This is a genomic window from Nostoc sp. CALU 546 (assembly GCF_048836525.1).
The window spans coordinates 115343-161920 of the sequence record NZ_JAWJTF010000007.1 but is presented as its reverse complement, the minus strand read 5'-3'; the positions used below and the strand labels follow the sequence as shown (position 1 = coordinate 161920).

Genomic DNA, 46578 nt, shown 5'->3' with positions numbered 1-46578 from the left:
ACAATCCCTGGCGGACGTGCGGTTTCGCGTTAAGTTGACACCAGTGGCTTTTCGTCCCACCCCACAAGAAAATTATAAACAGTGAATAACTCTTGGCTAATATCGAATTCGCGGATCTACATAAGCATTTAAAATATCAATTAAAATGCTGGCACTGACAACGATCGCACCAAAAAATACTAGTACTCCCTGAACTATGGGATAATCACGATCTGCGATCGCTTGATACAATCGATTTGCTAACCCAGGCCAAGAAAATGTTACCTCTGTCAAAATCGCCCCACCCAACAGAGATGCAAAGGTTAATCCCAAGACTGTAATCACTGGAATGAGCGCATTTTTTAAAGCGTGGGAGGCTAAAATCTTATTTTCACCAATCCCTCTGGCTCTAGCCGCTTCTACATAATCGGCTTGCAAAGTTTGCTTTAAATTCACTCGCACAATTCGCTCAAAAATCCCACTGAGCAAAATTCCTAGCGTGAGACTCGGTAGAGCCAGATGGTGCAAGGATGTGAAAAACTGGGTAAAGTTTCCACCGAGTAAGCTATCAATTGTATACAACCCAGTTACAGGAGTCGGCGCTGGAAGATTGGGCGGAAAGCGATTGGAATTAGGAAACCAACCCAGTTGGACTGAGAAAATCAACTGCAAAAGCATTCCCGCCCAAAACATCGGGAGTGCGTAGGTGATGATCCCAAATAAGCGCCCACCGACATCAAAATATGTCCCAGGACGAGAAGCCGAAAGAGTCCCAACTGCAATTCCGACGATGAGTGCAACCGCCATACTAGATACTGCTAACTCCACCGTCGCCGGGAAATATTGCCCAATTATGTCCCAAACATTCTGTCCGCGACTCATTAAAGAAGTTCCCAAATCAAAACGCAGTATGCTTCCCAAATAATTGAGGTACTGTAGCCACAAAGGAAGGTTTAAACCGAGTTGTTTTCGCAATTCTTCTTTAGCTGCTTCTGGCGCACGTCCACCAAGAATTGCATCTGCTGGATCTCCTGGTGTTGCTCTTAGTAAGAGAAATACAATGGTAATGATAGTTAATAGCTGAAGTGGCGCAAGAAGCAACCGAGAAACAATGTAATACTGTAAAGCTTTAGAGCGAGACATAAGCAATTAAAAGTTTAAAATAAAAAATGCGATTTTTGAAACTATCTTAGAGGATGTTTGCAAATTTCTCTTGGCGGTATCAAAAGTTTTAGATCCCCCTAAATCCCCCTTAAAAAGGGGGACTTTGATTCCAGTTCCCCCCTTTCCAAGGGGGGTAATTAAGTTTCATCACTTCCCCAAACCCAGATGATTTTGTAACGCTTGGCGCATCACTTCCACAGGCACAGTTTCCTGCTGCAACCAGATTTTTAATGCTGCTACCCCTTGTTGGACTAGCATTTCTAAACCATTGATCGCAATTGCGCCTTGTTTTTGAGCCTGTTCTAGAAATTGCGTCGGATTAGGAATATATATCAAATCGTAAGCGATCGCACCCGTTGGTAAATTCGCCATTTCTTCTACACTCAAAGGCGACTGATCAACTTTGGGATACATACCTATAGGAGTTGTATTGACCAGCAGATTTGCTTGGGGAATTAGCTTTGGCAATTCCTCCCATTGATGAACCTGGAATTTCTCAGCTAGGGGTGAATTACTCCAACTATTGCGAAATTCCTGTAATCTTTGCATATTGCGCCCAACAACATGAATTTGGGCAAAACCTAGCTGGGTACAACCTGCTACAACTGCTCTTGCTGCACCACCATTGCCCAAAATTACCGCTACTTTCTGACTCCAATCCTGTTTATATGTTGTCTGCAAAGGGGCGATAAATCCTTCTATATCCGTATTTGTACCCACCCATTTGTTATTTTGGCGGCTAACAGTATTTACTGCTCCGATAGTTTGAGCCAGGGGGGTAATTTCTGAGAGTAGCGGTATGATCGCTTGTTTGTGAGGTATTGTCACACTAAAGCCGATAACCCCAACAGCAGCAAAACCTGCGATCGCAACTTCTAAATTTTGTGGTTCGATCGGAAAAGGCAGATAAATGTAATCTAATCCTAATTGTGCGATTGCAGCATTATGCATCAATGGTGACAACGAATGTTCCACCGGATATCCAATCACTCCTAATATTTTAGTTTTACCTGTAATTTCTTTAGTCATTTGTTATTTGTCATTGGTCATTGGTCATTTGTCATTTGTCATTTGTCATAATTCATACTCCTTGTCCCCAATCCCCAATCCCCAGTCCCCAATCCCCAATCCCCAATCCCCATTTCCCTCACCTAGCCTACAATTATTAAAAGCTACTTAACATTTCTTTGAATCATGCAGGCAACTACAGCCCCCTCTACAATTCCAATTCCTGGTAAATATTGGCAGTGGCGCGGGCACAACGTTTACTACGTGCGTGCGGGAGAGAAACAACTGCAACGTCCGCCCTTGCTTTTGGTACATGGATTTGGTGCTTCCACAGACCACTGGCGCAAGAATATCACAGGATTGTGCCAAGATTTTGAAGTATTTGCGATCGATCTTTTGGGATTCGGGCGATCGGCAAAACCAAAATTGCAGTACAGTGGCGATTTGTGGCGCGATCAACTTCATGATTTTATCAGTGAAGTGATTGGTCAAAAAGCAGTATTAGCCGGTAATTCCCTTGGTGGTTATGCTTGCTTGTGTGTTGCAGCACAACGTCCTGACAGTGCGGCTGGTTTAGTTTTGCTCAATAGTGCCGGGCCTTTTAGCGAAAGCCAGCCCACATCTGAACCTGAAGCTTTACAAACCCAAATTCAGCCTCCCAAACAACCTTCTTCTTTACAAAAATTACTGGGTGACTCGGTTAAATGGATGTTTCAACAACCTTTAGCTCAGTTTGTGTTATTTCAATACGTGCGACAACGTTGGGTAATTCGCCAAACTTTAGAAAAGGTATATCTTGATAAAAGTGCAGTTACAGACCAATTGATAGAAGAAATTGCTCGCCCTGCTTTTGATTCGGGTGCGTTGGATGTGTTTGTTTCAGTTTTTAGTAGTCCTCAAGGGGAAAAAGTTGATGTGCTGTTAAAGCAATTAACTTGTTCTTTATTGATGTTATGGGGAGAAGCTGATCCTTGGATGAATGCTAGAGAACGTTCTCAAAAGTTTCGCCAATATTGTCCTGAACTCACAGAACATTTCTTAACAGCAGGTCATTGTCCTCATGATGAAATACCCGATAGCGTAAACCCACTTTTTCGTGATTGGGTATTGTCTATTACCCAGTGATATTGCATTTCATTAGAAAAGGTTGAGTAGAGATGTAATAAATCGCGTCTCTACTCGCAGTATTTTCTATAAACCAATACAGTTCAGCTAATATCAAAACACTTGTAGAGACTGCGATTTATCGCGTCTCGAAAACCCACGATTTTGTACAATTAGCACTTAACCCAAGCGGATTTTTCTATCAACAAGATAGTTAGAGAAAAGAGAAAATTACTATTAAAGCTAAAATTCCTATTACAATAATTTTTTGTATAAATCAAAATCTAAAACCAGAATCGGTATAAAAAATTAGTTAGCTAAAAAAACCGCCACTAAATTATGATAGGGCGGTCTGGTTAAGCAATCGGAGGGTAATTACAGATTACTCTGCTAATAAATGAAATTGCTGTAACGAAGTTTGCATTAGATTGAGGATTGGGTATGGATTATTCCCTTTGTCTCCTTATCTTCCTACTCTCTTCCGTAAACACTCATTGGTTCCTTGATAAATCGGGTGTAAAGATGCTTAAACGTAGACTTAATGACGCGGGGCATACCAAAATCAATGGGCATCAACTTGTCTGGTAGCTGCCAATCTTCTATTTTTAATAAGTCAGGATTTAAATGCGGAAACTCTATGGCAGCTAGTTCTGGACAAACTCCTAGCCTTTGGGAAGCTGCAACTGTGGGTACTTGTTCGGGAGGAACATTGAGGATTTCTACCATTGCCCGATCTAAGGCAAATATATCTGATGCAGCTGCTAAAATACCCAGTTGGCGAGGTTTACCGTTGCTAGGGCCATTACCTTCATGACCGATAATGCCATCTAATATGGTTAAGTTAGGATTAATAGCCCTAGCAGTTTCTACTAACATTTCACCAAATCTATTGGCGTCTTTTCCAGCTTCCATGTGCCACCAAGCTTTCATTTTACCGGGGACGCAACCAAACAGATTTTTTACGCCCAGTGTTAATGTCAACTGGGCATGAGATTTTACTTTAGGTAGGTTAATCACTACGTCTGCTTCCATTGCTTCTTTTGACAGTCGCAGATGGTTAAAATTATCACTGACAGTTTGGTAACGCTGACCATGAAAATCGATGATGGGAAGATTGAGTTCTTCTAAAATAGGCAGATAGCCATTTGCCACTGCTACGCCCTTCGCACTGCCAAAAGCAGGACTATCGCCCAAAAATGGCTTACCACCAACCTCAATTACCATCTGGGCAACTTCATAAACTAGTTCGGCACGGGTGATACACTCTTTACCAGGACGCGAGCCTGTAAGTAGATTAGGTTTTAGTAAAACGCGATCGCCTTTTTTCACAAACGCCGCTATTCCCCCAAAAGGTTCCAGCAGTGTAACTAAGGATTCTCGTAAAGCCTCTCGTTCGTAAGATGTAGCCCGAATGAGACTGACAGATGATTTTTGAGTCTGCATGGATAACAAATTACCAGTAATAAAGATATTCTTCTATCTTCCTATTTATACCAATTCTCTAAAATCTCGCGTACTAGCTTAACCTCTGCCGCAACCACAAGGCCAATAAAGGTAATGCTAGTTGATAACCCTGTTCAGCACTATAAATTAAACCTTTGTTCTGTAATCCAGTCAGCGATCCCTGAAGGCTACCACCTCTTGAAAGACCATGTTTTTGAATATATTCTTTACTTTGTGGTTTATCTGTAGGATCTAAAGCCAAAGATTCTAAAAGATGCACCTGATTGGCTGGCAATAACATTAGTAAAGATTCAAAAACTAAAGACAAGTCTTTGAGTAATCCTTCTATTGCCTGCTGCACTGCTGCTTCACTAATTAACCCATCAGGATAAGAAAAAGTTTGTAGGCGGCGAATTATTGCCATTGCGTCGCCAATGTGTCCTTGGACAGCATCTAAAAATAATTGTAGTGCTTGAGAGCGAGAATCAAATTTCATTCCTTGTATATGCAATATCTCCCTCGCCCACAATGCCAAAACGTCATTAGCTAAGGGGGCTAACTGTATAGTTTCTAGCGGATAGTTTGTCTCATCTGGATGATGGCTGATCTCAGCTATGGTTGCTATTAAGACGTAGCTGACATGAGTTTGTACATTGATTTCTCGTCTGAATGTGGCTTCCCACAAACCATTACGATCCCAAGAGCGAATGTGCGGAAAACCTTGCAAAATCAGCACTACCCGCTTATTTAAACCAATAGCCATAATTTGGAGCAAATTGAGCAAAATTTCAAATGCTTGCCATAACTGCTTTTGGTTCAGGGAACGCAACGACTTAAGTTTACCTTCTGGATGAAAGACAAAAAACTCTTTGCCAAAGTTGCTTACCCAGTCTTGAATTTGTGCTGCTTCCCAGTTTTGGCTAATTGTCTCTGTTAGCAGGAGGATAAATCGCTCTCCATCTGTCGCGCGGATGCAGTCTATCTCCAAGACGATCGCACCAACTTCTTGAGCAGCCCCTCGCACTAAAGTTCGTCGCCCACTACCAGGTACGCCAGTAATCAGCAAGTCTCCATCTTGGGCTAGTACTTCGACAATTCGCTGAAATTCTAGCGATCGCCCAACCAATTGTAAAGGAGTAGACAAATCCAAATTCACTTAGTTTTTGCCCTTGGTTTTAATCCCCACTTAAGGGCAAGCATACTCACTTCCATGACTACTGAGCAAGCATTGAAAGTAATGATGATAATAGTCAATTTTTATTAGTGCTTGTTTGCATTTAGCACTTATCTTTAGTGCTAAATTTTATTCAACACTAGATTTAAGAAATAAATATGGTACAGGCAGCATCCACCATCGCACCCCAAGAAAAGCAATCCACCGTTTGGCATACTTTGGAAATTTCTGAAACGATCGCTCGCTTGCATAGTGATACTGAGAATGGTTTGAGTAGTGTAGTAGCCAAACATTTATTGTCTGAAGTGGGAGCAAACGAACTCACAGGCAAGAAAAGCAAAGCTTGGTGGTTAAAATTTTTACTGCAATTTAACCAACCACTGCTGATTATTTTGTTGTGTGCGGGTTTAGTAAAGGCGCTAACTGGCAGCTTGGTGAATGCTGGTGTTATTTGGGGAGTGACTACCACCAACGCCATCATTGGATTTATTCAAGAATCGAAAGCCGAAAGTGCGATCGCAGCCCTCGCCAAAGCAATTACCACCGAAGCAACCATCATCCGGGATGGTCAAAAATTACGCATTGCTTCTGGTGAGTTAGTACCTGGAGATATTGTCTTGCTAACTTCTGGTGATAAAGTCCCAGCAGATTTACGGTTAATTAAGGTTAAAAATTTACAAATAGATGAATCTGCTCTGACTGGTGAATCTCTAGCAGTAGAAAAGAATACTCAAATTTTAAAGCCAGATATTGCTCTAGCCGAGCGCAAAAATATGGCTTATGCGGGTGGCTTCGTTACCTTTGGGCAAGGTACTGGTGTTGTAGTTGCCACAGGGAACGCCACAGAAACAGGGCGAATTTCTCAGTTAATGGAGCAGCACACAGATATTTCTACTCCCTTAACTAGAAAATTCAATAAATTCAGCCAGAATTGGCTGTATATGGTGTTAGGGTTAGCAGCCCTCTGCTTTGTGGTGGGATTAAGCTTTCGAGGTTTTGAAGAAGCTTTAGAAGCAGCAGTCGCTTTAACAGTCAGTGCGATTCCTGAAGGATTACCAGCAGTCGTGACAGTCACCCTAGCCATAGGTGTTTCTCGGATGGCACGACGCAACGCCATTATCCGCAAATTACCAGCCGTTGAAACCTTGGGAAGTGCAACTGTTATTTGCTCTGATAAAACTGGGACTTTGACAGAAAACCAGATGACAGTACAGGCAATTTATGCGGGGGGATATCAATATACTCTCACTGGTATCGGTTACACACCGGAAGGCGAAATCCTCATAGATGACAAACCCGTGAACCTCAACAGGCATAAAGGTTTGCAACAATGTTTAATCGCAGGCTTATTGTGTAACGATTCCCATTTAGAAAAGAAAAATGGTAGGTGGGTAGTAATGGGAGATCCTACAGAAGGGGCATTAATTGCATCAGCAAATAAAGCAGGTTTTAGTCAGCCTACCTTACTTAAGGAAATGCTAAAGGTGGATGCAATTCCCTTTGAATCAGACTTTCAATACATGGCGACTTTGCACGCCACATCCCAAGGTAAGACTATTTATGTCAAGGGTTCAGTTGAGGCAATTATTCAGCGTTGCACTCTGATGTTGAACACTGATGGACAACCCCGCCCATTAGATTGTGTAGAAACATTACGGCAAAGCAGCATCGAGCGAGAAGTCAATATTATGGCACGGCAAGGCTTGCGGGTATTAGCTTTAGCGAAAAAACTAGTACCCGATGGGCAAAATACCCTAGATCATCCAGATATTGATACCGGGTTAATTTTCATCGGCTTGCAGGGAATGATTGATCCGCCGCGTGAGAGTGCCATTAAAGCAGTCCAAGCCTGTCAGGAAGCGGGAATTGAGGTCAAAATGATCACTGGCGATCATGCTATCACAGCGCAGGCGATCGCTTATCGTATGGGTATTAACAAAAATGGCTCAGTTCTGGCTTTCACAGGTGCAGAACTAGCAAAAATGGATAAAACAGAACTTGCCGAAGTTGCCCAAGAAGGTGTAGTCTTTGCCCGTGTCGCCCCAGAACAAAAGCTACGTTTAGTCGAAGCTTTGCAATCAAAAGGTGAAATCGTTGCCATGACAGGAGATGGTGTCAACGATGCACCAGCCTTAAAACAAGCAGATATTGGGATTGCGATGGGTGGTGCTGGTACTGAAGTTGCCAAAGAAGCCGCAGATATGCTGCTTACCGATGATAATTTTGCCTCCATTGAAGCTGCTATAGAAGAAGGACGGGCGGTTTATAAAAACCTGCTCAAGGCAATTTGCTTTATTTTGCCTGTCAATGGTGGTGAATCAATGACAATTTTAATTAGCACATTATTAGCCAGAGATTTACCAATTTTATCTTTACAAGTTCTGTGGCTAAATATGCTCAATTCCATTACTATGACAGTGCCTTTAGCCTTTGAGCCAAAGGCGCAAAACATCATGCAACAAGCGCCCCGTCATCCTAATGAACCATTAATTTCAGGGAGTCGTTTACAACGAATTTTAGCAATTTCTCTATTTAATTGGATTGTGATATTTGGAGTATTTGAATATATCCGCCAAACTACGGGTAATATCGATTTAGCGAGAACAATGGCGATTAACGCTCTCATTGCGGGACGGATATTCTATTTATTGAGTATTAGTCAATTAATCCCGAATTTGATTGCCAAGATGGACGGCACAATTAAAGAAAACGTTGATATTCCTGCTATTGGCTTTGGGATTTTAGGGGCAATTATTTTGCAAATTATTTTTGCTCATGTGCCATTAATTAATGAAGTTTTTGAAACAGCACCATTAAACTTGCAGCAGTGGTTATTTTGTTTAGCAGTTGGTTCACCAATGATTTTGTGGGCTACAGTAGTAAATCGTTTTGATCCGCCAAATTAAATCACTCAGCTATTTTTCAAGACAAACACCATCCTAAATTTTCGGTGCGTTATACCAATTCTTTATGAAGACGCATAGAAAGAACCCCACCGCCTGCGGCACCTCCCCTTACAAAGGCTACGGTGTACACACAAGTTATCGAATCACTACCAGTCCTTAAATTACCCCACCCTAACCCTCCCCGATGTATTGGGGAGGGAACTAGATATCTTTTTCCACCCTTTCCAAGGGGGGATTAAGGGGGGTAATTCAACTTGTGTGTACATCGTAGCTATTCCACCTTGAGAGGTAAAATACCACTCATCTGTTCTAGATTTAGCACTGTGGCTAATTCTGCCTCATTCATCAATCCGCGTTCTAAAACAATCTGCCGTAAAGATTTACCAGTTTCTAAAGATTCTTTGGCGACAGCTGCGGCATTTAAATAACCGATGTGGGTATTTAGTGCGGTTACTAAGGCTAAACTACCTTCTGCATAAGCTAAACAACGTTCCTGGTTGGCAGTAATTCCCTCAATGCAACGTTCTGTAAGGACAGCGATGGTATTGCCGAGAATTTCGATACTGTGAATTAGGTTATAAGCAATTAGCGGCATCATCACATTTAATTCTAATTGTCCGGCTTGTGCGGCTAATGCGATCGCACTGTCGTAACCCATCACCTGAAAACACACCATTGATGTCATCTCTGCCATCACTGGATTATATTTCCCTGGCATAATCGAGGAACCAGGTTGCACTGGGGGGAGTTGAATTTCTTTCAAACCAGTTTTTGGTCCCGAATCCATCAGCCGTAAATCATGAGATATTTTGGCTAAATCCTGGGCTAAGTTGCGTAAAGCACCGGAAACATTTACAAATGGAGCCATACTCTGCATAGCTGCCATGAGATGGGGCGCAGGTTCTAAAGGAGTATCAATCAATTCTGAAAGAACTTCCACCACACGGGCGCGATATAAGGGATGAGTATTTAAACCGGTTCCGGCTGCACTACCTCCCAAACCCAATACCATCAAATCTCCAGAGGCGGTGTAAATCCGGTTTTGGTGTTCTGTAAGAATGTGTGCCCAAGCCCGAAAATTTTCACCCAAACGCACGGGTACAGCATCTTGTAAGTGGGTTCTGCCAGATTTGACGATATCTTGAAATTCTACAGCTTTGTTTTCTAAGGATGCGATCGCACGATCTATTGCTGGGTGTAATGTCTTGGATAATGCCAATAAACCACCAATCCGAATTGCCGTAGGGATCACATCATTGGTAGACTGTCCATAATTAACGTGATCATTAGGACTAACACGTTTGTAATTGCCTTTTTCTTCACCAAGAATTTCCAAGGCGCGATTTGCCAAAACTTCGTTGATATTCATGTGGTGGGATGTTCCAGCACCCGCCTGATAAACATCCACAACAAATTGATCGCGGAATTTTCCAGCTAAGATTTCATCAGTTGCTTGGACAATTGCCTGACTAATATCTTGGGGAATGCAATTTAGTTCGCCATTCACAATTGCTGTAGCTTTTTTAATTATCAATCCAGCATCTACGTAAGTAGGCAAAGGCTTGATACCGCTAATGGGGAAGTTTTCGATAGCTCGTAAAGTTTGAATGCCGTAATAAACGCTACTAGCAATTTGGCGATCGCCCATCGAATCGTGTTCGATGCGGAATTCTGTGTGTTCAGTCATAGTATTCTTTTAAAAGAGCTTCAGAAAACAGATTTTCCCACGCTTAGGGGGAAAGTGGGGAGACAAAGAGAAGTTGTAGTAAGTTTCTCCCCTCTGCCTCTTCCTGATAGCAGGGCAACTAAATTTATTTATGGAGATTATTAATTTTTAATTTTTAATTCGGAGCGAAGCGACGTGACTTTACCCAACTGGATTACTTTCTCTCGCCTTCTGGGTGTACCATTTCTGCTTTATGGCTTGTACAACCCCACAGCACAAGCTAGATGGATATGTTTGGCGATTTTTATCGTCGCTGCGTTAACTGATTGGTTAGATGGCTATTTGGCGCGGAAACTCAACCAAGTTAGTGAATTGGGTAAATTTCTTGACCCCTTAGTAGATAAATTTTTGGTACTTGCGCCGTTAATGGTGTTAATTGAACTAGGAAAAGTGCCAGCTTGGGGAGTGTTTTTGATTTTAGCGCGGGAATTAGCGATCGCTGGTTGGCGAGTGAATCAAACGACAATTACCGGGGCGAACATTTGGGGTAAACTCAAAACTGTTAGTCAAATAGTTGCGATCGCACTTCTGATTGCACCCCTACCTGAAGTATGGCAAACTCCCTCTCTAATTGCCTTTTGGGTTTCTGTAGCCTTTACTTTAATCTCTGGGGGTATTTATCTTTTGCCGCAAAAAGCTAGCACTAATGAAACCACAATATAGTATTCTAATTCAGTGGTCTAATGAAGATAAAAAGTACGTTGTCAACCTACCTGAGTTTGGCCCCTATGCACACACTCATGGAGATACCTACGCAGATGCTCTCAATAATGGTGAGGAAGTGCTGGAACTTTTGATTGAAGATTACCAAGCACAAGGAAAACCACTACCAAAGCCTTTGACTGCAAATGTTTCCTTTCAGTTTGTGTAATCTTCAAAAATCATAGCTAGGTAATCCAGTAACATCAGTTTGGAGAGCAAACAAATCACCTGAGTAGAAACTTTTATCAATCTCCCCTTGGCTGAGTCCAACTGAGCCAGTGGTGATGTAGAGTGTTTGCAAATCTTCGCCGCCAAAGGTGCAACTCGTTACGAGTGGAACAGGTAGTTTTATCCGCAATATCTCTTCACCCTTAGAGTTGAAATGAATCACACACCAGCCATCCCACATAGCTGACCAAATATTTCCTTGACTATCTATCGTTAACCCATCTGGGTAGAAAGATTCATGAGTTAAATCAATAAAAATTCGGCGATTAGTAATGCTACCTGTTACTGAATCAAAGTCGTAAGCATATATTTTTTGTTGAGGAGAATCACTCAAGTAAAACGTTTTTTGATCGGGACTCCACCCCAGACCATTAGAGATAGTCAATCCTGTTTCCATCACATGCAATGAACCGTCACGATCGTAGCGATAGAGGCTAGCCTGTGGTTTTTCTAAAGAACACATTGAACCAATCCAAAAGCGACCTTGAGGATCACATTTGCCATCATTGAGACGGTTATTGGGCAGATTTTTTTCAATCTCCAAAATAGGAGTAACTTCACCTGTTTTGGTATTGAGGAATGCCAGATGACGACGCATCGCCATAATTAATCTATCTTTACCTGCTGTTGCGATCGCACCTACGACATCTCCCACATTAAAAAACAAGTCTTTCCCCGTAGCCGGATTGAACTGATGTACACGATGGTTGTAAATATCGATCCAGTACAGTAGGTTTTGGGTAGAATCCCAGATGGGCCCTTCACCCAAGCGGGCACGAGACTCTAGTACATTGTGGAGTGGATATTGCAAAACCTGGCTCATTTTATCAACCAACAATAGTATTTACAGAAACTAGTTTCAGTGGACTTCAGGCAATTTTAAAAAATATTTGCCTGACTAATAAAGAAAATTTTCATTCCTGTTTCAGTAAAGACTAAAGACGCAATTTATCGCGTCTTCCCCAGGTAGAAGAAAATATTTTTGATTTTGACTCAACCTTTACTGCGATCCGTTAACTTAAAATTAGTCGGTCAACATTCCCTTTATGTACCAAACAGACCCGCCTCTCTCTCCCAAAGAAGTCCTACCAACCATGTATGATCTTCCCAGTGAATACCCGGAGGACTCTGGTTTGCCTGACGAATTTCACCTTTTTCAGCCCCAACTTCTGCGCGAAACCTTCTGTCCACCTAACTATCCAGCAGAGGAAGTATTTGTTGCCAGTGACTTAAACCTTTACTATGACCTGCGGCATACACTGTGGTACAAACGCCCAGACTGGTTTGCTGCTGTGGGAGTTTCGCGTCTCTACGAACAGCAAAACTTGCGTCTGAGTTATGTTATCTGGCAAGAAGGGGTTGCTCCTTTTGTAGTGATAGAATTGCTTTCTCCTGGCACTGAAAAAGAAGACTTAGGACAAACTCTCCGCGAGATTAACCAACCGCCGACCAAATGGGAAGTTTATGAGCGGATTTTGCGAGTTCCTTACTACATTGTGTTTGACCGCTACACTAACAAACTCCAAGCATTCCAATTAGTTGCAGATAGTTACAGCGAATTGGACGTGAGTACCCCACGACTGTGGATGCCGGGTTTGGAACTGGGCTTAGGACTTTGGCAAGGTTCTTACCAAGGAATTGAGAGATTGTGGCTACGTTGGTATGATGCATCCGGGAACTGGCTTCCCACGCCGCTAGAACGAGAAAGTCAACGTGCTAACAGATTAGCAGCACAACTGCGCGAGTTAGGCGTTAACCCTGATGAGTTATGAAAATGCGATCGCATCAGTCAACTTAACGCAAAACGGGCGGTTAGAAACCGCGTCTACATAAACAAAACCCACGGAAGTGGGTTTCCAAACCCTTAATTTGACCTTAGTCCGCGGAGGCGGACTTTGCCTGTGTAGCCGCGAATTCTATTCGCCAGGCTCTAAGTTGACTCAGACAGCTTGTAAAATCTCCCCATCTACAGAGAAATCTACTTCAGCTTTGTCTTTTGCATTAGCCAAATAGTCATTTTCCAAAGAGTCTTGTAAACCAGAAATTAAATCATATTCAGGATGCCAGTTTAATTCTGTTTGCGCTTTATTCACCGAAGCGAAGAAATGCTGCACGCGCATCGGAAAAGCTTTGCGTTTGCCGAAATCAAACTTTTTCGGGTCGTAATGGACGATTTTTACAGCATCGGGCGATTTGCCAGCCGCTACAGCACTAGCACGGGCTAAACCATCAAAAGTGACAAAGCGATCGCCTGAGATATTATAAATCTGCCCTACGGCTTGTTTATTGCCCAAAACCTGAGTCATTGCTTGTGCCAAGTCTTTTACATGACCTAGCTGCGTGATATGCAAGCCATTTCCGGGGATAGGAATGGGGCGATCGCGCACAATTCTGTCAAAAAACCAGCCTTCCAACTCATTATAATTACGGGGCCCGTAAATATAAGTAGGACGAATAGAAGTAAAGGGCAATCCCAATTGAGTCAAATAAGCTTCAGTTTCATGTTTACCCTTATGGCGACTTTTGGGATCTACAGCATCACCTTCTATGTGGGGCAGTTGGTCAGATTTGAGATAAACCCCCGCAGAACTCATATACACAAAATGTTGCACTCGGTCTTTAAAAATTTCTGCTAGTGGTTGAGTATCAGTAAGTTCCCGCCCGTTATTGTCAAAAATGACATCAAAGTTTTCTTGTGATAACTTTGCTTTTAATTGAGTAGCATCTGTGCGATCGCCTATAATTTGTCCTACTCCCTCTAAAGAAGGTGCTGGCCGATTCCCACGATTGAACAGCACCACCTCATGTCCTTGTTCCACCAGTAATTGAGTCAAATAAACACCAATGAACCGAGTACCACCCATAATCAGAATTCGCATAAATTCACCCTTTCTATATCAGTTTTCATCGAGGGAGTAGGGGCTGGGGACTTGGAATTAGGGAGACAAAAAGAAATAACTAATGCCCAATGCCCCATGCCCAATGCCCCATGCCCAATCTGAGATTATCAGGTTGCCGCATCCATCTGGAACCTCTCTGGGAAAGATTCCGTCTTATGTGCTAATCTGGGGCGCTTCCCGTTAATTAATCACAAGGGAAACTTTTCAGTTAACGTCATCAAGTTAGCCTTTGTATTTTCCATTTATTCAAGTTAGCTGTGCCCTTGAAATATGCTCTGGTTCATGAGTGGCTTACACCCAAAGCCACCGGTGGTTCAGAACTCGTTGTCCGAGAAATTTTGAATCACATTGATGCTGATTTGTATGCCCTCATAGATTTTGAATCTAGCAATAGAGAAAGTTATTTATATAAGCGTCAGATTGGCAAGACGTTTCTCCAAAACTTTCCCTATGCCCGCAACGGTATACAAAAATACTTACCTTTGTGGCCTTTGGCAATTGAACAACTTGATTTGCGGCATTATGACGTAATTTTGTCTTCATCCCACGCTGTTGCCAAAGGAATTCTTACCACTCCCGAACAGATGCATATTTGCTACTGTCACAGCCCTATGCGCTATGCCTGGGACTTGACCTTTGATTATCTGCACCACAGCAAACTGGGTAATGGTTTACCTGGGTGGGTGACGCGATATTTATTACATCGCTTGCGCCAGTGGGATGTATTGAGTGCCAATCGCGTTGATTACTTCATTGCCAACTCGCAGCACACAGCTCGGCGGATTTGGCGTTGCTATCGACGAGAAGCAACAGTCATTTACCCACCAGTGAATATTGCGGAATTTCCGTTTCTGTCTGAGAAAGAGGACTTTTATCTGACAGTTTCTCGGTTAGTGAGTTACAAGCAAATATCGTTGATTGTCAAGGCTTTTAATCAACTAAAACGACCATTAGTAGTCATTGGTACAGGAGATGAAATGAACAAGATTCGCGAGCTGGCAAACTCGAATATCCAAATACTCGGTTGGCAACCCGATAATGTGGTAAAAAAATATATGTCTAGGGCTAAGGCATTTGTGTATGCAGCTTGTGAAGATTTTGGTATTGCCCTAGTGGAAGCACAAGCGTGTGGCACGCCAGTAATAGCCTATGGTGCAGGGGGTGCTTTAGAAACAGTGCGAGACATCCGCTTTGGCGCGGATACAGGGACAGGCATATTTTTCAAGACGCAAACAGAGGCGGCTTTGGTGGAGGCAGTAGAAAAGTTTGAAATGTATGAGGGTTCGTTCAATTCCGAGTATATGCGATCGCACGCCGCGCAGTTTTCACCGCAAATCTTTGCAGCTCGTTATTTAGATTTTGTAAACAAGTGCAACGAAAAAAGACCCTTTTTGCAATGATGGTCTTGACTAACGTCTGATTTTTTTAGGCTTTTGGCAATTTCCCCCAGAAGCATCTCATTTTGGCTTTAATATTGGGACTATGTGTGGTGTGGATTATTAAGGAGTATGATGACTGCCCAGAGCTCACTCCTCTCCGGCAAGCGAGGCGTAAGGCAAGACACTAGAGCGTCTACGCGTTTCTTAAAACGCGGTCAAAAAACAAACACGCCAAAAGTTAAGCCCAAAGGTTTATCTTTTCAGGGTTTAAACGGAGAGTTTGCGAAACGACTGTTCGATATAGTGTTTTCGCTGTCGGTATTAATTTTGTTCTTCCCCGTCTACTTAATTTTGACCTTGCTGATTGCCTTTAGCTCAGAAGGCCCAATTTTTTATGTCCAGGAACGGGTAGGGAAAAATTACAAAGCGTTTAATTGTATTAAATTCCGAACAATGGTAAGCAATGCGGACGAAATTCTCATGCAAATGATGGAAACATCGCCCGAATTGCGACAAGAATTTGAGAGCAGTTTTAAGCTAAAACAAGACCCCCGAATTACCAAAATTGGTCGATTTTTGCGAATTACTAGCTTAGATGAATTTCCCCAGTTCTGGAACGTTTTAAAAGGGGACATGAGTGTAGTCGGCCCCCGACCTTTGGTAGCAGAAGAACTGCCAAAATACGGTTGTCACATTGATGAGATTTTAACAATCCGTCCAGGAATTACTGGTTTGTGGCAGGTATCTGGGCGTAATGACATTCCCTACCCTCGGAGAGTCCAAATAGACCTGCATTATGTCAAATTTAGGAATTTCTGGCTTGATTTATGGATCATCTTGAAAACTGTTGATGTGGTAATTCTACCCAAAAACAACGGGGCATACTGAGTAACTACTTAGGGCGGATTCTGTGGGGCAGTTAATGCCCCTAAGTACCGATTCTTCCCCTAAGACTAAAGAATTGCTTATCTTTGCTTTCTATAAATTTGTGCTTTTATACTTAACTCAGACTTCTCTAAGCGTGAACCTTTAGCTATTTTGCCCTGATTCGCCTTTTTGCCATAAGTCTAAATTTAACATGCCTATTGTATCGAACAGAATTCAGGAGTCAGAATTCATTCTGAATTCTGTATGACTGGCGGTGCTTCGCAGCGTTAGCAACACTCGTTCCTACCGCTACGCTGCGGACTCGTTTGCCGCCTGATCCTCGACTGATAGCGTACTCTGTAAGAGTTGCAAGCTACGCTTTTAGTGTCTCGTAGAGAAGCGTTAGCGAGTCTTGTCTACGACACACTACGCGAACGAGCGTCTTTATTCTGACTCCTGTTAGCGATAGCGGGGCGTTTAGCCCATTCTGACTCCTGAATTCTTCTTCAATAATTCTTCATAAAACTAGAGATATATGAAGTTTTGACAAAAAAACAACTTACATAAAAATAATCTTTATCTATCTGGTACAAGAAGAAATATACAATAATCCAAAAATCTTGAGCTATTTAGTACTTGGCTTACGTGTCAAATTATTTTTTATTAAGTATATTTATTTACGGAAAAAGTCTTTTAACAACAAGAACTCGTAGTTTCCCATTAGGCAATTCAGCAATTAGTTGCTAGGTTGTATCAGATTAGCTGTAACTTTTTAATCAAAGACAATAAGGGATAATTGAGCATGACGCAACAGAAGCGAGCGTTGATTACTGGTATTACTGGACAAGATGGTTCATATCTAAGTGAGTTTTTACTGGAACAAGGTTATGAGGTTCATGGCATCATTCGCCGGACTTCTACCTTCAACACAGACCGCATCGATCACATTTACGAAGACCCCCACAAAGAGGGAGTGCGGTTGTTTCTTCACTACGGTGACTTGACAGACGGCACGACGTTGCGGCGCATTTTAGAAGAAGTAAAGCCAGTAGAAATTTACAACCTCGGCGCTCAATCCCACGTTAGAGTCAGCTTTGATTCACCAGAATACACAGTAGACGCAGTAGGAATGGGAACATTGCGTCTGTTGGAAGCAATTCGAGACTACCAACATCGTACCGGAATTCAGGTGCGATTTTACCAGGCGGGTTCTTCAGAAATGTACGGTTTAGTACAAGCAATACCTCAAACTGAGACAACGCCCTTTTATCCCCGCAGTCCCTATGCCTGTGCGAAAGTTTACGCTCACTGGCAAACTGTAAATTATCGTGAATCTTATAATTTATTTGCTTGTAACGGCATACTTTTTAACCACGAGTCACCACGGCGGGGTGAAACCTTTGTAACCCGCAAAATTACTAGAGCGGTGGCTGGTATCGTTGCTGGGAAGCAGAAAAAGATTTACATGGGTAATCTAGATGCCAAGCGAGATTGGGGCTATGCAAAGGATTACGTGAAAGCAATGTGGTTGATGTTGCAGAAAGACCAGCCAGACGATTACGTAATTTCGACTGGTGAAACCCACTCAGTGCGTGAGTTTTTGGAACTGGCATTTAGTTATGTGAATCTCAATTGGCAAGATTATGTAGAGTTTGATGAGCGTTACCTCCGTCCATCTGAGGTAGAGTTATTGATTGGCGATTCTACCAAAGCACGCGAGAAGCTAGGCTGGACACCATCAGTAACCTTTGAAGAACTAGTTTCCTTAATGGTAGAAGCAGACTTACAAGCATTGGGCCACACTTCACCCAATGGAAATGGTTCGCAATTTCCAGATGATATTGCGACTATTCGTCAAAAACTAGGCGCTTTGCACTTCTGATTCGGATCACAGAGGATAAAAATATGACAGCCTTAGAACTAAAAAATAAACGCATTCTCGTCACCGGTGGGTCGGGGTTTCTAGGTCGTCAGGTGATAGATCAACTGTGTAAAGCAGGAGCCGATCGCGAGAAAATTACAATACCGCGATCGCGCGATTGCGATCTACGTGTCTGGGAAAATAGCCAACGTGCAGTTGACCAGCAAGACATAATCATCCATCTAGCAGCTCATGTCGGTGGCATCGGTCTGAACCGTGAAAAACCCGCAGAGTTGTTCTACGATAACTTGATCATGGGAACCCAGCTAATTCACGCTGCCTATCAAGCTGGAGTAGAAAAATTTGTTTGTGTTGGCACAATCTGCGCCTATCCTAAATTCACTCCAGTACCATTCAAAGAAGATGATCTTTGGAATGGCTACCCAGAAGAAACCAACGCCCCTTACGGAATTGCAAAAAAAGCACTTTTAGTTCAATTGCAATCTTACCGTCAGCAGTACGGTTTTAATGGGATTTATCTACTGCCAGTCAATTTATATGGCCCAGAAGATAACTTTGACACAGGAAGTTCCCACGTTATTCCAGCATTAGTTCGTAAAGTTCACGAAGCCCAAATTAAAGCGGAAAAACAACTCCCTGTTTGGGGTGATGGTAGTCCCACCCGTGAGTTTCTGTATTCAGAAGATGCAGCGCGAGGGATTGTGATGGGGACTCAATTCTATAACGAATCGGAACCAGTTAACTTGGGAACCGGTTATGAAATCTCCATCCTGGATTTAGTAACTCTAATCTGCGAATTGATGGAGTTTAAGGGGGAAATTGTGTGGCAAACTGACAAGCCTAATGGTCAACCCCGCCGTTGTTTAGATACTGAACGGGCCAAGCAAGCCTTTAATTTCACGGCTCAAGTAAGCTTTGAGGAAGGACTAAAGAATACCATTGAGTGGTATCGTCAACACGCTGTATAACTATGTACTGCTGAATGTAGAGTGATACAAGCTGGGCAATGTCCAGCTTATTTTTTTGGCGATATAAATTTTATGGACAAAGTTAATCATCAACTAAATAAAGCAGAACTGCGTCGCACTCTACTCAAAACACGTCAATCAATGTCCATTGGAGAATGGAGAGAAAAAAGCGATCGCATTAGCTCTCATTTACAAAACTCTACTTTGTTTACCCAAGCAAAAACAATACTTGCTTATTTCAGCTTTCGCCAAGAACCTGACCTCAGTCCCCTATTTGCCAACACCAAATACTGTTGGGGATTTCCTCGCTGCGTTGATAAATCCTTATGTTGGCATATTTGGACACCTGATGATTCTGTCCAAAGCGGCGCTTATGGCATTGCTGAACCACATCCTGACGCTCCAATCTTAGATGCTGCGGAAGTAGATTTGATTCTTGTCCCCAGTGTAGCTTGCGACCATCAAGGATATCGTTTGGGTTATGGCGGCGGATATTACGATCGCTTGCTCAGTTTACCGCAGTGGCAGACAAAGCCGACTATCGGAATTGTCTTTGATTTTGCCTATATCTCCCAAATACTGATTGAACCTTGGGATAAACCACTACAAGCTATTTGTACGGAAACCGGATTGACTCAAAAAGGTTGAAGGATTCAGGATAATGAAGACATCTCATAAAATGTTTTATGACTAACCCAACGTCATCTACCACTGAGCAAGAAGCAATAATCGACGATATTATCGCAACGAGCCTCCAAGCTCAACAAAAAAATGGCCCAGACCTCCGCCAAATTCATAGCAAAAGTCATGGACTCCTTTGGGGAGAGTTTATTATTGAACCCAATCTTCCTGAAGACCTGAGAGTAGGTTTGTTCAAAACGCCCCAAACCTACCCTGTGTGGATTCGTTTCTCTAGCGGTGGTTCACCTCAAAAGCGTGGGAAATTCCACTCCGATAGCCAGCCTGATGTTCGTGGTATCGCCATCAAGGTGATGAATGTGGACGGGCAAAAAGTCTTGGATGATGAAGAAAAAACTCAAGATTTTATACTTAACAATTATCCGATTTTCTTGACTAAAGACGTTCGTGATTATGCCGATCTTTCTCAAGCAGGTAGTGGAAAACTTAGCCCAGAAAGGCTGGAAGAACTTGGTTACGCCTTTGCTATCTTGCAAAAAATTGGCAGCCACAAGGTAGGAAATCCACTTTTGATTCAATATTGGAGTATGGCTCCCTTTAAGTTTGGCGAACGGATTGTAAAATTGTCTGTCAAATCTCAACAGCCTGAACAACCACCAGAAACACTTCCAGAATCAGAAAATTACCTTCGAGAAACGCTGGTAAAATATTTGACTGAAGAAGGAAGAGAAGCGTCTTTTGACTTCCTAATTCAGTTTTATGTAGACGATGAAAAAACGCCAATTGAAGACCATGTTAAAGAATGGCAAGAAGCAGATTCACCATTTATTAAAGTTGCAACTGTCCGCATTCCCAGCCAGAAGTTTGACTTTGAAGAACGCAAACGTTTAGATGAGGGTTCGCTATTTTCCCCTTGGCATACACTGCTAGAACATGAGCCTGTTGGAAGTGTGAACCTCTCTCGCAAGAGGCTTTACAGCGAACTTGCAAAGTATCGACGAGAAGAAATTGCCCAACGTTCGCGGGAACCAAAACCTTATGTCGCGGTTGAAGATTAACTATTGTGAATTTGCTTCAAACTGTAAGAGGTTGTTTGGAAAGTGTGTGTACAAAATCAGACTTTCTAGCAATTAAATCTAATTAGTAAAAATTGAAATACCAAGATTACCGACTTTTAAAATAAGTCAGTAATCTTGGTTTAATGAATAAAGAATTGTATAACTGCTGTAGATCGTTAAACTAGAGCTAGATATACCTTAAATATTTTTCAAAATAAACAACAACTAGCGTGAGTGTTTACATTCCTGTTGAATTACAAAATAAAATTTGCAAAATCAAATGCTGAACTGGAAAAAATCACGATCGCAAATTCTGCTAATGTATGCGCTGTTGGGAGCGATCGCACTTTTGATGCTCTTTCCTTTACTATGGCTAATTAGCACATCCTTAAAATCGCCCACGGAAAATATTTTTCAGTCGCCGCCACAGTTGCTACCCAGTCAACCAACACTAGATAACTTCTCTAGTGTGTGGAACTCTCTACCTTTTGGACAATATCTGTATAACAGTACTTTGGTGTCAGTGCTGACTGTGGGCTTAAATCTGCTGTTTTGCGCTTTAGCTGCCTATCCGTTGGCAAGATTGTCCTTTGTCGGGCGAGACTGGATTTTTGTGGCGATCGTCTCTACGATTATGATTCCCTTCCAAATCGTGATGATTCCCCTCTATATTTTGACAGTCCAGTTAGGTTTGAGAAATACTTATTTAGGGATGATTTTTCCGAGTTTAGCTTCTGCCTTTGGCATTTTTTTGTTGCGCCAAGCTTTCATGAGTGTCCCCAAAGAAATAGAAGAAGCCGCCAGGATGGATGGCAGCTCAGAGTTAGGATTATGGTGGCATATTATGTTACCAGCAGTTCGCCCTGCACTAGTAACTTTAGCTATTTTCGTATTCATTGGTGCTTGGAGTGACTTTTTGTGGCCTTTAATTGTCATCCAAGACGAAAGTTTATACACTCTTCCTTTGGGCGTCGCGAAGCTAGCAGGGACATTTTCCCTTGATTGGCGGTTGGTAGCTGCTGGCTCAGTAATTGCGATCGCCCCAGTCTTGTTACTATTTCTGTTTTTACAACGTTACATTGTACCCACGGAAACTGGTAGCGGCGTCAAGGGTTGAAGGGGGCAGGAGGCAAGAGGCAGGAGGCAGGGGGCAGGAGGCAGGGGGCAGGGGAGGAAAACTATTGATTATTGCCCAATCCCCAATCCCCAATTCAATAAGCACCAGTCTTTTTAAATACCACCCAAATAGTTTTAACAATCAGACTCAGGTCATAAGTTACAGACCACTTGCGCTGATAATCTATATCCATCTTGACAATGGTTTCAAAGTCTGTAATGCTGGAACGTCCATTAGCCTGCCATTCTCCGGTAATGCCTGGTTTGACTCGCAATCTATCCCAGTGGTGTGGATCGTAATGGTTAACTTCATCAAGAGTCGGTGGACGAGTACCAACTAAACTCATGTCCCCTAGCAAAACATTCCAAAATTGGGGTAACTCGTCCAAGCTAGTACGCCGCAAAAATTTACCCACAGGAGTAATGCGAGGATCGTCAACAGATTTAAAGATGTGACCTTTAGCTTGGTTTTCAACCAAATGCTTGAGTTTATCGGCATCGACGATCATGGAACGGAATTTCCAAATGCGGAAAGTTTTTCCGTTTAAACCACACCGAATTTGGGAATAGAATATTGGACTTGGCTCATGAATAAAGGTAGCAATTGCTACAGGAATTGCTACCATAAATGTAATAATCAGCCCTACAATGGCTCCAACAATGTCAATTAATCGTTTTCTCACACTTAAAGTTGAAGGGTGTGAAGGCTGTTGCGAACAATTAACTGAATAAAGATAAAGATTATTCACGAGGGCTAACTTATTTTATAACAGGAATTTTTGCATCAGTAGTGTAGACATAAGACATAATTTTTAGGCGATTTTTACTACTGTTGGTTGTCGCCACTACTGAGTGTTAATATACACAAATTTTAACCAATAAAAAAACCAAAAACCCAAAATTTACAGAATCTTTCAATTAAAGTGATAGATTGTAAATCTACAATATTTTTTCCATCCAATAAAAAAGATCCTACTACGGTACACATCCAAAAAGTTACTTTCTTGAAGTACTAGTAGCACTTTGCAAAACTCCAAATGCTTATGAAGTAAGCATTTGGAGTTTTGAGCCGATACGTATCATTTTTGATGAAAAACTCCACCCATAAGGAGTTGAAGAAGAATTCAGAAGTCAGAATTCAGGAGTCAGAATCAATGTTCGCCCTAGGATTCAGACCCCAACGAAAAAGTAGACACCGTACAGACGATAGCGCCGACGGCAAGCGACGCAGGAGCGTCTGGGGTTTTAAACCCGTTTATTCATCCACTCTTTCGTTCAGAATTCAATTCTGAATTCTGGCTCCTGACTCCTGAATTCTGTTTGATAAAGTTTTTGGACATGGGGAATGGGGCATGGGAAAGAAGTTACTAATGCCCAATGTCCAATACCCCAAGCGACGGGGCGACTATCCCTATCCACCCACAAGAGGATGGAGTTTTCCGTCGCTTTCAATGAACCTCTAAGGCAAAATTCACTGTGTATGGTTCCTCCAGTGATTGCTGATTACTAGCCTTGATTGCATCTAGATAGCGACGCAAAGACAACAGTTGTTGGGAATTGGGACGATAAGTGAGACTCCCTTGTTTTTCAAAAAGTGGTGCTGTGGCGATCGCCTGATAGTCAGGATTTTCTTGCGAACTCTGGGTGAGCCAGGTTGATTCTGTGACTGAAGGTATCAAACCGGAAGGCAATTCACCTTCCAAAAAAGCCAGCAAGCGTTGCTGACAAGTGCGAGTATTAATCCCACGACCCTCAAATAACTGGATAACTTCACCGAAAGATAAGGATCGCTCTGGTAGCAACCGTAGCAATTCTGTAAACAAGAAATAATCAGTGTATTGTTGCCTGGGTATATCTAATATTTGGGGATGCAGAGGCAGCATCGCCAAACCATAAGCAACCCGACTGCAATTAGGAGCGCCGTTTTCGCCGAGATATAAATCTTGCATAATCTTGGCACTGGGGAGTTTTTGCCGTAGCCAACGGTTCACCGTCCCGACACAAGCCACTCCACCAGTCAGGATCGCTTGATTAATGGATTCTGTAGGGATGCCACGAGCTACCAATAACTTGTTGAGTTCTCGATTCAGGCGGCGCACAAAGGGGATAAATACCTGGCTTTCTAAGTCTCGTCGCTGCAAAATCCACCGTTGATCGGCTAATTCCAGGGTAAAAGAGTCTTGGTGTTGCAAAATCAGCTTTAAGGCTAATGCCGCATCTAATACCGCCTGTCCCAGTAGAGAACTTTCTAGACGCTGCTGGAGGCGAATTCGAGCGGTGATATCTGGTTCTCCGACTCTGGGTAGTTCTAATTCTTCCAACCCTAAAGTCTGCCAACGCATTTGGTCTAAACCAGGAATTGAGGGTTGCCATTGCCAAGGATTACTGGTAGTAGTTTTGCGGCTTGGTGTTTCTGAGCGTGATTGCCGAGATTTCGGTGGCAATAGCAGTTGGCAAATAATATCTTGCTCAATTCCCTTGCCAGCATAAGCAAAACTGTGGAGCATGAAATCATTGTATGTCAATTGCTGCAAGCTTTCTGGTACATTCACCAGCAACATTTCTGTGGCAGTTGTCCCAATGTTAATCACAAGGGTGTTGCCAACAATGGGATGTTCGCTGGTTTTTGCTGGATGAGAACCTTGAGCATCGCTTAATTTTATTTGCTCACCGTTAGCAGCATCGAGTTCCGGGAGTAAACTAGCGATCGCTTCTTCGACAAAAAAGACTTGCTGTGGATGTTGAATGAGTTTGCTAGTGAGTAAAGCTTCCCGCACGTTAAAGCGGTATTGTTCCGAGCAGCTAGATGGACAGGTGCAAATTACACCAGCAATATTATTGATAATCTTGGGAAAATTTTGTTCGCTGATTCCAACAGCAGCAGCCATTAAACTAGGGGTAGTACAAGTTTTTTCGGATTTGAGGGTTAATAGTAGCTTAGAGAGCGATCGCACAACCCAAATCAAAGGCCCTGCGGAAAATTCATTTAATTGCAAAACAGGTTCCCATTTCTGTCGTTCACTCTTGTAGGGAATGGCTACTTGTAAATAGGGCTTCAACTGCGCCGAGTAGAGATTATTTGTCGTCGAATCTGCTGTTGCTCTCGGTGTTGCAGGAGTGGTAGCCGAGCGATCGGGCACTTTATCTTGGGCAACAGCCGCAGGTGCCGATTGCTCATGTGTTTCTACACTTTCGTTTTCACCGTGAGGGATAGAAGCTGTAGGCAGATAAACCTCTGTTGGTAAACGAAACGATTCCTGGAAGGAACTTGTTCCCGGCGGATTTTCTGCTGACCAATAGATAGGATGTACAACAAAAGTCGAGCGATTTAACAATGCGGCAGAAATTCCTGTTGTACCTAAATCAATTCCTAAATACCAGACTGATTCTAGAACATTGGGCGAAACTTCTGGATTATTTATGGAGTTGGAAATTGATGGTAAAGAACTTTCTTGAACAGGAGTTGTGACTTCCTTTTTTTTTTCAGTTTCTATTAGGGGAACTGCCAAACTGGGTAAAGCAGCAGTTGAGGTATTCTCTACTGCTTGAAGATTTTCAGAGGAAGTTGTGGGGATTGTGTCTTGAATGTTATCAAGTAGTTCCGAGAAAAGATCCAGGTTAGTAGCTGGCTGCAACTCAGAATTTAGCTGCTGATCAAAATTAGCCAAATCCCGATCTAATTGCTGCAACTGTTCTGCATCTAAAGAAATATCAGGTACGGCTGGAGCCTGGTTTGACTCAATAGAAAGCAAGTTTTCTTGGGGTGAAGCAGCGATGTAGTTATCTGAAGAAGGTTCTGGCTGATCATCGGGAATTAATGCTTCCGATGTGGCAATATCTTCTCTGCGATCGCCCGGCGTGTCGTAGACAGACACGAAGCTAACAGTAGGCTTTGGCAACTCAATTTCTGTTACTTCAGGAGTAACTGATGCTGTAATTGTGGTATCCTCCACAGAAGATGATACTTCCAGCAGTTGTTGCTCACTATCAGTATCAGGCAATAGGTCAGTTAGGGTATTAATTGTATCAACACTAGCTGGCTGAGTGTCGAGTTGCACCGGGAAACTGTCTGTTTGTGGGGTAGAGAAGCTAAGAGGCGAGTCTAGGTTAGTCTCCTCTTCAAAAAATAGTTCTTCCTGTGGTTCTGATGAATCTGTGGTTTCTCCTAAAGTCTCTTGGGTTGAAAGACTCGTCTCTGGTGTCACAACCGTAGAATCAACAGTTTGAGGAACAGGTAGAGCCTCAGCAATATTCAACGGTGATGGAGAGGCTGTAGAAGCAGATAAGTCATTTGTGGCAATATCGAGGGTTGAATTATTAACATCACCAACGCCAAATAAACTAGCGTAAAGTTGGTCTACTTCATCACCAATTAATGCAGAAATATCTTGCGATAATTCGGTCGTGGTTTCAGAAGATTCAGAAGAATCTAAACCAAGCTGCAACAGCACTGCATCTAAATCTTCTGTGAGGGTAGTCTCCTGTTCCTCAGAATTAAGAATGAGTGGAGATGAAGTTTCTGGCTGTATAAGCTCCAAAGATTGGGGCGTAACTTCAGCAGCGATCGCAGTTGGTTCAACTAATGATGCTGGTGAAGATAGTGTTTCAGATTCTCCCCTCAAGAAAGATGGCTGGGAACTAGGGGATTCTTGCTGCAAATGCTGGGTCAAATTATTGAGAAAGCTGGCCATCAGCTGTTCGCCTTGCATCCCCTTGCTATGCATTCTTGCTAATGCTTGCGACAGGGATTCGTAATAAGTATTAATGTTGCGCTGTAGTGCCTCAAAGACTACATTCACCGTCCCATCTAAGGATAATAGGCGTTGATCCAACTCCCTGGCTAGATGGGTTAACCGCTCCACACTGTCTGGTGATTCTAAAAAAGTTTGACTTGCAGAGTTTGTGTGATTAGGTGCTCTTGAAGAACTGGCGGAATTTTCCCCCGTCTGTCCTACCAGTGGCGTTAAAGTTGGCACAAGACGACTCATGAGTACCTGTAAAAACTCGGTAATCATCTGCTCCTGGTTTGTCAACTGTTGCGCTAGGGAGTAGTTTTGCAAACGTTTTTGTTCTAACTGTCGAATTTCCTGTATGAGAGTGGCTCGCTCTTGCAAAAGCGATTCTAATTCCGATCGCAACGGCTGAATCAATCTCGAAAATTCATTTTTTAATTGTCCGGCGCCAACACTATTCTGTTCTTGACTGGGTTCAATCTGCGGTAGTGGATACTGATTATAATCACGATCAATAAATTTTGTTAACAAAGGCGAACGCGATTCTTCAGAAGACTGATTTGGGATGCCGCTCTCTAATGCTTCTTTTTCTTGCAACTTCACCAAGAAGTCCCGAATTCTTTCTAAAACTTCTTTAGGCTCTTGCGCCTGACCAGAAAGAAATCTAGACAGGCGCTTGCCACCGCTGGCAAGCAAGTTGTCAATGTCTGCAATCAACTTTTGAATTTCATCTGCACTGGAAGTCACTTTTGTCACCTTACGTAGAAAATTATGTCAACTAATGTGACAATTACAAAAAAGGCAGGAGGCAGAAGGCAGGAGGTTAGGAGTATCAATTGAAACTAAAGTTTCACTCTTCTAAAGCCCAGTTTATAAAAAGAATGATACCGAGATGCACAGGGCGAGGTATAAAGCATCCTTATTTCAATCTCACGTTTTTAAACGTGGGTTCCTCCTGCCTCCTGCCTTGTCTACGACACGCTGCGCGAACGACCTCCTGCCTCCTGAATTTACAATCACCGTAATCCTGTGGGGATCTTGCTATACGCAGCATCAACCATAGGAAAAATTTTGAGTGGACAAAGCCACTACTTGAACTTGTGACTGTCATTATGTTATGGATTACTGGGAGTCGTGGCAATATTCAGTCAGCGTTTGTGGGAGAAGCTTAGTTTTGCAGGTCAAGTGGTTGCCTATTTTTGCAAATCGCTAAAATACCTGAGCAATAATTTACTCCCTTTAGTATCATTGATGTTGTTTGCCTATATTCTTAACTAATTAAGTTTGCAGTGCAGCTAGCCCCTAAGCAATACAACCGCCGGCTATAAACTACTTTTTGCAAAACTTTTGTCCTGTTTAAACTTATAGGTAAAGATTATTTAGAAAAACGTTTTTGTCGCTTTCTTATGTAGCATAGTTTAGTTTTCTCTTGGAAAGGGAGCTGTGCAATGATGGCTTAGGCTAAAAATGGCGCTCTTGTTTGTTGTGTGTATATAGCAGCTTCAATAAAAATGTGGTAATGGAAGACCGATATAGCTTGCAAGCACAGGCTAATCCCTGGATGATCACCTCCGCTCCCTTTTTTCAAGGGTTGCCAGAACCCGCTGTGGAATCAGCCCTTATCCATCTTGTCACCCGTACTCACCCAGCCAATCAGGTAATTCTGCTGGAAAATGACTGGGGCGGTTCTGTGTATTTTATTATGGATGGATGGGTAAAAATTCGCACCTACAATCTGGAAGGAAAAGAGGTAACACTGAATATTCTTGGCAAAGGGGAATTATTTGGTGAAATGGCGGCGTTAGATGAAGTACCTCGTTCCACAGATGTGATTACCTTAGCCCCGACGGTAATTGGCAGTATGCCTGCTCAGGATTTTGTCAAATTACTTCAAATAGAACCCTTGGCGGGAGTTAGATTGGCGCAACTCATGGCACGACGATTGCGGCAAGTAAATCGCCGATTGCGGTTGCGCGAATCTGATAGCCAGTCACGGGTAGCAGATACATTGCTATTTTTGGCAGAAGGACAGGGAAAAAAAGGGCAGACAGGAACCGAAATACCCAATTTACCTCATCGGGAATTGAGTAGTTTGAGCGGACTGGCGCGGGAAACAGTAACACGAGTGTTGACAAGGCTAGAAAAAAAAGGCTTGATTAAACGGGATCAAGATACTATTTGTATTCCCGATTTGTCAGCCTTAGAAAGAATGATAGTTTAACCGATCGCGCCCAAGATTCCTCAACTTCTCTACGAGACGCTACGCGAACAGCTAAGAAAAGTTGGCGATGAATGGGCGCTCTGGGACTGGGCACTGGGTACTGGGGAGAAATTATGAGTAAGATTTGGTTGGGCTATGAATCCCCATATAAATCTTCCCAATCCCCAGTAAAACCAGTCCCCATTGCCCCTAATCCCCAGTTTAAGAACTTGTCAGATATGAGTATTTTAGATTCTCTGCCAGATGAGCCGGAGAAAGATCCATCGCCTGAATCTCCAACTCCTCAGAATCATTGGTTAGACAAAGAACAGCAGTTAATGCCTCCTCAAATCAAGGCTGTTGCGCCCTTAAGGATGGTGGAAACGGCGTTTTTAGCCAGTACCGCTAGCCTAATTTGGTTTATTAATTTCTACTTTCCCTTGGGCCCTGTTTTGCGGATATTTTTTCCGGTGCCGATCGCTCTAGTTTATCTGCGTTGGGGCAAACGTGCAGCCTGGATGGCAGCACTCACTTCTGGGTTACTGCTGACAGTATTGATGGGGCCAGCCCGCAGTTTGCTGTTTGTCATGCCCTACGGGTTTATGGGCGTGCTTTTGGGAGCAACGTGGTATCGTCGTCGTGTTCCCTGGATTGTTTCTATCACCTTGGGTACGCTGTTGGGTACTTTGGGAGTTTTTTTTCGGCTGTGGTTGCTTTCTATATTGTCGGGTGAAGACCTGTGGATTTATGTGATTACCCAAGTGACTGAGTTCATTGAGTGGGTATTTTTGAAGCTGAGTTTGTTGGTGAGTCCCAGCGTATTTTTGATTCAAGTGGGAGCGATCGCTTTAATTCTACTCAACAACTTTATCTACCTTTTTGTGGTACACCTAGCAGCATGGTTCCTTTTTGACCGTCTGGGTAACCCCATTCCCCGCCCACCACGCTGGGTACAAGTCCTCATGGATTATGAGGTATAGTCATTTGTCATTTGTCATTTGTCATTAGTTTTTGGTTAAATGATGAGTCCTAACTAATCAGCAATGCCCAATGCCCAATGCCCAATTCCCAAATTCGTATTTATACCCAAAAAGAACAGGGTGAAGAATGGCTACGACGATATCGTGGCTGTCTACCCGTATTTGCTTGTGTTTTAGGATTTACTGAAACTGGTTTAATTCCGGGAATTTCGGCGGCTGGCCGCACTCCAGAGGATCGGAAATATACTGCTTGTGCAGATGCCGAATTTTTGTATTATGGCCCGGAACATAAAGCCCAATATCCCTTACCGCCATTAGCGGCTGGGGCTTCACCTGTGCTGATTTCTCGCGCTGTCTTTGAATCACTAAAGATACCAGTTCATTTATTTAATGCTGGTTTACCTCAGCCTCCTGCTGTGCCAGTAATTGATTTGGGTGGCGCTCCTGCTAAGTGTTTAAGTGGAGGTGCTGCGATGGAAATCACAACGGTACACCACTTGTTTGAACAAGGGCTACTTTGGGGAGAACGCCTTGCTGCCAATATCCAACAGGGGTATCTGATTGTCGGTGAATGTGTCGTTGGAGGCACTACAACTGCCCTGGCAATCTTAACTGGTTTAGGTATAGATGCTGCCGGAAAAGTTAACAGTAGCCACCCTGTTTGTAACCACGCACAAAAATTTGCATTAGTGCAAGCTGGGTTAGAGAAGATGAAGGGGAGCAGGGAGCAGGGAGCAGGGGGAGAAAATTTTACTTTGTCCTTATCTTCCCCTGTTAACCCGTTGGAACTTGTTGCTGCTGTGGGTGATCCCATGCAAGTGGTGGTAGCTGGGATGGCGATCGCAGCTAGTCGTAGTTGTGGTGTAATGCTTGCTGGTGGGACGCAAATGCTGGCGGTTTATGCGCTCATCAGTGCGATCGCTCAAGCTTACGCCTTATCATGGCAACCAGAAGCAGTAGTTGTGGGCACAACCCGCTGGGTAGCAGAAGACCCCACTGGCGCTACAGTTGACTTAGCCCTCAACTTAGGAAAAAGCAGCTTAACTCAGAGTGGAATAACCCCTCCTCTATTGGGAACTTATCTGAGCTTTGCTAATTCTCGTTATCCCCAACTGAGAGCTTATGAGCAGGGCTTTGTGAAAGAAGGTATGGGTGCTGGAGCCGCTTGTATAGCCGCCCATCTTAGCCAAGATTGGCAGCAACCTCAACTTTTGGCAGCTATTGAAGCCCAACTTGAACGACTAAGTACAGCATTTCATTAGGACTTCCAAATACAAAAATACTCAATTATTTCTGCTATTGAGAGCGATCGCACCCTAATAACCCCAATGCACCCTAATACTTGTCCGTTAAGGGAAAAAGGGGAAGGAAAAAACCTTTAACCTTTACCCTTTAACCTTTTCCCAAACCAAATTCTAAGTTTAAAATGCAAAACCCGAATAGTATTGCAATGCACTCAATCAGACGAGAGTGCAACCAGAGATAATTTGATTATTTATAAATATTCAAAAAATACTTCAGGTACTAATCTTAATTCTCCAGATTGAAAGCGAGAGATATCTATCCATAAAGCTCTATGCTTATGATTTTGTGATTCTGAAAAAATTAAACTTTCCAGTTGATAAAATTTTGAATCAGCAAAGTCACATTGATAAAGCTGAATAATTTCATGACCTTGCCTACCATTAAATGTAAACAAGTTCTCTATACAACCTAGATATTTAATATTCGTTAAGTCTGCCTGAATTTCCTCTTGAAACTCCCGTTTTAAAGCGTCGTGGCTGGTTTCACCAAATTCAACCCCACCGCCCAAAGCACGATAAAATGTTTCTTGCTTGACGGGATCGTAGCCTTCAGAAAGAAATATGCGTTCGCCATCCCGAATTAGTCCCAAGGCTATTACCCGAATTTCGCCTGATTTATTCATTTTTGTAACTAATTATCGTAAATAGACTGAGGACGACTTTCGCTATCCTCAATCGGCCAATCTGGATTTTCGCCGCCGATGTACAATTCTTGAATAGTGACATATTCCTGACTTAGCTGAGTGAGGGCATTGATTAAAATATCTAGAGCGATCGCATCACTGGTTCCTAAGTCAAACCAACAACGCCCCCACTGGCCCTCATATTCAAACTCACCGATATTATGCATCAGTGCTAGCAGACTTTTGTCATATCCTTGTTCATCATAATTCATGTAGCTGATATCGAGTCCAGTGTCCTGCACCTGAAGATTCTCGGCATTAAATGCACCCAATTTACCTAGATAAAACCAGGAATTGAAAACTTCTTCTACATATTGCTTTTCACGCGCAGAAGGATTTGTGCTGAATTTTAGCCAAATCCACATATCAAAAGGATTAATTTCGCGGAACTGAATCTCCATTTTGGTCTAATATCTCAATTACTCTTCTGGAAATAAGCATATCAAAGTAAGGAGTGGGGAATGGGGAATGGGGAATTGGGAATGGCAGTTAAGGACTCTTCAAGCTAACAGCACTGCTGCGTTCACGCTCAATTTGTTTAACTAAATCACCTGGGAGTTGAGATTTTTTAGTCAATGCTTTGTCAAAATTAGCGATCGCTTCTTGGATCATCTGTTGGCTTTTTTCTTTTCGCCCCAATTGTTTAAGGATTTGGGCTTTGAGATAATAAATTTCTGGGTTATCGGATGTGGTTTTAATCGCTCGGTTAACATACTCTAGTGCCTGTGGATACCGTTTTAAATCTCGGTAAGCAAGGGCAACACCCCGATCCACTAGATACTGAGGAGCAGCATTTTGTTCTAAACGTCTAATTGCCTGATCTGGGCTAGCAAAAGGCAAATTAACCGCTAACAGTAAATCCATATAGCCTTTGATTAAATTCAGTTCTGGATCGTTGGCAGAAATTGCTTCGGCTTTGTCTAAATATTCATAAACTTGTCGCAACCGACTAAAAGCTTGCGGTACACCATTTACAGTACCTTCACGGGTGAGAACTACTGCACCCTCTAAAAAATGACCTACAGCAGTGTATAAATTACCACGCAATGGATCGCTAGAAATCAGTTTTTGTCCGTTTTCTAGAGTTTTCTGACTATAAGTGCCTAGTTTAGCCCAATCTTTATTTCCGTATGCTAAAGATGCTTTCATCGCATAAGCTAGAGGTTCATTTGGCTCTTTGGATACTGCTTGTTCCAGATAACGCTCTGCGGCCGGATAGTTGCCCTGTTGGAAAATCGCTTTAAAAGCTGCTTCTGTTTGGTCGCCAATTTGATGAGGTTCGCGATCGCGAAACGGATCGCCAGCCAGGGAGGAATTTACCCCCAAATTAAGTGCGATTGCCCAAGGGGCAACGCCAAAGGCGATCGCAGCAGCAAAAGCAGTCTGAGTAAGGGTAGTGAATTTAGCAGACACTACTAATTGAGGCAAAGAAAACCTTTTAGTCATTTTAACCCTTAGAATAATTGCGGTTGAAATAGTTGTATGTGTTACTTAGAATGCAAAAAATGGTTAATTTTAACTTGCCTCTGCTTCAAGCAAAATTTTTTATATAGAGGTTGACTTTAGTCATTTTTCCATGTTTCCAGGCTGGTTATGGCCATTGTTTAAGGGTGAGTCTGCCACAATGGAGAAAAATGTGGATAATTTTTGCTGCTAGATTAAAATGTTAATCCTTTCTTTGAATTTTTCAGATGCTCTCAGTGTAGCTAATCAGTAATTTGCTGACTTTTTGGTAATCTTAACAAATGCTCTATCTCCGAAATCTAATTTATCACCCTACAGCGTGTCCAACAGCGATTCTCAAATCGATCAACTTGGAATTAGCACCCCAGCAGCTAGGTCTGATTATTGGCCCGAGTGGTTCGGGAAAAAGTACCTTACTAGAGATTTTGTCGGGACTAGCTGAACCCACTAGTGGCGGACTATTCTGGCGGGAACAAGAACTGATGCCCGAACAGCTACAACAATTGGCTGGGTTGGTATTTCAGTTTCCAGAGCGGCACTTTTGCGGTGGTTCAATTTTAGAAGAATTGCGTTTAGGACATCCTGAATTAGGGTCAGAACGAGTCAGACAGGCACTAAGTGAGGTGGGATTAGAGCATTTATCGCTTTCCGCCGCTCCCCATGCTTTGAGTGGTGGTCAGCAACGACGTTTAGCTTTAGCAGTGCAATTGATTCGCCAGCCAAACTTACTGTTATTGGATGAACCCACAGCAGGATTAGATTGGTCAATGCGTCGGCAACTGGTAAATTTATTAGCGAAACTGAAACAAGATTGGACACTGTTGATAGTGACACACGATCCTGGGGATTTGTTAGCGATCGCAGATCGTTGTTGGACACTCAACCACGGCGAACTACAATCAGTAGACCCAAAGACACTAGAATCCAAAGTTAAAGAACCTCTACCATCCGTATAAGAAAAGAGCAGGGGAAGCAGGGGAAGCAGGGGGGCAGGGGAGCAGGGGAGTAGGGGAGCAGGGGAGTAGGGGAGCAGAGGAGCAGAGGAGAATAATAATTCCTGACAAATGACCAATGACAAATGACAAATGACAAATGACAAATGACAAATTGCCTGAGATGGCAGAAATCTGGCAGCAAACTCTCAATTGGCAGCCAACTGTCGAACAGCAGGAACAATTCCAAAAACTTTATGAGTTAATCCTAGAAGGTAATCGCCAACTAAATTTAACTCGGATTACTGACCCCCAAGAGTTTTGGGAAAAACATCTCTGGGATTCTCTACGAGGAATTGCACCCCTGTTATCAGCAAATTTATCCCCTGCTTCCCCTGCTCTCATCGATATTGGTACAGGCGCGGGTTTTCCGGGTATTCCAGTGGCAATTACTGTACCTAATTGCACCATTACTCTTCTGGATTCCACACGGAAAAAAATTAATTTTCTCGACAATATATTAACTGAACTTACCCTTACCAATGCCAAAACTCTTGTTGGTAGGGCTGAAGAAATCGGTCAGCATCCCCAGCATCGACTAGCTTACGATATTGCATTGATCCGTGCTGTAGGGGCAGCCTCCGTCTGTGCAGAATATACTTTACCACTGCTCAAACAGGGAGGTTTAGCCATAATTTATCGCGGTAATTGGATAGAGGACGAAACAACTGCTTTGCAGAATGCTGTGAAGCAGTTGGGTGGCGTCATTGAATCAATCGAACAATTTACAACACCCCTGAGTCACAGCATCCGGCACTGCGTGTATTTGCGTAAGGTAGCTACCACACCAGTTCAGTTTCCCCGTGCTATTGGTGTACCTACTCAAAAACCCCTTTAATTAATTCGTAATTCGTAATTCGTAATTATAAAGGGTACAAGTGTCTACTCATTGTAATTACGAATTACTTTGACAGGAACGGAAGATCAACTTTTATTTATTTCCTTGTCCCAATGTTTAAGCAAATTTACTTGCTGCTGCAAATCGCTTGTTAATCTCATCCCAATTAATCACGTTCCACCAAGCATCTAAATAATCGGCACGGCGATTTTGGTAATTGAGATAATATGCATGTTCCCATACATCATTACCGAGGATGGGATATTTACCTTCACTTAAGGGACTATCTTGGTTAGCTGTAGTTGTGACTTCCAGCTTGCCATCTTTGTTACGCACTAGCCAAACCCAACCACTACCAAAACGACCAGCACCAGCTTCGTTAAACTGTTTTTTAAAAGCTGCAAAACTGCCAAAATTTTGATTAATCGCGGAGGCAATATTTCCTGTTGGTTCTCCCCCGCCTTTGGGCTTCATAATTTCCCAGAACATTGAGTGGTTGACATGACCACCACCATTATTGCGTACTGTTCTGCGAATATCTTGTGGTACACTGTCAAGTTTTTGCAACAGTTCTTCAACACTTTTGCCTTTGAGTTCTGGGTGTTTTTCTAACGCTGCATTCAGGTTTTTCACATAAGTTGCATGGTGTTTATCATGATGAAACTGCATCGTTTTGCCATCAATGTGTGGTTCCAGTGCTTCGTAGGCGTAAGCTAAAGGTGGTAGTTGGATAGCCCCTGTTGTATTTGGTGTTGTATTTGGTGTTGTGTTGGGAGTTGCAGTGTTTCCTTGGTCAGGAGATTTCTCTGCCAATGCACAAGCCTCTAATGTAAAAGCACCCGCACCTGCTGTGAGTAAAAACAAGAAATGGCGTCGATTAATAGTCATATAAGTTTTTGCAGCGAATCCATTAAGTCTCTATTGCAGTTTTTATTTTCTTAGATTCTGGCTACAAAAATTTGGAAATTTGCGATTATTACTGGCAGTTTAATAAACTTTTTTAGATTGCACAATATTTGGCGTGTGCCTGTTCGGTGCTACAAGAATCCGCGAAGCCTGTACCCTGCTTACTGAAGACATTTACACAACCAAGGGTATCGTTAGACTACGGCTGATTATTAAGAAGTCAAACACTAAAAGGAAGCTAGCTACTCGATCAATCCCAGTGCTTGAAGACTTGCGGCGGTTACGGTCTAATTCATCAATAACGCACTGAAAAAGTTTGTTCAACAGTTAGATTTAAATCTGGAAATGTTGGCGACTCTATACGGTCGTCTCCTCTAAACTGTTTACCACGATATTCACCCTCATCACTTAAAGAGTAAATTGTGATTGTTGGCTGTTTGGGGTCGCCTATCAATTCTTTGCTACCCAAAGCAGCATAATCCACAATCCAATATTCTTGAATACCCATTTCTTCATAGTCAGCAAACTTTTTATGATAATCATCTCTCCAGTTAGTACTGACGACTTCAATTACTAATGGAATTGAATCTGGTTTACTAAGAATAGATTGTTTCTCCCATAATGGTTCATTACCCAAGTTAGAAAAATTCATTAATAAAACATCAGGATAGTACCCTGACATTTTATTTTCTGGCTTCACTGTGGCGGTTTTAGGTATACCGTAATTAAGTTTAAGACGAAGACACTCATACCCTAAGATCATTGTTAAAAATGCTACTATTTGCTCGTGTTTCCCTGACGGTGGCGGCATTTGAATAATATCTCCATCGTGTAATTCATAACGAATGTTTTCCGGTTGTGTTTCTAAAAACTCTAAATATTCATCAAATGTAAATAGTTTTTGTAATGATTGAATCATTATTTCATCCTGATTATGGATATAAACACTTCTCACTGCTGTAACCTGAAAATTAAGAGTTAACGGGGTGTAGCGGCCAAAGGTGAAAGTAAATCGGCATGGACGCGCCAAGATTCTTACTCAGCAAGAGATACAGCAAGTTTTCGCTATTGGGTTAACAAATGACCGCGATCCGCAAGGTCAGAGTTACGGTCAAAAATTGGATTAACGGCAGTGTGGTGATGATTTTTGCGATCGCTAACCTATCCCTCGCCACCAATTACAGGGATTGCCTCTACACCCCGTCACAGCGATCGCACACAAAACAATTATATTTTACACTCCTAAGCGCTTATAATATTCTATCCCCAGTTTTGGGATCAAATACAAATAAGTAATCTAAATCGAGCTGTAGAGAAAGCCGATCGCGTGGACGCAGACGCACATCCCCACCTACCTGAATATTTAAGACTACCGCCGAACCAGGTAAACCAGCACGAATCAATGTTTCCCTTCCCAGAGGTTCCACCAGTTTAACTTCAACCGATAACAGTCCTGAATTTTGAGTCCTGTTAGCGGTAGCGGGGCGTTCAGCCCCCTCTGCGTTCGTGTTAATTTTTATATGCTCTGGACGAATCCCCAAATCAAAACTGTGTCCCTGACGCAAATGTAATTTTTCTTTCACATCTGCTGGAATTTCTAATAATTGTCCACTCACATCAAAACCGTTATTTTCATAGATTGCAGGCAAAATATTCATTGGTGGATTGCCTAAAAAACTTGCCACCATCTGATTAGCAGGACTTGCATAAATAGTCTGAGGATCGCCAATTTGTTGAATTCGCCCTCGATTTAGCACGACGATTTTATCAGCCAAAGTCATCGCTTCAACTTGATCGTGGGTGACGTAAATTGTTGTAATGCCTAATTCTTGGTGTAACTGTTTCAATTCTGCCCTGGTATCATCGCGCAATTGGGCATCTAAATTAGATAAGGGTTCATCAAGTAAAAATACTTGTGGTTCACGAGCGATCGCTCTCCCTAATGCTACCCGTTGTTGCTGTCCCCCAGAAAGTTGTTTGGGCTTGCGATCCAGCAGGTGATCCAGAGAAAGCGATCGCGCCACATTCATCACTCGTTCTTGAATGATTTTTCGGTCAACCTTCCGCATTTGCAAGCCAAAAGCGATGTTCTCCGCCACACTCATGTGAGGATAGAGAGCGTAGTTTTGGAACACCATCGCTACATCCCGTTGTCTGGCTGGGATATTGTTTACCAAGCGATCGCCAATAAAGAGTTTACCTGATGTAGCGGTTTCTAAACCAGCGATCGTTCGCAAAATTGTAGACTTACCACAACCTGATGGCCCGACTAAAACCCAAAATTCGCCATCAGGAATTTCAAAGGTAATATCCTCAATAGCGGTGACATTATTGAATCTACGCTTAATATCTTCTAGACGAACATTTGCCATGATCTGATTAAAGTTAATAGTTAGGAGTTAGGAGTTAGGGATTTTAAGTTTTGAGTTTTAAGTTTTAAATTAAAAACCTCTTCAACTCATAACTAATAACTTCTAACTCATAACTGTGTCCAAGCAGGGTGAGAGAGTAAAGAAGCAAAGACTCGTACTCCCCGAAGTTGATTAGAGAGGGGTAAGTGACCTTTAGGCGCACTCAAATCCCAGGTAAACTCGTTAGGGTATCTCGTCCACGTATTACCTGCTTTCCAGCCAATTTTCGGCCAGAAATTCTCCCAATTTTTACCCAAACTTAACCAGATTTCTCGCTGCACTGAAAAGCCAAATTTACCTTCGGAGTGGACTAACCAGAGGTTGTTAATGGTTTGCAAGTCAATAGCCGAGGTATTTTCTACCTCAGTAAAATACAACCATTTTCGTTGTACAGCTGTTGGCCCTGATAGTTCACACATTTTTTCGATGGTGACGCGATCAGCTGCTTGGAAGTCTTGAACAGCAAGTAGCTGTTGCAAAGAATTGTAGTTAATCCCGCACTCTGATTTTAGAGGTACAATTCCCTCAGGAAAACAAGAGCGCAGAAATTCTTTGGCTTGAGGTGCATCAGAGTTGTAGAGGACTTGGTAAGCTTTGCCATCAATCCAATTCGCTGGGTTCTCACGTCGTTTCAGTAAAAATTCCATCAACACGTCTAATCCCTCATTACCCAACTCAGCTAATTGTGGGATTATCTGCTGTTGGACTTTTTCAGACCCAGCGATTAACGGTCGTCGGAGGGAGTCGATGTCATTTGCAGGGCCTGATAAAATCATTGGGTCTGTCATGCCATTCTTGTGTTAACGGTCAGTGAAAGAGCGGTAAGCTATCGGGCATTCTCTAAAGTGAAGCACTGATAGCGAAAAGTAGTTTACTATTTTTGATCGTACAAAATTGCGATCGCTTCACTGAATCCCACACTAAATCCCCAAATAATGTACAAGGGGAATAGGGGGAAAATCTGGAGACTAGGGACTGGGAACTGGGAACTGGGGACTAGGGAATGGGTACTACGACTGAGGGGACATGGAGGACAAGGGTGAATTATTGAAAAAATCACCTCGTGTCTCTTCCCAATCCCCAGTACCCAATACCCAATCCCCAGTACCCAAAATACAAGCCTCCCACATAAGGTTTTTTAACTAGCAGCGTATCGATTAGGAGTGTGTGAACGATGTACGAAAAGATTACCCCCCCCGCAGCCGGAGCAAAAATCACCTTCAAAAATGGTGAACCAATCGTACCGGACAATCCAATTATCCCCTTTATTCGCGGCGACGGCACAGGTATAGACATCTGGCCTGCTACCCAAAAAGTTCTCGATGCTGCGGTAGCTAAAGCATATAAGGGTCAGCGTCAAATTAGCTGGTTTAAGGTTTACGCTGGAGACGAAGCTTGTGATTTATACGGTACTTATCAGTATTTACCTCAAGACACTCTCACAGCAATTGAAGAATATGGTGTAGCTATTAAAGGGCCTTTGACTACTCCCATTGGCGGGGGAATTCGTTCTTTAAATGTGGCGCTGCGACAAATTTTTGACTTGTATGCTTGCGTGCGTCCTTGCCGTTACTATGCAGGTACGCCCTCACCCCACAAAAATCCCGAAAAGCTGGATGTAATTGTTTATCGGGAAAATACAGAAGATATTTATTTAGGCATTGAGTGGCGACAAGGTAGCGAAATCGGCGATCGCTTAATTAAAATTCTCAATGAAGAATTAATCCCCGCCACCCCAGAACATGGGAAAAAACGCATTCCTCTTGATTCTGGTATTGGCATCAAACCCATCAGTAAAACTGGTTCCCAGCGTCTAGTCAGACGTGCCATCAAACACGCCTTATTGTTGCCCAAAAACAAGCAACAGGTGACTTTGGTGCATAAGGGCAACATCATGAAGTACACCGAAGGCGCTTTCCGTGATTGGGGTTATGAACTAGCAACTAGTGAATTTCGCCAAGAAACTGTCACTGAACAGGAATCTTGGATTTTGAGTAACAAGGAAAAAAATCCCAATCTTTCCTTGGAAGAAAACGCCCGCCAGATTGAGCCTGGGTTTGATAATCTTACCCCAGACAAGAAAGCGCAAGTTGTCAAGGAAGTTGAAACTGTTCTTAACACAATTTGGGCAACCCACGGCGATGGCAAATGGAAAGAGAAAGTTTTGGTAAATGACCGGATTGCTGACAGTATTTTTCAACAAATCCAAACCAGACCGGATGAGTATTCAATTTTGGCGACGATGAACTTGAACGGCGATTACTTGTCTGATGCTGCTGCTGCCATTGTTGGTGGATTAGGAATGGGGCCAGGAGCAAATATTGGCGATTCTAGTGCCATATTTGAGGCTACCCACGGCACCGCACCCAAACACGCCGGCTTAGATCGGATTAACCCTGGTTCAGTGATTTTGTCTGGTGTGATGATGCTGGAATTTATGGGTTGGCAAGAAGCCGCAGACCTAGTTAAGAAAGGTTTAAGTGATGCGATCGCGAGTAGTCAAGTCACCTACGATTTAGCTCGATTGCTTGAACCGCCAGTTGAACCCTTAAAATGTTCTGAATTTGCCGACGCAATTATTCAACATTTTGGTTAAGTACACTGATGCCAGTTAACTGTTTTACAAACAGGCTGGCAATCTTCCGAACACGCAACATTTGTCCATAAATTAGCGCCTTTTGCGTGAGGCGATCGCTTCTTGATTTGGCAAAATAGTTAGGAGTGCGATCGCCTTTTTCAAAGCATTTGGGATACAAAGCTACCAAAGCCTCTAGTCTTGGGGTAGCGCACCGTACAACAGTATGAGTAAGCATAGGACATATTGATAGTAACTATGGCGTAAACTTTTTCAACATAGATACACGACACTAGTTATAATTTCCTATAAGTTGAAAAAACTCTTAAGATTTAGCGTAATTATTGCGCTTCTCTCAGACCGACTAGCTGACAACCACATTAGGAGGACTATCTATGGCGCTTGTACCACTGCGGCTGCTGTTGGATCACGCAGCTGAAAACGGTTACGGCATCCCAGCTTTCAACGTTAACAATTTGGAGCAGATTCAGGCAATCCTGAAGGCTGCTGTCGAGACAGATAGCCCCGTAATTTTGCAAGCTTCACGCGGCGCTCGTGCTTATGCTGGAGAAAACTTTCTCCGCCACCTGATTTTGGCTGCGGTAGAAACCTATCCTCACATTCCCATTGTCATGCACCAAGATCATGGCAATGCTCCTGCTACCTGCTACTCAGCAATTAAGAACAACTTCACCAGCGTGATGATGGATGGTTCTTTAGAAGCTGATGCGAAAACACCCGCTAGCTTCGAGTACAACGTCAATGTTACCCGCGAAGTTGTAAATGTAGCTCATGCTTTGGGCGTCAGCGTTGAAGGTGAACTCGGTTGTTTGGGTTCTCTAGAAACTGGTGCTGGTGAAGCTGAAGATGGTCACGGGTTTGAGGGTACACTCGACCACTCACAACTTCTAACCGACCCCGATGAAGCTGTTGAATTCGTAGAAGCAACCCAAGTAGATGCTTTGGCTGTTGCCATCGGCACAAGCCACGGTGCTTACAAGTTTACCCGCAAGCCGACTGGGGAAATTTTGGCAATCAGCCGCATTGAAGAAATTCACCGCCGTTTGCCCAACACCCACTTGGTAATGCACGGTTCTTCTTCTGTACCTGAAGATTTGCTTGCACTGATTAACCAGTATGGTGGTGCAATTCCTGAAACCTACGGTGTACCTGTAGAAGAAATCCAAAAAGGTATTAAGAGTGGTGTACGTAAAGTAAACATCGACACCGATAACCGTTTGGCTATTACTGCTGCTGTACGTGAAGCTTTGGCTAAAAAACCAGAGGAATTTGACCCCCGTCACTTCCTCAAGCCTTCTATCACATATATGCAGAAGGTTTGTGCTGAACGCTATCAGCAATTTGGCACAGCTGGCAACGCCAGCAAGATTAAGCAAATTTCTTTGGAAGATTTTGCTGCTAAGTATGCTAAGGGTGAACTTAACGTTGTTACCAAAGCTGCTGCTAAAGTTTAATTTTGACAACTAAATAAATAGGAGCATAGCAAAACTATGCCCCTAAAAAACTGAGATTTTTAATGTTGTCAGAAACCGGGTAAACACCCGGTTTTTTGTTTTATTCATCAAGGATTAGGAATAAGGCATGGGGCATTGAAAAGAGGCAGAGGGACGGGGCTTTCAAGGGTAGGTATTTAAAAATCAGGCAGTAGAGAGGGTGATTTGAGAGACATGGAGTTGTGGAGTCAAGGAAGGCCAAGGTTCAGGGAAAAAGCTACCTTGAGGTAGGGGAAGACGATTAAGAACGGCAGCCTTAATCACTAAAAATCCACGACGGAAACATGAGAGACAACGATGGAAGACACTATTTTTCAAATTGCGTCGTGCAACGTGGGTTTGTGGTAATTCGTCTAAACTACTAATAGGCAAATTGGCATCAATAGCACCTCCAACACTAACCTGCCATAAAGTAGCGATTGCGATCGCTAACCAATGTCTCTCGGCTCGTTTGGTATCTGTCATTTTAGTTTGATGCCAAGCAAAACCACCTCTTTTACCGTCTTTAAATAGACATTCAATCCAAGAGCGCATCGAATACCAACAAGCATCCGCAACTTCGGGTTGTAAATCGGTGAGAATTAACCAAGGTTCGGCATAGCCCTCGTCATGACGGGCTAACAATGTACATTCAATCGGGTTACTTTTGAAACAAGTTACCAATGACTCAAATGACTGACCAACTTCTCGAACAAGAGTATTTAGAGGTAGCCAAGAAACAGTACCTTTAATTTGAAACTGCCCCTGAAGGTTAATCCGCATAAAAGGATGCCAACCACAGTTCAAGATTTGTTGATACAACCACTCAGCATAAAGCCCTCTATCTGTGGTGACAATTACAAACCAATCTGGTGGTACAGTTTTGTCTATATGGCGAAATAATTCTTCCCAGTGAGGTTTCCAACTTCCAGGAATGGTAGCTTCAACTATTTTCCAGGCAATTGGAATTCCACAGCCACGGTAAACAATGCTAATTGCTAATACAGTAAAGCGATCGCTTAAAGTTGAAGCATCTGCTGCCAATGCTAGACGTTTTTCACCTTTAGGCCAAAGACTTAGAATCCAAGATAGTAGTGGACTAAAACAAGATGTCACATCCAATGAAGTTCGACCAGTTTTTGTTTTATCTTCTGCGTCTCGATACCATTCCCGCAGTTGCTGACGTATAGTATTCTCCTTTTTACCCAGTAGTTCTGCTAAAAATACTGAAACCGTTGTCAGTCCACTTGATTGGGTCATTACTATCCCAAAAGTCCACATTGCCAGTACAACAGCTTGAGGTTTTGTGAGATTTGGCATTTTTTCAATTACTTTTCTAGTCCATTCTCTTAATTCCTCGCTTTTTCCTACTTGCATTCACCCTCCTGCACCCGTAGTAATTCTGCTGATAAAAGCTAGATAGTATTTTACCTGCAAAAATACGCCTTTATTAAATACCTACCCTTGAAAGGAGGGACGGGGGGGGCTGAGGAGAGGAATTTTCACCCTGCTCCCTGCTCCCTACTCCCTTGCTTCTTCCCCATTCCCCATTCCCCATTCCCCATTCCCCATTCCCCATTCCCCATTCCCCATTCCCCATTCCCCAATCCCTAAAACACCCGATGCTGCAAAGAGGGCATTTGACGGCGGACTTGTTCGAGCCTAGTAGGCTTGATTTCTGCGATCGCAATTCCCGGCTTTTCCCCAGCATCGGCTAAAATTACACCCCAAGGGTCAATAATAACGGCATGTCCGTGGGTTAGACGGCGGCTGTAATTGTTACCTGTTTGGGCAGGAGCAATGACGTAGGCGGTATTTTCGATGGCTCTGGCTTGTAGTAATACTTGCCAGTGGTCTTTGCCAGTAAAGGCGGTAAAAGCGGCGGGAATAAAGATAACATCAGCTCCCTTATCTGCCAGGTGACGATACAGTTCAGGGAAGCGGACATCATAACAAATAGAAAGTCCTAGATTACCGAGTTTTTCTGAGAAATAGACGGGGGGGAGTTGCGTACCAGCTACAACCGTGCTGGATTCGCGATAAGTGTTACCGTCGGGGACATCAACATCAAATAGGTGTACTTTGTAGTAGCGGGCAAGTTCTTGACCGTTTGGGTCAATGAGTAGAGTTGTGTTATAAACTTTTCCTGTATTGTCTACGGGAAGTGGAAAGCTGCCGCCCAAGATCGTAATTTGAAAGCGTTGAGCCATTTTTTTGAGAAATTTTTCACTTTCAAGAGCGATCGCATCCCCTTGTGCGAGTTTATCTTTTTCTTCTCCCATATAGGAAAAGTTTTCTGGCAAACCCACCAATTCAGCACCTTGACGCACGGCAAGCTCTATTAATTCTTCTGCCTGTGCCAAATTTTTCTGTAGATCGGGCACACTGGTCAATTGAATAGCGGCGGCTAAATAAGACTTCATAGATTCAACAACGAACAGTTGATTTATGGAAGATAGATTATCAAAATATATCGTTACTTCAACATTTGTGGAACTTAATTAGAAATACATCAGCTAAGATTTTCTTCTAAGAGACTTGTTTTATTGTTGCTCTTAATCTTCCTCTGGGTTCTAACAAACTAACTAAGATCGCAATTAGGTTGTGATCAAACCCTGATAAAAGCTGTCTGGTATGAAAATTTCTGTATTTACATAGCAACTAATACCAATCTGGACTGGTGTGAATTTTTATGTTTTCAAATTGGTATAAATTTAGTTATTGAAAGCTACGGGAAACTCCATCCCTTTGTGGAAAGGGATAATCGCCCCGTCGCTTGGACATTGGGCATTGGTAACATAACATCATTCCCCATGCCCCATGCTCCATTCTCTAATGAGTTGTTTTTGAGGTAGAAAATTCCTAAATATCTTATCAAACTGTATACAAATGTAAACAAGTTTGAAAAACGATAAATTACGCCTCTCAAACTTGTTTATAAAAATTAACCTCAAGTTAGAAGAACATGGATAACTCAAAAGGATTTTATTGCCTATTGAGTTTCAAAGATACTTTTCAAGAGTGGAAGCTAATGTAGTTTTAGGCACGGCGCCAACCACCATATCGACTTTTTGTCCACCCTTAAAAATCATTAATGTAGGAATGCTGCGGATGCCGTACTGACTAGCAACATTAGGATTTTCATCAGTATTGACTTTTACGACCTTTATTTGACCTTTGTACTGTTCGGAGATTTCATCGACAACAGGAGCTACCATACGGCATGGTCCGCACCAGGGTGCCCAAAAGTCAACTAAAACGGGTACATCGCTATCGAGTACTTCTTGCTTGAAACTAGAATCGGTAACTTGTGCGGCTGTTGACATGCCTAAAACCTTCGCCAATAATATCTGAGCTTGGTGAAAATTCTACCATAGCAAAAACCTCAGCTTGGGAGTGCGAGGATGTACATTTGCAAAGAAGCTCTAGAATTTATTTACAAACATAAGGAACCGCCCGAACAGTAGTCCGGGCGGAGTGTGGTGTGAGGAGTGAACGGAAACATTCGTCTCCGCTATCTCTATTGTAGGTGACATATCGGATTTTTCCAGCAATTGTTTAGGGGGCTGGAAAATTTATTTAAGGATTCAGGAGTAATGAGTGGCGTTTAAGTGTAAGTATTTAATCATCACGCAGTAGAGAGGGTGATTTGAGAGACATTCAGTTGTGGAGTGAAGCCTAATGGGAATATGGGCATAATTATAGAAGCACCACCACTCACTTGCCAAAGCGATCGCCATAGCACACAGATACATT

41 protein-coding genes (1 of these 41 running past the window's edge) are annotated in these 46578 nt (G+C 42.8%); 20 read left to right on the top strand and 21 right to left on the bottom strand.

All coding sequences use genetic code 11. From position 1 onward, the window contains the following. Positions 1-96 precede the first annotated feature (96 nt). Both RRG12_RS05945 and RRG12_RS05940 read right to left on the bottom strand, forming a co-directional pair. Positions 97-1122, bottom strand: coding sequence for an ABC transporter permease (locus RRG12_RS05945; protein WP_069068543.1), 1026 nt, complete (start codon positions 1120-1122; stop codon positions 97-99). 168 nt (positions 1123-1290) lie between these two features. Beyond that, positions 1291-2172 (bottom strand): shikimate dehydrogenase, encoded by an 882-nt coding sequence (locus RRG12_RS05940; RefSeq protein ID WP_420758669.1) that lies wholly within the window; start codon positions 2170-2172, stop codon positions 1291-1293. Between the two features lie 165 nt (positions 2173-2337). Here RRG12_RS05940 and RRG12_RS05935 point away from each other — a divergent pair, with 165 nt between their 5' ends. Then, on the top strand, positions 2338-3276 hold the full coding sequence (locus RRG12_RS05935; protein WP_069068545.1) for an alpha/beta fold hydrolase: 939 nt from the start codon (positions 2338-2340) through the stop codon (positions 3274-3276). Positions 3277-3726: 450 nt separating this feature from the next. Here the strand turns inward: RRG12_RS05935 and RRG12_RS05930 are convergent, their stop codons facing one another. Then, positions 3727-4698, bottom strand: a complete 972-nt coding sequence (locus RRG12_RS05930) for a DUF362 domain-containing protein (protein WP_420758668.1) — start codon at positions 4696-4698, stop codon at positions 3727-3729. Between the two features lie 73 nt (positions 4699-4771). Continuing rightward, positions 4772-5854 carry an ATP-binding protein gene (locus RRG12_RS05925; RefSeq protein ID WP_420758667.1) on the bottom strand — a complete coding sequence of 361 codons (1083 nt, stop codon included), beginning with the start codon at positions 5852-5854 and terminating at the stop codon, positions 4772-4774. 176 nt (positions 5855-6030) lie between these two features. Here RRG12_RS05925 and RRG12_RS05920 point away from each other — a divergent pair, with 176 nt between their 5' ends. Further along, the gene (locus RRG12_RS05920; protein WP_420758666.1) at positions 6031-8778 is read left to right on the top strand and encodes an HAD-IC family P-type ATPase; all 2748 of its coding nucleotides are present in this window, start codon (positions 6031-6033) and stop codon (positions 8776-8778) included. 271 nt (positions 8779-9049) lie between these two features. On the opposite strand, the gene RRG12_RS05915 is transcribed toward RRG12_RS05920, so the two are convergent. After that, the gene (locus RRG12_RS05915) at positions 9050-10465 is read right to left on the bottom strand and encodes an aspartate ammonia-lyase (protein ID WP_420758665.1); all 1416 of its coding nucleotides are present in this window, start codon (positions 10463-10465) and stop codon (positions 9050-9052) included. 174 nt (positions 10466-10639) lie between these two features. Here RRG12_RS05915 and pgsA point away from each other — a divergent pair, with 174 nt between their 5' ends. Both pgsA and RRG12_RS05905 read left to right on the top strand, forming a co-directional pair. Next, positions 10640-11167 (top strand): CDP-diacylglycerol--glycerol-3-phosphate 3-phosphatidyltransferase, encoded by a 528-nt coding sequence (gene pgsA / locus RRG12_RS05910; protein WP_069073904.1) that lies wholly within the window; start codon positions 10640-10642, stop codon positions 11165-11167. After that, on the top strand, positions 11151-11375 hold the full coding sequence (locus RRG12_RS05905) for a type II toxin-antitoxin system HicB family antitoxin (RefSeq protein WP_420758664.1): 225 nt from the start codon (positions 11151-11153) through the stop codon (positions 11373-11375). The genes pgsA and RRG12_RS05905 overlap by 17 nt, the downstream gene beginning before the upstream one ends. A gap of 3 nt (positions 11376-11378) precedes the next feature. Here RRG12_RS05905 and RRG12_RS05900 read toward each other — a convergent pair whose 3' ends face one another. Continuing rightward, positions 11379-12257: an SMP-30/gluconolactonase/LRE family protein gene (locus RRG12_RS05900; RefSeq protein ID WP_420758663.1), complete on the bottom strand. Its 879-nt coding sequence runs from the start codon at positions 12255-12257 to the stop codon at positions 11379-11381. A gap of 223 nt (positions 12258-12480) precedes the next feature. On the opposite strand from RRG12_RS05900, the gene RRG12_RS05895 reads away from it, so the two are divergent. Beyond that, entirely contained in the window at positions 12481-13206 is a 726-nt protein-coding gene (locus RRG12_RS05895) for a Uma2 family endonuclease (RefSeq protein WP_069073906.1), read from the top strand. 168 nt (positions 13207-13374) lie between these two features. On the opposite strand, the gene RRG12_RS05890 is transcribed toward RRG12_RS05895, so the two are convergent. Continuing rightward, the gene (locus RRG12_RS05890) at positions 13375-14313 is read right to left on the bottom strand and encodes an NAD-dependent epimerase/dehydratase family protein (protein WP_420758662.1); all 939 of its coding nucleotides are present in this window, start codon (positions 14311-14313) and stop codon (positions 13375-13377) included. Between the two features lie 278 nt (positions 14314-14591). Here RRG12_RS05890 and RRG12_RS05885 point away from each other — a divergent pair, with 278 nt between their 5' ends. The 7 genes from RRG12_RS05885 to RRG12_RS05855 all read left to right on the top strand — a co-directional run bounded on the left by RRG12_RS05885 (position 14592) and on the right by RRG12_RS05855 (position 22244). Further along, positions 14592-15734: a glycosyltransferase gene (locus RRG12_RS05885; protein WP_069073908.1), complete on the top strand. Its 1143-nt coding sequence runs from the start codon at positions 14592-14594 to the stop codon at positions 15732-15734. A 111-nt stretch (positions 15735-15845) separates the two neighbouring features. Continuing rightward, complete coding sequence (locus RRG12_RS05880) at positions 15846-16601, top strand: sugar transferase (protein ID WP_420758673.1); 756 nt, start codon at positions 15846-15848, stop codon at positions 16599-16601. A 781-nt stretch (positions 16602-17382) separates the two neighbouring features. Further along, entirely contained in the window at positions 17383-18462 is a 1080-nt protein-coding gene (gene gmd / locus RRG12_RS05875; RefSeq protein WP_420758661.1) for a GDP-mannose 4,6-dehydratase, read from the top strand. Between the two features lie 23 nt (positions 18463-18485). Continuing rightward, positions 18486-19430, top strand: coding sequence for a GDP-L-fucose synthase family protein (locus RRG12_RS05870; RefSeq protein ID WP_069070824.1), 945 nt, complete (start codon positions 18486-18488; stop codon positions 19428-19430). Positions 19431-19502: 72 nt separating this feature from the next. Next, positions 19503-20078 (top strand): 5-formyltetrahydrofolate cyclo-ligase, encoded by a 576-nt coding sequence (locus RRG12_RS05865; protein WP_420758660.1) that lies wholly within the window; start codon positions 19503-19505, stop codon positions 20076-20078. Positions 20079-20116: 38 nt separating this feature from the next. After that, on the top strand, positions 20117-21127 hold the full coding sequence (locus tag RRG12_RS05860; RefSeq protein WP_069070825.1) for a catalase family protein: 1011 nt from the start codon (positions 20117-20119) through the stop codon (positions 21125-21127). 280 nt (positions 21128-21407) lie between these two features. After that, positions 21408-22244 carry a carbohydrate ABC transporter permease gene (locus RRG12_RS05855; protein WP_420758659.1) on the top strand — a complete coding sequence of 279 codons (837 nt, stop codon included), beginning with the start codon at positions 21408-21410 and terminating at the stop codon, positions 22242-22244. 94 nt (positions 22245-22338) lie between these two features. Here the strand turns inward: RRG12_RS05855 and RRG12_RS05850 are convergent, their stop codons facing one another. Next, positions 22339-22992: a sugar transferase gene (locus RRG12_RS05850; RefSeq protein ID WP_069070828.1), complete on the bottom strand. Its 654-nt coding sequence runs from the start codon at positions 22990-22992 to the stop codon at positions 22339-22341. Between the two features lie 699 nt (positions 22993-23691). Continuing rightward, positions 23692-27723 carry a hypothetical protein gene (locus RRG12_RS05845; RefSeq protein WP_420758658.1) on the bottom strand — a complete coding sequence of 1344 codons (4032 nt, stop codon included), beginning with the start codon at positions 27721-27723 and terminating at the stop codon, positions 23692-23694. 772 nt (positions 27724-28495) lie between these two features. On the opposite strand from RRG12_RS05845, the gene RRG12_RS05840 reads away from it, so the two are divergent. The 3 genes from RRG12_RS05840 to cobT all read left to right on the top strand — a co-directional run bounded on the left by RRG12_RS05840 (position 28496) and on the right by cobT (position 31418). After that, a complete protein-coding gene (locus RRG12_RS05840) occupies positions 28496-29197 on the top strand; it encodes a Crp/Fnr family transcriptional regulator (protein ID WP_012409873.1) in 702 nt (233 codons plus the stop codon). Between the two features lie 218 nt (positions 29198-29415). After that, a complete protein-coding gene (locus RRG12_RS05835) occupies positions 29416-30156 on the top strand; it encodes a DUF2232 domain-containing protein (RefSeq protein WP_069070830.1) in 741 nt (246 codons plus the stop codon). 77 nt (positions 30157-30233) lie between these two features. Next, positions 30234-31418, top strand: coding sequence for a nicotinate mononucleotide-dependent phosphoribosyltransferase CobT (gene cobT, locus RRG12_RS05830; protein ID WP_420758657.1), 1185 nt, complete (start codon positions 30234-30236; stop codon positions 31416-31418). A 233-nt stretch (positions 31419-31651) separates the two neighbouring features. On the opposite strand, the gene RRG12_RS05825 is transcribed toward cobT, so the two are convergent. From RRG12_RS05825 to RRG12_RS05815, 3 genes are all read right to left on the bottom strand, one after another. Beyond that, positions 31652-32083: an NUDIX hydrolase gene (locus RRG12_RS05825; RefSeq protein WP_420758656.1), complete on the bottom strand. Its 432-nt coding sequence runs from the start codon at positions 32081-32083 to the stop codon at positions 31652-31654. Positions 32084-32091: 8 nt separating this feature from the next. Beyond that, positions 32092-32544, bottom strand: a complete 453-nt coding sequence (locus RRG12_RS05820) for a DUF3531 family protein (protein WP_420758655.1) — start codon at positions 32542-32544, stop codon at positions 32092-32094. A gap of 88 nt (positions 32545-32632) precedes the next feature. Then, on the bottom strand, positions 32633-33589 hold the full coding sequence (locus RRG12_RS05815) for a Sll0314/Alr1548 family TPR repeat-containing protein (RefSeq protein WP_420758654.1): 957 nt from the start codon (positions 33587-33589) through the stop codon (positions 32633-32635). A gap of 299 nt (positions 33590-33888) precedes the next feature. Here RRG12_RS05815 and RRG12_RS05810 point away from each other — a divergent pair, with 299 nt between their 5' ends. Together RRG12_RS05810 and rsmG are read left to right on the top strand one after the other, a co-directional pair. After that, on the top strand, positions 33889-34563 hold the full coding sequence (locus RRG12_RS05810) for an ABC transporter ATP-binding protein (RefSeq protein WP_420758653.1): 675 nt from the start codon (positions 33889-33891) through the stop codon (positions 34561-34563). 136 nt (positions 34564-34699) lie between these two features. Beyond that, the gene (gene rsmG / locus RRG12_RS05805; RefSeq protein WP_420758652.1) at positions 34700-35437 is read left to right on the top strand and encodes a 16S rRNA (guanine(527)-N(7))-methyltransferase RsmG; all 738 of its coding nucleotides are present in this window, start codon (positions 34700-34702) and stop codon (positions 35435-35437) included. Positions 35438-35554: 117 nt separating this feature from the next. Here rsmG and RRG12_RS05800 read toward each other — a convergent pair whose 3' ends face one another. Then, complete coding sequence (locus RRG12_RS05800) at positions 35555-36325, bottom strand: superoxide dismutase (RefSeq protein ID WP_069070837.1); 771 nt, start codon at positions 36323-36325, stop codon at positions 35555-35557. 313 nt (positions 36326-36638) lie between these two features. Beyond that, positions 36639-37262, bottom strand: a complete 624-nt coding sequence (locus RRG12_RS05795; protein ID WP_420758651.1) for a Uma2 family endonuclease — start codon at positions 37260-37262, stop codon at positions 36639-36641. Positions 37263-37344: 82 nt separating this feature from the next. Between RRG12_RS05795 and RRG12_RS05790 the strand changes: the two genes are divergently transcribed. After that, the gene (locus RRG12_RS05790) at positions 37345-37470 is read left to right on the top strand and encodes a hypothetical protein (protein ID WP_420758650.1); all 126 of its coding nucleotides are present in this window, start codon (positions 37345-37347) and stop codon (positions 37468-37470) included. Between the two features lie 123 nt (positions 37471-37593). On the opposite strand, the gene RRG12_RS05785 is transcribed toward RRG12_RS05790, so the two are convergent. Further along, positions 37594-38715, bottom strand: a complete 1122-nt coding sequence (locus tag RRG12_RS05785; protein ID WP_420758649.1) for an ABC transporter ATP-binding protein — start codon at positions 38713-38715, stop codon at positions 37594-37596. 107 nt (positions 38716-38822) lie between these two features. After that, positions 38823-39542 (bottom strand): GUN4 domain-containing protein, encoded by a 720-nt coding sequence (locus RRG12_RS05780; RefSeq protein WP_069070840.1) that lies wholly within the window; start codon positions 39540-39542, stop codon positions 38823-38825. A 386-nt stretch (positions 39543-39928) separates the two neighbouring features. Here RRG12_RS05780 and RRG12_RS05775 point away from each other — a divergent pair, with 386 nt between their 5' ends. Further along, positions 39929-41350, top strand: coding sequence for an NADP-dependent isocitrate dehydrogenase (locus tag RRG12_RS05775; protein WP_420758648.1), 1422 nt, complete (start codon positions 39929-39931; stop codon positions 41348-41350). On the opposite strand, the gene RRG12_RS05770 is transcribed toward RRG12_RS05775, so the two are convergent. Continuing rightward, positions 41331-41567: a hypothetical protein gene (locus RRG12_RS05770; protein WP_420758647.1), complete on the bottom strand. Its 237-nt coding sequence runs from the start codon at positions 41565-41567 to the stop codon at positions 41331-41333. The two genes, RRG12_RS05775 and RRG12_RS05770, sit on opposite strands and share 20 nt — an antisense overlap. Positions 41568-41724: 157 nt before the next feature. Between RRG12_RS05770 and fba the strand changes: the two genes are divergently transcribed. After that, a complete protein-coding gene (fba, locus tag RRG12_RS05765) occupies positions 41725-42804 on the top strand; it encodes a class II fructose-bisphosphate aldolase (protein WP_094348068.1) in 1080 nt (359 codons plus the stop codon). 183 nt (positions 42805-42987) lie between these two features. On the opposite strand, the gene RRG12_RS05760 is transcribed toward fba, so the two are convergent. From RRG12_RS05760 to RRG12_RS05745, 4 genes are all read right to left on the bottom strand, one after another. Continuing rightward, complete coding sequence (locus RRG12_RS05760; RefSeq protein WP_420758009.1) at positions 42988-44199, bottom strand: endonuclease; 1212 nt, start codon at positions 44197-44199, stop codon at positions 42988-42990. Between the two features lie 233 nt (positions 44200-44432). Then, positions 44433-45245 carry a carbon-nitrogen hydrolase family protein gene (locus RRG12_RS05755; protein WP_069070845.1) on the bottom strand — a complete coding sequence of 271 codons (813 nt, stop codon included), beginning with the start codon at positions 45243-45245 and terminating at the stop codon, positions 44433-44435. 579 nt (positions 45246-45824) lie between these two features. Next, positions 45825-46148, bottom strand: a complete 324-nt coding sequence (trxA, locus tag RRG12_RS05750; RefSeq protein ID WP_069070846.1) for a thioredoxin — start codon at positions 46146-46148, stop codon at positions 45825-45827. Between the two features lie 302 nt (positions 46149-46450). Continuing rightward, positions 46451-46578, bottom strand: partial view of a hypothetical protein gene (locus RRG12_RS05745; protein ID WP_420758646.1) — the 3' portion only. 70 nt of this gene lie beyond the right edge of the window; only the last 128 of its 198 coding nucleotides appear in the window; the start codon falls outside the window, past its right edge; its stop codon occupies positions 46451-46453.

Bases quoted from the DNA above. Each gene is read 5' to 3' on its own strand.
- RRG12_RS05760 (WP_420758009.1), bottom strand. From the start codon at position 44,199: ATGCAAGTAGGAAAAAGCGAGGAATTAAGAGAATGGACTAGAAAAGTA.
- gmd (WP_420758661.1), top strand. From the start codon at position 17,383: ATGACGCAACAGAAGCGAGCGTTGATTACTGGTATTACTGGACAAGAT.
- RRG12_RS05895 (WP_069073906.1), top strand. From the start codon at position 12,481: ATGTACCAAACAGACCCGCCTCTCTCTCCCAAAGAAGTCCTACCAACC.
- RRG12_RS05775 (WP_420758648.1), top strand. From the start codon at position 39,929: ATGTACGAAAAGATTACCCCCCCCGCAGCCGGAGCAAAAATCACCTTC.
- RRG12_RS05860 (WP_069070825.1), top strand. From the start codon at position 20,117: ATGACTAACCCAACGTCATCTACCACTGAGCAAGAAGCAATAATCGAC.
- RRG12_RS05880 (WP_420758673.1), top strand. From the start codon at position 15,846: ATGACTGCCCAGAGCTCACTCCTCTCCGGCAAGCGAGGCGTAAGGCAA.
- RRG12_RS05825 (WP_420758656.1), bottom strand. From the start codon at position 32,083: ATGAATAAATCAGGCGAAATTCGGGTAATAGCCTTGGGACTAATTCGG.
- RRG12_RS05835 (WP_069070830.1), top strand. From the start codon at position 29,416: ATGAGTATTTTAGATTCTCTGCCAGATGAGCCGGAGAAAGATCCATCG.
- RRG12_RS05820 (WP_420758655.1), bottom strand. From the start codon at position 32,544: ATGGAGATTCAGTTCCGCGAAATTAATCCTTTTGATATGTGGATTTGG.
- cobT (WP_420758657.1), top strand. From the start codon at position 30,234: ATGCCCAATTCCCAAATTCGTATTTATACCCAAAAAGAACAGGGTGAA.
- RRG12_RS05865 (WP_420758660.1), top strand. From the start codon at position 19,503: ATGGACAAAGTTAATCATCAACTAAATAAAGCAGAACTGCGTCGCACT.
- fba (WP_094348068.1), top strand. From the start codon at position 41,725: ATGGCGCTTGTACCACTGCGGCTGCTGTTGGATCACGCAGCTGAAAAC.
- rsmG (WP_420758652.1), top strand. From the start codon at position 34,700: ATGACAAATGACAAATTGCCTGAGATGGCAGAAATCTGGCAGCAAACT.
- RRG12_RS05755 (WP_069070845.1), bottom strand. From the start codon at position 45,245: ATGAAGTCTTATTTAGCCGCCGCTATTCAATTGACCAGTGTGCCCGAT.
- RRG12_RS05915 (WP_420758665.1), bottom strand. From the start codon at position 10,465: ATGACTGAACACACAGAATTCCGCATCGAACACGATTCGATGGGCGAT.
- RRG12_RS05780 (WP_069070840.1), bottom strand. From the start codon at position 39,542: ATGACAGACCCAATGATTTTATCAGGCCCTGCAAATGACATCGACTCC.
- RRG12_RS05935 (WP_069068545.1), top strand. From the start codon at position 2,338: ATGCAGGCAACTACAGCCCCCTCTACAATTCCAATTCCTGGTAAATAT.
- RRG12_RS05840 (WP_012409873.1), top strand. From the start codon at position 28,496: ATGGAAGACCGATATAGCTTGCAAGCACAGGCTAATCCCTGGATGATC.
- RRG12_RS05800 (WP_069070837.1), bottom strand. From the start codon at position 36,325: ATGACTATTAATCGACGCCATTTCTTGTTTTTACTCACAGCAGGTGCG.
- RRG12_RS05945 (WP_069068543.1), bottom strand. From the start codon at position 1,122: ATGTCTCGCTCTAAAGCTTTACAGTATTACATTGTTTCTCGGTTGCTT.
- RRG12_RS05870 (WP_069070824.1), top strand. From the start codon at position 18,486: ATGACAGCCTTAGAACTAAAAAATAAACGCATTCTCGTCACCGGTGGG.
- RRG12_RS05815 (WP_420758654.1), bottom strand. From the start codon at position 33,589: ATGACTAAAAGGTTTTCTTTGCCTCAATTAGTAGTGTCTGCTAAATTC.
- RRG12_RS05905 (WP_420758664.1), top strand. From the start codon at position 11,151: ATGAAACCACAATATAGTATTCTAATTCAGTGGTCTAATGAAGATAAA.
- RRG12_RS05920 (WP_420758666.1), top strand. From the start codon at position 6,031: ATGGTACAGGCAGCATCCACCATCGCACCCCAAGAAAAGCAATCCACC.
- RRG12_RS05890 (WP_420758662.1), bottom strand. From the start codon at position 14,313: ATGCGAATTCTGATTATGGGTGGTACTCGGTTCATTGGTGTTTATTTG.
- RRG12_RS05770 (WP_420758647.1), bottom strand. From the start codon at position 41,567: ATGCTTACTCATACTGTTGTACGGTGCGCTACCCCAAGACTAGAGGCT.
- RRG12_RS05785 (WP_420758649.1), bottom strand. From the start codon at position 38,715: ATGGCAAATGTTCGTCTAGAAGATATTAAGCGTAGATTCAATAATGTC.
- RRG12_RS05900 (WP_420758663.1), bottom strand. From the start codon at position 12,257: ATGAGCCAGGTTTTGCAATATCCACTCCACAATGTACTAGAGTCTCGT.
- trxA (WP_069070846.1), bottom strand. From the start codon at position 46,148: ATGTCAACAGCCGCACAAGTTACCGATTCTAGTTTCAAGCAAGAAGTA.
- RRG12_RS05940 (WP_420758669.1), bottom strand. From the start codon at position 2,172: ATGACTAAAGAAATTACAGGTAAAACTAAAATATTAGGAGTGATTGGA.
- RRG12_RS05930 (WP_420758668.1), bottom strand. From the start codon at position 4,698: ATGCAGACTCAAAAATCATCTGTCAGTCTCATTCGGGCTACATCTTAC.
- RRG12_RS05855 (WP_420758659.1), top strand. From the start codon at position 21,408: ATGCTGAACTGGAAAAAATCACGATCGCAAATTCTGCTAATGTATGCG.
- RRG12_RS05795 (WP_420758651.1), bottom strand. From the start codon at position 37,262: ATGATTCAATCATTACAAAAACTATTTACATTTGATGAATATTTAGAG.
- RRG12_RS05810 (WP_420758653.1), top strand. From the start codon at position 33,889: ATGCTCTATCTCCGAAATCTAATTTATCACCCTACAGCGTGTCCAACA.